The organism is Streptomyces sp. NPDC006551, from assembly GCF_040611675.1.
Lineage (GTDB): Bacteria > Actinomycetota > Actinomycetes > Streptomycetales > Streptomycetaceae > Streptomyces.
In genome coordinates, this window is sequence record NZ_JBEXOT010000011.1 from 125,952 (window position 1) to 169,835 (window position 43,884).

The following is a 43,884-nucleotide window of genomic DNA, read 5'->3' on the forward strand; positions in this document are numbered from 1 at the left end:
CGGGTTCGCCGGGTTCGGGTCGGCCGGGTTCGGGTTCGCCGGGTTCGGGTTCGCCGGGTTCGGGTCGGCCGGGTTCGGGTTCGCCGGGTTCGGGTCGGCCGGGTTCGGGTTCGCCGGGTTCGGGTTCGCCGGGTTCGGGTCGGCCGGGTTCGGGTTCGCCGGGTTCGGGTTCGCCGGGTTCGGGTTCGCCGGGTTCGGGTCGGCCGGGTTCGGGTCCTCGCACACGGAGCCCGGCGCGCAGGGGTCCTCTTCCTCGCCCACCTGGGCCTGGATGCTGAGCGGACCGACCTCGATGTCCGCGTTGACCGCCTGTGCGGCGCCCGCGGCGGTCAGGGACGCGCCGGCGACGATCACCGTGCCGGCCGCGATGCGCGCGAGGCGAACGCGCGTCTTCTTCGTCATCTGGCTGCTACCCCCAGTAGCTCAATCTCGTCATGGAGCAGCGCTCGGGGCCGCGGGCAGCAGGAGCGACGTCGTGACTGGACCGGCCCCCGTTCACACACGCCCCAGAAATGCGCATGCCATGCGCCACCCTCCCGACTTTCCGTAAACGCGTCAAGGTCGTTGCGCGTGCGATGCCCGAAAGATCATGAGTTGCCCGCCATGCGGGGATGCAACTGTGACGTAAACGCGGAACTTCCGCCTCCCTCACGGCAGTTCCCTTGTCGACAAAGCGCCTGCCGGACCGGGTTTCCGCTTGCGCCCGCGAATCAACGCTCCATCGTCACCAGGCGACCGTACGCCCGTCGGACAGGACAACGGCGCCCGGGCCCCGCGCACACAAGGTGCGGGGCCCGGGCGCCGTGAAAGCGAACTCGGTTACTTCTCCTGCTGCTTGCGCCAGCGGATGCCCGCCTCGAGGAAGCCGTCGATCTCGCCGTCGAGGACCGACTGCGGGTTGCCGACCTCGAAGTCCGTACGCAGGTCCTTGACCATCTGGTACGGGTGGAGGACGTACGAGCGCATCTGGTTGCCCCAGGAGCTGCCGCCGTCGCCCTTCAGGGCGTCCATCTTGGCGCGCTCCTCCTGGCGCTGGCGCTCGAGGAGCTTGGCCTGGAGGACGTTCATCGCGCTCGCCTTGTTCTGGATCTGGGAGCGCTCGTTCTGGCAGGAGACCACGATGCCGGTCGGGAGGTGCGTGATGCGCACCGCCGAGTCGGTCGTGTTGACGCCCTGGCCGCCCGGGCCCGACGCGCGGTAGACGTCCACGCGCAGCTCGGACTCGTCGATCTCGACGTGGTCGGAGGACTCCACGACCGGGAGGATCTCGACGCCCGCGAAGGAAGTCTGGCGGCGGCCCTGGTTGTCGAAGGGTGAGATGCGCACCAGACGGTGCGTGCCCTGCTCGACCGAGAGCGTGCCGTAGGCGTACGGGGCCTTGACCACGAAGGTGGTCGACTTGATGCCGGCCTCTTCGGCGTACGAGGTTTCGTAGACCTCCGTGCCGTAGCCGTGCCGCTCGGCCCACCGCAGGTACATGCGCTGGAGCTGCTCGGCGAAGTCGGCGGCGTCGACGCCGCCCGCCTCGGCGCGGATGTTGACGAGCGCCTCACGCTCGTCGTACTCGCCGGACAGCAGCGTACGGACTTCCATCTCGTCCAGCGCCTTGCGGACCGAGACGAGCTCCGTCTCGGCCTCGGTGCGCGTGTCCGGGTCGTCCATCTCCTCGGCGAGCTCGAAGAGCACCGCGAGGTCGTCGATCCGGCTGCGCAGGGCCTCGGCCTTGCGGACCTCGGCCTGGAGGTGCGAAAGCTTGCTGGTGATCTTCTGCGCCGCCTCCGGGTCGTCCCAGAGGGACGGGGCCGCGGCCTGCTCTTCGAGCACGGCGATGTCTGCCCTCATCTGTTCGAGGTCCAGTACGGCCTCGATCGACCCCATGGTCGAGGAGAGGGACTTCAGCTCTTCGGATACATCGACGACTGCCACGCGTCCAGCGTAACGGCTCGCCGCTCATCCCCGGCCCCCGGGCTTCAGGGCTGTGAGGACGTCTTGGAGTCCTGCGGCGGGGTGTCGGAGTCGCCGGCGGTCGCCAGATAGCCGCCCGCCGCCAGGGCGCCGGCGATCACGACCGCGGCGAGGGAGAGGGTGATGCGGCGCTTGCGGACCGCCTCCGCCTTGTGCCGGGCCGAGCCGGGGCGCCGGGCGCCCGCCGGGCGGGGGGCGCGTGCCGTGCCCAGGGGGCCGCCGGAGAGTTCGTCGGGGGCGGGGACCCGCATGGAGGTGTGGGTGTCCCGGTTGGAGTCCGGAGAGGCGCCCGGGACCAGCGGGACGGCGGCCCGGCGCGGAGCCGGTCCGCCGGCCGGGGCGGCGGTCGGGTACGGGTCCTCCTCCTGCGGCTCGGCGGCCGGCTCGGCGTCCGGCTCGTCCACGTCGAGCGGCGGGATGCCGGAGAGCATCGGCAGGACGTCGCGCAGCCGGGCGCCCAGTTCCGAGGCTCGCAGACGGGAGGCCGGGGCCTTGGCGAGGCACTGGACGATCAGCTGCCACAGCTCCTCGGGGATGCCGGGCAGCGGCACGACCGTCTCGGTGACGTGCCGGCGCAGCACCGCCCCCGGATGCCCGCCGCCGAAGGGCGTGAACCCGGCGAGGAGCTCGTACAGCACGGTGGCGAGGGCGTAGATGTCGACCGCCGCGCGCGGTGGCAGGCCCTCGACGATCTCGGGGGCCAGATAGTCCGGCGTACCGATGATCCGTGTCGCCTTGGTGCGGCCGGGGGTGTCGATCAGCTTGGCGACGCCGAAGTCGGTCAACAGCGCCGGATGGGCGCCGCCGGGGCCGAGCGGGCCCTCCATGTCGAGGAGGATGTTCTCGGGCTTGACGTCCCGGTGGACGACTCCGGCGGCGTGCGCGGCCGCCAGTCCGTCGGCGACGTCCGCGATGATCGCGACGGCCGCCTCGGGGGCGAGCCGCCGTTCCCGGTCGAGGCGGGTGCGGAGGTCGGTGCCGCGGACCAGGTCCATCACGAGCGCGAGGTCGTTCCCGTCGACGACGAGGTCGCGGACGGAGACCACCCGGGGGTGGTCGAGACCGAGCAGGGCCGTGCGCTCCTGGACGAAGCGGCCGACGAGCTCCTGGTCCGAGGCCAGGTCCTCGCGCAGCAGCTTGATGGCGACGGGGCCCTCGGGGCCCTCGCCGAGCCACACCGTGCCGGCGCTGCCCCGCCCGAGGATCTGGTGGGCCGTGTAGCGGCTGCCGATTTTCCGTGCCAAGACTGCTCCCTCAGCGGCTGGCGGTCGCGACAAAGTTACGCGTCCACGGGCGCTGGTCGTCACTTCCGAGGGGAAATCACCCCTCGGAAGTCGATAAATCGGCAGTACTACTGCCCCGTACCGCCGGTAGTAGTACCACCCTCCGTGCTTCCGAGCTCGGAGACCCATGTGGAGACGGACGAGATCATGTCCCCGATCGCCTGCCAGTAGCCCTTGCCCTCGGCGACCCAGTCCTGGAGCGGGGTCAGCTCCCAGATGAGCCAGCCGGCGATCACGAACAGCACGACCGTGAACAGACAGCCCTTGAGGCAGCCGAGGCCCGGGATCCGCATCGGGTTCGCGCTGCGCTGACGCGGCGGGCGCGGCTCGCGCGGGGCCGGCGCCTGCGGCGGCGGCTGCGGGGGCCGGTACTGCTGCTGGGGCGGTGCGTACTGCTGCTGCGGGGGCTGCGGCGGAGGCTGCTGCGGCGCGTACTGCTGCCGCTGCGGCGGACGCGGCGGCTGCTGCTGGGGGTGGGGCGGCTGAGGCGTGTACGGCTGAGGCTGGCGCTGGGGGCGGCGGCGCAGCGGGTCCTGGCTCGGGTCCAGGTACTGCACCTGCGTCTGCTCGTTGCGGTCACGGGCCGCGCGCAGCTGGCTCTGCCAGGGGTGCGGCTCGTCACCCGGGGAACCCTGCGGCGGCTGGGGCGGTACGGGAGGCATGACCGCGGTCGGGTCGGCGCCGCCGCCGACGGGACCGCTGGTCGGCATGACGCTCGTCGCGGCGGCCGGGTCGTACCGGTGCGCTCCGCCACCGCTGGGGAGCACCTGGGTCGGGTCGGCCGCGCCCGGCGTCTCCGGGACGGGCGCGGGCGCCGGGTCGGGGGCGAGCAGGGCGCCGACCCCCTCGGCGGCCTCGATCTGCGCGGGTGTGGCGTGCACGCCGATGCCGGACGCGACCGTACGCAGCGCACGGGCCAGGTTCTCGGCGCTGGGCCGCTGGTCCGGGTTCTTGCTGAGGCAGCGCTCTATGACGGTCCACAGGGGCCCCGGGACGGTCGACGGGCGGTGCGGGTCCTCGCTGAGGTGCCGGTGCAGGACCTCGAGGGCCGTGCCGCCCGCGAACGGGGGACGGCCGGTGACCAGCTCGTACAGCAGGATGCCCGCGCCGTAGATGTCGACGGCGGAGGTCTGCGGGCGGCCCTCGGCGGACTCCGGCGCGACGTACGCGGGCGTGCCGACGAATTCGTGCGTACGGGTCAGGCCCGGGGAGTCGGCTAGGCGCGCGATGCCGAAGTCGGTGAGCATCGGGTGCATCTGGCCGTCGCGCTCGGCGAGCAGGACGTTGGCCGGCTTGAGGTCGCGGTGGACCACGCCGTCGGCGTGGCTGGCGGCGAGGGCGTCGGCGATCTGCGCGGTGAGCAGGCTCGCGGCGACCGGGGTGAGGGGGCCGTTCTCACGGATGTAGCGGTGCAGATCCGGGCCCTCGACGAGATCCATGACCAGGGCGAGGACATCGCCCTCCACGACCAGGTCGCGCGTGCGCACGATGTTGGGGTGGGTGAGCCGGAGCAGCACGGACCGCTCGCGCAGGAAGCGCATCACGATGTCCGCGTCGTTAGCCAGCTCCTCCTTGAGGACCTTGATCGCGACGGTCTCTCCGGGCTGGCCCGGCACGGCGGCCTCGGCGCCCGCCGTCTCCCGCTGGCGGGCTCGCCAGACGGTGCCCGTGGCGCCGCGGCCGAGCGGCTCCTCGAGCAGGTACTTGCTGCCGATTGGCCGCACGTCACGCGCTCCCTGCTGATCGTGGTCCTGGGGGGTCCCGGGTCCCTGTCATCTGTTGTGACCCGTCCGGGTGTCCAACCCACTTTAGTGCCGCCGAACGGGTCAACGGTCGATCACGGGACGGCCGATTCCGGCGCCGGACTTGTCCGAAAACAAGACGCGTTTGTCGTACCGGAGGTTGCGGGAAGCGACGCGAGGCGTGCTCAACCAGGCACTTTTACGTCCACAGCCGACCATTCAAGATCACTTGGAGGCGACCCGCGGGCGGGTTGTCAGCGGCAGGTGCGAGGATGCACACAGCACGTCGCATCGAGGGGACGGGAGCCCCGCGCCGTGCCGACCTGTACCGGACGACGCGTCCGTGCGGGGTGGGGGAGGACACAGGGCGGTTCCCCTGCCGAGCACACGCGCAGAAGGGACCGCTGACGGCGATGCAGATCCGGCTGACCGTCCTCGCGCCGCACGCCGGCCACGGCGCGGGGCGCGCCTGCGATGTGCTTGTCACCGCTCCGGCGGGGACGGCGCTGGCCGCCGTGGCCTCCGGTCTGGCAGCGGCCGTCTCCGGGCCCGACGGTTCCACCTCTGGCACGACCGTGCTCTACGCCGGCCGGGAGCGGCTCGACACCCGCCGCTGCGCGCTGGGCGAGCCTCCGCTCGTCGACGGCGCCGTGCTCACGCTCCAGGTGCCCGGCGAGGACGACCGGCTCGGTGAGGGCGCCGCGGCCCGGCTCCACGTGGTCGCGGGTCCGGACGCCGGCGGGGTGCATCTGCTGCACGGCGGCCCGATCAGGGTCGGCCGCTCCCTGGACGCGGACGTCCCGCTCGACGACCCGGACGTCTCCCGGGTGCACTGCACGGTGACGGTCGGCGACGACGGCCGGGTCACGGTCGCGGACCTCGGTTCCACGAACGGCACGACGCTGGACGGCGCCCCGGTGGGTGACCGCCCGGTCCGCCTGCTCCCCGGCGCCGTCCTGCGCCTCGGCGAGTCCGCCCTGCGCCTCACGCCCGGGACCGTCGGCACGGACGCCCTGCCGACGACCCCGGACGGCGAGGGCCACCTGCGGGTGGGCGCCGGGGCGGACTCCGGCTCGCGTGCCGGCAGCGGCGCGGGGTACGGGACGGGCCCAGGGAGCGACAGCGGGCACGGGACGACCGCGGCGGCTGACACCGGCACGGGGCGCGGCACGGGTCAGACGCACGGGCAGGGCGCGGGCGCCGGCTCGGGGACCCGCGCGGGTCACACGTACGAAACCGGCGCGGACACCGGCACGGGGCGCGGCACGGGTCAGACGCACGGGCAGGGCGCGGGCGCCGGCTCGGGGACCCGCGCGGGTCACACCCACGGGGCCGGCGCGGACTCCGCCTCCGGGCCCCGGCCCGGCCAGCCGTACGGCCAGGGCGTAGATGCCGGGAGCGGCTCCGGGCGCGGCTCCGGCTCGGGGGGCGGGAGCGGCCCGGACCATGGGCAGAGCTCCGCCGCGGGCCAGGGGCACGGCCCGCGTGGCACGGACGCCGCCCACCACGCCGGCCCGTACGAGCCGGAGACCGACGGCGCCCGGGCCCACACGCGCGGCGGGCACGGACCCCACCGCACCCCCTCCCGCCCCGACGAGGACGCCACGCACGGGGGCTCCCTCGGCCACGCGCGTGCTGAGGAGGCGCTGGAAGGTGAGGGCGAGGGCCACAGCAGGACCCGTCGGCAGCCCGCCGCCGCTCCGCAGGGGCGCGGCAAGCGCGGGATAGGGGCGTGGGCGCGGCGGCTCGCCGGCGGCAAGGGCGAGCTGCCGGCAGCGGACGCCGGGGCCGCTTCCGGCGCCGTCGGCGCGTCCGATCCGCACCGGAACGCCTCAGGGCCGGCGCCGGCCGCCGAGACCTGGCCCGACCCGGCCGCCGTCCTGCTGACCGCGCTCGGACCGGGCCCCCGGCTCTGGGAGCGCGGGCCCGGCCATCCCGAGTCGCTGGTGGTCCGGCTCGGCACGACCGACCGGGCGGAGCTGTCCGGGGTACCCGTCACCGTCGGGCTGCGCGAGGCCGGCTCGCTCGGGCTGGCCGGGCCGGGAAAGCGGCTCGCCGGGCTCGCCCGCTCCGTCGTGGCACAGCTCGCCGCCCTGCACTCCCCCTCCGAGCTCGAGATCGTGCTGATCAGCGCGGACCGCAACCGTTCCCTCGAGGAGCGGCGCCGCGCCTGGGGCTGGCTCGGCTGGCTCCCGCATCTGCGGCCGGCGCACGGTCAGGACTGCCGGCTGCTCCTCGCGTACGACCGTGAACAGGCCGACGCCCGTACGGCCGAACTCACCCGCCGCCTCGACGACGGGCCGCTCGGCCCCGGCTGGCCCAGCGCCGACCGCGCGGCCGTCGCCGAGGCCGCCGCGCGCCACGAAGGCCCGGCGACGGTGGTGATCGTGGACGGAGACCCCGGTTCGGCGGCGCTGCGCGAGACGACCGCCCGGCTCGCCGGAGCGGGGGCCGCCGCCGGGATCCATCTGATCTGTCTCGCGGAGACCCCGGCCGCCTCGCCCGTGTCACCGGTGTCGGCGACCTACGAGAGCGCGTGCGCGGCCTCCCTCGCCTTCCGCGAATGCGGGGCGGTCGCCCTGCTGAGCGGCGATGTGGCGACGGCGCTGCGACTGCTGCGTACGGCGGGCGGCCGGGCCGCGGGCCACGGCACGGTCGGGGTGGTGGACGCGGTCTCCGTCGCCTGGGCGGAGCGCTTCGGCCGGGCCCTGGCCCCGCTGCGTACGGAAGGTGGCTCGCCGCGCGGGCGTGCGGCGACGGCGGCTCTGCCACGGTCTGCCCGGCTGCTCGACGAACTCGGTCTCGCCCGGGCCACCCCGGCCTCGCTGCTGGCCCGCTGGGCCTCGGCCGGGGACGGGACGGTCGTGCTCGGGGCGGGACCGCGCGGACCGGTCTCGGTCGATCTGACCGAAGAGGGGCCGCATCTGCTGATCGAGGGCCCGGCCGGCAGCGGCCGCACGGAGCTGCTGCGGTCGATCGCCGCCTCCCTCGCGGCCGGGGGACGACCCGACCGTCTGGGACTGCTCCTGGTGGACGGCGCGGGCGGCGAGCGGGGCGAGGGCCTGGCGGCCTGTACGGAGCTGCCCCATGTCACCGAGCACCTGGTCGCCTCCGACCCGGTACGGATGCGCGAGTTCGCCCAGGCGCTGGGAGCCGAACTGAAGCGTCGCGCGGAGCTTCTGGGCGACGGGCACTTCGGAGACCACCGGGCGGCCACCCGGCGTCCGGTGCAGGACCGCCTGATCGGACAGCGCGGGCCGAGCCCGGCGGAGAGCATGCCGCCGGTCACCCGGGCGACGGCCCGCGTTCCCGACGCCCGCGCCGGTGACACCTTCCTCACCGACCGCCCGAGCGGCCGGGCCCACCGCCCCACCGACGACACCGGCCGAGTCCACCGCCCCACCGACGACACCGGCCGGATCCACCGCCCCACCGACGACACCCTCACCGACCGCCCGAGCGGCCGGACCCTGCGCGCCGGACCGGAAGACCTGACCTACCACCCCAGTGGCCGGACGCTGCGGACGGACGAGGGCCCGGTCGGCGACCGCCCGGGCCCGGGCATCCCCCGCCCGGCGCGGGACGATCGCGCGGACCGACCCGGCGGCGTCTCCCGGACGAACGACTCCGAGCTCTCCGACCGCCCCAGCGGGCGGCTGCCTCGGCGGGCCGACGCCGGCCTCGGCGACGGCGCCGGTGGACGCGCGCGGCGGACCGGCACCGGCTCGCTCTCCGACCGCCCCAGCGGCCGCACCCCCCACCCCGGCGCGGACGGCACCCTCTCCGATCGCCCCAGCGGCCGCACCCCCCGTCCCGGTGGGGAGCCCGAGGCAGGCGGCGACGCGGCCGCCTGGGAGCGGGCCGAGGGCGGCTCCGGCGACCCGGGGGCCGTCGGCCCGCTGCCCCGGCTCGTCGTGCTGGTGGACGACTTCGACGCGCTCGTGGCACCGGCGCTCGGGGCGTCGGGGCGGCCCGCCGCCGGCTCTGTCGTACGGGCCCTCGAAGCCGTGGCACGAGGCGGCGCCCGCCTCGGGGTGCACCTGATCGCGACCTCGGCCCGCCCGGACCGGACCGCGGACACGGAGCTGGCCCACGGCGCCCGGCTCCGGATCGTGCTCGACGCTCCTCCCGCGGCGCCCGGCCCCGACGAGCCAGCGCCGGGCCGGGGGCGGCTCGGTCACCCGGACGGCCGGGTGACGCCGTTCCAGTCCGGCCGGGTCACCGGACGCATCCCCCGCACGGCGACGCTGCGGCCGACCGTGGTCCCGCTGGAGTGGGAGCGGATGGGCGATCCGCCCACCCGCAGACCCGTGCGCGAACTCGGCAACGGCCCGACCGATCTGGCGCTCCTGGCGAGTGCTCTCGACCGCGCGGCCCGCTCCGTCGACGCCACCCCGGCGGCTCCCCTCACCCCCGCCGTCCACCCCTGACCCCCGCCTCCGCCGTCTGACCACACGTCACGAGCCCATCACGATCCCCCGTTCGGCGCGGGAGGCGGTATTGCGGGGCCCGATCACCCGGCGTAGACCTGTCCGCACTGGCACGAGCACGGGACGAGCACGGGCACAGGAGAGACGGGGCAGTAATGCGTACACGTACAACTCTTCGTACACGCAGGGCCGCGGCGGCGATCACCTCCCTCACCGCGGTCACCGCACTCGCCCTCGCGGGCTGCGGCACCGACGGCGCCAAGGACCAGGGCCCCCCGGCCGGGCCCACCAGCACCGGTGACACCGGCGGGGACTCGGTCTCCCTCCCCTCCCTGAAGGGCGAGAAGATCCAGGTCGCCGCCGTGTGGACCGGCCCCGAGCAGGAGAACTTCACCAAGGTCCTGAAGGAGTTCGAGAAGCGCACCGGCGCCACCGTCACCTTCGTGCCCGCGCAGGACCCGATCGTGAACTTCCTCGGTACGAAGATCGCGGGCGGTGCCCCGCCGGACGTGGCGATGCTCCCCCAGGTCGGTGCGATCCACCAGGCCGCCGCCCAGAAGTGGATCAAGCCGGTCGGGCCTGAGGCCAAGGCCCAGCTCGCCAAGAACTACTCCAAGGGCTGGCAGGACCTCGGCGCGGTCGACGGCACGCAGTACGGCGTCTACTTCAAGGCCGCCAACAAGTCCCTGATCTGGTACAACAGCGCGGCTTTCGAGAACGCCGGCGCGTCCGAGCCCAAGACGTGGAAGGACTTCCTCGCCACCGCCGAGACCATCTCCGCCTCCGGCGTCACCCCCGTCTCGGTGGGCGGCGCGGACGGCTGGACGCTCACCGACTGGTTCGAGAACGTCTATCTCTCCCAGGCGGGCCCCGAGAAGTACGACCAGCTGGCCCAGCACAAGATCAAGTGGACGGACCCGTCGGTCACCCAGGCCCTGACCACACTCGGCGAGCTGTTCGGCAAGCCGAACCTGATCGCGGGCGGCGCGGACGGCGCGCTGCAGACCGAGTTCCCCGCCTCGGTCACCCAGACCTTCACCGGCGGTGACCAGCCCAAGGGGGCGATGGTGTTCGAGGGCGACTTCGCCGCCGTCAACATCGCGCAGACCGACGCCAAGATCGGTACGGACGCGAAGGTGTTCCCGTTCCCTGCCGTGGGCGACGGCGCGGAGTCCCCGGTGGTGACGGCCGGCGACGCGGCGGTGGCGCTGAAGGACACCAAGGGCGCCCAGGCGCTGCTGACCTTCCTCGCCTCCCCCGACGCGGCGGAGATCTGGGCGGGCGCGGGCGGGTTCCTCTCCCCCAACAAGAACCTGGACCCGGCGGCGTACCCGAACGACGTCCAGCGCGAGATCGCCAAGGCGCTGATCGAGGCGGGCGACGACTTCCGCTTCGACATGTCGGACCAGATGCCCCAGTCGTTCGGCGGAACTCCCGGCAAGGGCGAGTGGAAGGCCCTCCAGGACTTCCTGAAGAACCCGAAGGACATCGCCGGTATCCAGGCACGGCTGGAGGCCGACGCGGCCAAGGCGTACAAGAGCTGAGCCGCCGTCATGGCATCGGTGCCGCGCATAGGCGGGAAAGGCACGCCCCGCACTCCGCACAAGAGCGTCACCGGCACCCGTAAGGCAGTGGCGGCGGGGTTCCTCCTCCCCGCCCTGCTGCTGCTCGGTGCGCTCGTCGTCTACCCGATCGGGTACTCCGTCCAGCGGTCCTTCTTCGACAAGTCCGGGACCTCCTTCGCCGGCCTCGACAACTACATCGAGCTCTTCACCGACGACACCATCCTCACGGCCGTCAAGAACAACGCCATCTGGGTGGTTCTCGCCCCGGCCGTCGCGACCGTGCTCGGACTGATCTTCGCGGTCCTCACCGAGCGGGTGCGCTGGGGCACGGCGTTCAAGCTGATCGTCTTCATGCCCATGGCCATCTCGATGCTCGCCGCCGGCATCATCTTCCGGCTCGTGTACGAGCAGGATCCGGACCGCGGGGTCGCCAACGCCGTCTGGGTCGGCGTCCACGACACCTTCGCCGAGTCGTCCGTCTTCCCCCGGGCGCGCCCGCTCCCGGTCCATCCGCTCGCGCCGGCGGGCGACGGCGGGTTCGTCACCGAGGAGCCGGTCCGTACGGGAGAGGTAGCGCGGCTCCCGCTGATCGGCGTCCCGCCGGCGCAGATGCCGCGGGACGCCCGGCCGGCGCGCACCGCCGAGCCCGCGCCCGCGGCCGACGGGATCTCCGGCACGGCCTGGCTGGACTTCACCAGAGGCGGGGGCGGGAAGCCGAACGTCGTCGACGCGAAGGAACTCGGCCTCAAGGGGCTGCGCATCGAGGCGGTGAAGGACGGCAGGGTCGTCGCGAGCACCACGGCCGCCGCCGACGGCACGTTCAGCCTCCCGGCCGCCGCCGACGGATCGGTCCTGCGGCTGCCCGCGAGCAACTTCCGGGAGCAGTACAACGGCGTCGAGTGGCTCGGCCCCTCCCTCGTCACCCCCGCCATCATCGGCAGTTACGTGTGGATGTGGGCCGGGTTCGCGATGATGCTGATCGCCGCCGGCCTGGCGAGCGTGCCGCGCGAACTCCTCGAAGCGGCCCGCGTCGACGGGGCGAACGAATGGCAGGTGTTCCGCCGCATCACGGTCCCCCTCCTCGCGCCCGTCCTCGCCGTCGTCCTCGTCACCCTGATGATCAACGTCCTCAAGGTCTTCGACCTGGTGTTCATCATCGCGCCGGGCTCGGCGCAGGACGACGCGAACGTGCTCGCGCTCCAGCTGTACCGGTCGTCCTTCGGCACGGACGCCGATCTCGGGATCGGCTCCGCCATCGCCGTCCTGCTCCTGCTCCTCGTGATCCCGGTGATGGCCTTCAACATCCGCCGTATGCGAAGGGAGACCCGCCGGTGACAGCGTCGAATCGAGACGGCGGTCTGGGGGCGCGGATCGCAGCCCGGACCGGCGGGGGCGCGATGCGGATCTTCCTCGTCCTCGTCGGGCTCTTCTGGCTGATGCCGACGGTGGGGCTGCTGCTGTCGTCGCTCCGCTCCCCCTCCGACATCAGCGAGAGCGGCTGGTGGCAGGTCTTCAGCGCCCCGGCCCAGCTCACCACCGAAAACTACGCCGACCTCCTCGCCAACGAGACCATCACCGGCTCGCTGCTCTCCACCATCCTGATCACCGTCCCGGCCACCGTCCTCGTCGTCGTCATCGGCTCGTTCGCCGGGTACGCCTTCGCCTGGCTGGACTTCCCCGGACGGGACTGGTGGTTCCTGGTCGGCGTCGGCCTTCTCGTGGTCCCGGTGCAGGTCGCGCTCGTGCCGGTGTCGAAACTGTTCGGCACGATCGGGATCTTCGAGACGACGCTGGGGGTCGTGCTCTTCCACACCGCCTTCGGACTGCCCTTCGCGATCTTCCTGCTGCGGAACTTCTTCGCGGAGATCCCGAAGGAGCTGCTCGAAGCGGCCCGGCTGGACGGGGCGGGCGAGGTCCGGCTCTTCACCCGTGTCGTGATGCCGCTGGGCGGGCCGGCGATCGCCTCGCTCGGCATCTTCCAGTTCCTGTGGGTGTGGAACGACATGCTCGTCGCGCTGATCTTCGCGGACTCCGAGTCCCCGCCGATCACGGTGGCGCTGCAGCAGCAGGTACGCCAGTTCGGCAACAACATCGACGTGCTGGCGCCGGGCGCGTTCGTCTCGATGGTGATTCCGCTGGCGGTCTTCTTCGCCTTCCAGCGGCAGTTCGTCTCGGGCGTGATGGCGGGCGCGGTGAAGTAGGGACGGGCACGGCGGTACGGGTACGGGGCGCGCTCTCGTACCCGTGCCCGCCGGTGCGCGTACAGCCCATGCCCCTTCCGCCCGTCAGGCCGTGAGCGCCGCCACCGCCGACCGTGCGAGGTCGTCCAGGTAGCCCGGGGGCAGGTCGCCCCTGACCACCACGAGTCGCCAGTACAGCGGCCCCACGACCAGGTCGAGCGCCCGGTCCGGGTCGGCGCCCGGCGTCAGTTCCCCGCGGTCCACGGCCTCGCGCACCACCTGGGCGACGACGCCCTGCTGGCTGTCGAGGAGGGCCGCCTTGATCGCCTCGGCGATCTCCGGCTGCCGGGCGGCCTCCACCAGCAGGTCCGGGATGACCTGCGAGGCCACCGGGTGGCGCAGGGCGTGCGAGGCGACCTCGAGAAGGGCGCGCACGTCCCCGTACAGCGAACCGGTGGACGGTGCGGGCAGCCCCTGCGCGGCGAAGGCGCCGACGAGGTCGAGGACGAGCGAGAGCTTGGACTTCCAGCGCCGGTAGACGGCGGTCTTGCCGACACCCGCGCGGCGGGCGATGCCCTCGATCGACATGCGCGCGAACCCGACGGCGGCCAGCTCCTCGAAGACGGCCGCGCGGATGGCCTCGGTCACGTCCTCCCGGAGCACGGCGGCTCCCGCGGGGGCGCGGCGAGGGGTTCCGGGGGGTGGTGTCGTCATGGACAGGATCCTAACCAACGATGACGTCACGACGATACGGTTGCGTTCCGACGTACACCGGGTCTAGCCTCGTTCGTAACGACGATACGGTCCCGTCCTGTCGTAGAACCGTCGAGCCGAAAGCGACTCCGTGACCACCCAGACGACCACCCCGACGCTCCCGCGAGCGGTCGAGCCGCCCGGCCAGGGCGAGGACCTGCGCGCGCTCGCCCTGCGCCACGGGCTGTCCGTCAGCGGCGCCCGCCCCACCCTCCTCGCGTACGTCCGGCAGCTCTGGTCGCGCCGCGCCTTCATCGCCACCTTCGCGACCGCCCGCCTCACCGCGCAGTACAGCCGGGCGAGGCTCGGCCAGATGTGGCAGGTGATGACCCCGCTCCTCAACGCGGCGGTCTACTTCTTCGTCTTCGGCGTCCTGATGGACGTCCGCAGCGACATCCCGGACTACGTCCCGTTCCTGATCACGGGCGTCTTCGTCTGGACCTTCACGTCACAGTCGGTCCTGGCGGGGACCCGCGCCATCAGCGGCAACATCGGCCTCGTCCGGGCCCTGCACTTCCCCCGCGCGAGCCTCCCCGTCGCCGTCGCGCTGCAGCAGCTCCAGCAACTCGTCTTCTCGCTCGGCGCGCTGGTCGTCATCCTGTTCTGCTTCGGCGAGTTCCCGGCCCGGAGCTGGCTGCTCGCCGTCCCGGCGCTCTTCCTCCAGACGCTCTTCAACACCGGCGTCGCCCTCGTCATGGCCCGCCTGGCCGCCCGTACGCCGGACATCGCGCAGCTGATGCCGTTCCTGCTGCGCACCTGGATGTACGTCTCCGGTGTCATGTGGTCCCTTCAGCACCTGGCGGCGAGCAGCCGGCTCCCGCAGGCGTTGATCGCGATCCTGGAGGCCAATCCGGCGGCGCTCTACATCGACCTGATGCGCTGCGCGCTGATCGGCAGCTTCACCTCGGGTCAGCTGCCCCCGCACGCCTGGGCGTTCGCCGCCGGCTGGGCGCTGCTGGCCTTCGTCGGCGGCTTCCTCTATTTCTGGAAGGCAGAGGAGACCTACGGCCGTGGCTGACCACACGCTCCCCGAGCGGATCCCCACCGTCGTCGTCGACGGCGCCCACGTCACCTACACCGTCCAGGGCGGCCGGACCGGGAAGGGCGGCGCCACCGCCGCCCTCGGCCGGATGCTCTCCCGCCGGGCCGCTCCGGGCGCCCGCACGGTGCACGCGGTCAAGGGCGTCAGCTTCGCCGCCTACCGAGGGGAGGCGATCGGCCTGATCGGATCGAACGGATCGGGGAAATCCACGCTCCTCAAGGCCGTGGCGGGGCTGCTGCCGGTGGACGAGGGACGGATCTACACCCAGGGCCGGCCGTCGCTCCTCGGCGTCAACGCGGCACTGATGGGCGATCTGACCGGGGAGCGCAACGTGATCCTCGGCGGGCTGGCGATGGGCATGAGCCGCACGGAGATCGACGCCCGCTACGACGAGATCGTGGACTTCTCCGGGATCGACGAGAAGGGCGACTTCATCTCGCTGCCGATGCGGACGTACTCCTCGGGCATGAGCGCCCGCCTCCGCTTCTCCATCGCGGCGGCGAAGAGCCATGACGTGCTGCTGATCGACGAGGCGCTGGCGACGGGTGACGCGCGGTTCCGCCGCCGCAGCCGGCAACGGATCGACGAGCTCCGGGCAGAGGCGGGGACGGTCTTCCTGGTCAGCCACTCGAACTCCACCATCACCGAGACGTGTGACCGGGCCCTGTGGCTCGAGGCGGGCACGCTGTGGAGGGACGGTCCGGCGGACGAGGTCGTGGCGGCGTACGAGGAGTTCACCAGGACGGGGGGACAAAAGGGGAGTAAGTAACCCAAACAGCAATAGAGTGCGGTTTCGATGACCACGCATCGAAACCGCACCCCACGGCCCTCACCCGACGGCGATCCAAGCGCCCCGGGCGACCCCGGCATCGACACCGGTACCGGCACCACCGGCGCGGACGGCCGGCCGTCGCCGCCGTCCCCGTGCGCGCCCGCGCCCCCCGCCCTCACCGGCTCCCCCTTCGAGTCGGAGACGTTCACAGCCGCCACCTTCGTCGCGGTCGGCACCGGCCCCCAGCGCGCCCTCGCCGGTATCTGGACCGTCACCCGCGTCGGGATGCTGCTGCTCCTCCTGCGCGACAGCCTGGGCATCGGCGGCGTGGGCCGCGAGGTCCATGTGCTCTACCAGTACTGGTACCGGCAGTTCGCGCACGGCACCTTCCCGGTGGGCGACGTCACCTGGCAGTATCCGCCCGGCGCCGGCCTCGTCATCATGTCGCCGGGCGTGCTGCCGTGGCTCACCTACTTCCAGGCCTTCGTCGCCCTCACCCTGCTCGCCGACGCCGCCGTGGCCCTCGCCCTCGCCCGGGCCGACAGCGACCGCCTCACGCACGGCGCCTGGGTCTGGGTCTGCGGACTGCCGCTGCTCCTGCACATCCCCCTCGCCCGGTACGACGTCCAGGTCACCGCCCTCGCCGTACTCGCGCTCCTCGCCCTGAGGTCCCGCTTCACCGCGGGGCGTCTCCTCGGCGGGGCGCTCGCCGCGGTCGGCACGCTGGTCAAGGTGTGGCCGGCCCTGACCCTGATCGGCACCCCCCGGGGCCGTACCACCCGTGACGCCTGGGTGTCCGCCGCGGTCACCGCGGCGGCCCTGCTCGCCACCCTCGCGCTCTGTTTCACCCACTCCCTCGACTTCCTGCGCCAGCAGGGCAGCCGGGGCGTCCAGATCGAGTCGCTCGGCGGCACCGCGCTGGCGGTGGCCAGATCGACGGGCGTCTGGCCGGGGACGGTGGAGTACCGCTACGGCGCCTTCGAGTACGTCGGCCCGTACGTCTCCAGCGTGGGCCGGCTCGCGCTGCTGCTGACGGTCCTGGCCTTCGTCTGGCTGCTGATGTGGCGGCTGCGGGCGCGCTCCTGGACCGCGGCGACGCCGCTGGACGCGGCGCTGGCGGCCGTACTGCTCTTCACCGTCACCAGCCGGGTGATCAGCCCGCAGTACATGATCTGGCTGATCGGTCTCGTCGCCGTCTGCCTGACCTGCCGGGAGAGTGTGATGCGCCCGGTGGCGGTGCTCCTGCTTCCGGCGGCGGCGCTCAGCTCTCTCGCGTACCCGGTCCTCTACGACGAGGTGGTGGCCGGCACCTGGCCGGGCCTGGTGGTCATGCTCGCCCGTAACACGCTGCTGCTGGCGGCGGCACTGCTGGCCGCCCGGCGCCTGTGGACCGCCTCCGTCGCCACCCCGGACGAGTGAAAGGGCCCCGCCGGACGACCGGCGGGGCCCTTTCGCCCTTGGACTAGCTGTGCGTCCGCAGCAGCTGGCGCATCGTCCGCATCGCCACCGACAGGTTGGCCAGGTCGAACGTCTCCGAGCTCTGGATCTCCTCCAGCGTCGTGCGCGCCCGGCCCAGGATCGCCGCGTTCTTCTGCTCCCAGGCCTTGAACCGCTCCTCCGGCGTCGAGGTGCCGTTGCCCGCCGACAGCACGTCCGCCGTCAGAGCGGCGTGCGCGGCGAACAGGTCCTCGCGGATGGAGGCGCGGGCCATCGACTGCCAGCGGTCCTCGCGCGGCAGCTCGATGATCCGGTCCATGAGCTGGGTGATCCGCAGCCGGTCGGCCAGGTCGTAGTAGACCTCGGCGACCGCCATCGGGTCCTTGGCCGTACGGTCCGCGATCGCGACGATGTCGAGCGTCGGGAAGGCGGAGGAGAACCCGGCGACCCGCAGCGCGAGCTCCTCCGGGACACCCACGGCCGTCAGCTCCTCCAGGATCGACTGGTACCACTCCAGGTCCGCGCCGCGCAGCAGCTGGGGCAGCTCGCCCCAGACCCGCTCGACGCGATCGCCGAAGAACTCGATCGTCTCGGCGAGCTGGAGCGGCTGCGGCCGGTTGCCGAGCAGCCAGCGCGTACCGCGCTCGACCAGTCGGCGGGAGTGCAGCCGCATCCGGGTCTGGAACTCGGCCGGGACCTGGTTGTCGAGCGCCTCGACGGCGTCCCAGACCTCGCTGAGCCGGAAGATCGCGCGGGCGGCGGTCTGCGCGCGGACGATCTCCTCGATCGACGCGCCGGTCTCCTCGCGGAGGCGGTGCAGGAAGGTCGAGCCACCGCTGTTGACGGTGTCGTTGACCAGGATCGTGGTGATGATCTCCCGGCGCAGCGCGTGCGCGTCGATCGCCTCGGGGAACTTCTCGCGCAGCAGCGTCGGGAAGTACTCGTGGAGCAGTCCGCGCAGGTACGGGTCGTCCGGCAGCTCGGTGCCGATCAGCTCGTCGGCCACCGTGATCTTGGTGTACGCGAGGAGGACGGCGAGCTCCGGCTGGCTCAGGCCCTTGCCGTTGTTGAGCAGCTCGCGGATCTGCCGGTCGTTGGGCAGGAACTCCAGCGACCGGTCGAGGTGTCCGTCGCGGCCCAGTCGGCGCATGAAGCGCTGGTGGGCGTGGAGCAGGGACGGCGACTGGGCGACGGCGTTGGCCAGGGCCACGTTCTGCGCGTAGTTGTTGCGCAGGACCAGGGCGCCGACCTCGTCGGTCATCTCCGCGAGGATCTTGTTGCGCTGCTTGACGGTCATGTCGCCTTCGGTGACGAGCCCGTTGAGCAGGATCTTGATGTTGACCTCGTGGTCGGAGGTGTCCACACCGGCGCTGTTGTCGATGGCGTCGGTGTTGACCCTGCCGCCCTCGCCGTCGGGGCCGCCCTTGCGGGCGAACTCGATCCGGCCGAGCTGGGTGAGACCGAGGTTGCCGCCCTCGCCGACGACCTTGACCCGCAGGTCCTCGCCGTTGACGCGGATGGCGTCGTTCGCCTTGTCGCCGACGTCCGCGTGGGACTCGGCGGACGACTTCACGTACGTACCGATGCCGCCGTTCCACAGCAGGTCGACGGGTGCGTGAAGGATCGCCTTCATCAGCTCGGCCGGGGTCATCTTGGTGATGCCGGACTCGATGCCGAGGGCCGCGCGCATGTGCGCGTTGACCGGGATCGACTTGGCGGTACGGGGGTGGATGCCGCCGCCCTGCGAGAGCAGCTCCGCCTTGTAGTCGGCCCACGAGCTGCGGGGCAGCTCGAAGAGGCGGCGCCGCTCGGCGTACGAGACGGCCGCGTCCGGGTTCGGGTCGATGAAGATGTGCCGGTGGTCGAAGGCGGCCACGAGCCTGATGTGCTCGCTCAGCAGCATGCCGTTGCCGAAGACGTCACCGGACATGTCACCGACGCCGACGACGGTGAAGTCCTCGGTCTGGGTGTCGTGGCCGAGCTCGCGGAAGTGCCGCTTGACGGACTCCCAGGCGCCACGGGCGGTGATGCCCATGCCCTTGTGGTCGTAGCCGGCCGAGCCGCCCGAGGCGAAGGCGTCGCCGAGCCAGAAGCCGTAGGCGACGGCGACCTCGTTGGCGATGTCGGAGAAGGTCGCGGTGCCCTTGTCGGCGGCGACGACGAGGTAGGTGTCGTCCTCGTCGTGGCGGACGACGTCGACCGGGGGCACGACCTCGCCGGCGACGAGGTTGTCGGTGATGTCGAGCAGGGCCGAGATGAACGTCCGGTACGAGGCGATGCCCTCGGCCAGCCAGGCGTCTCGGTCCACGGACGGGTCCGGGAGCTGCTTGGCGACGAAGCCGCCCTTGGCACCGACGGGCACGATGACGGTGTTCTTCACCATCTGCGCCTTCACCAGGCCGAGGATCTCGGTACGGAAGTCCTCGCGCCGGTCGGACCAGCGCAGACCGCCTCGCGCGACCTTGCCGAAGCGCAGGTGCACGCCCTCGACGCGCGGCGAGTACACCCAGATCTCGTACGCCGGGCGGGGCGCGGGGAGGTCGGGGATCGCCTGCGGGTCGAACTTCATCGACACGTACGCGTGCGGCGTGCCGTCGTCGGACCGCTGGAAGAAGTTGGTCCGCAGGGTGGCCTTGATGACGGTGAGGAAGGAGCGGAGGATCCGGTCCTCGTCGAGGGAGGCGACCTGGTCGAGGGCGCCGTCCAGCTCCTCCAGGAGACCGTCGATCAGCTCGGTGCCGGCGCGCTGGCGCTCCGGGGACATCCGGGCCTCGAAGAGGGAGACGAGCAGCCGGGTGGTGTGGACGTTGTCCCGGAGGGTGTCCTCCATGTAGTCCTGGCTGAACGTCGAACCGGCCTGGCGCAGGTACTTCGCGTAGGCGCGCAGCACCATCGCCTGACGCCAGGTCAGCCCGGCGGAGAGCACCAGCGCGTTGAAGCCGTCGTTCTCGGCCTTGCCGGTCCAGGTGGCGGCGAAGGCTTCCTGGAACCGCTCGCGGGCGTCGTCGGCGAGGTAGTCGCCGCCGTTGGCGGTCGGCGAGGGGAGCCGCAGACCGAAGTCGTAGATCCACGCGTGCGTACGGTCGGCGCAGCGCAGCTCGTACGGGCGCTCGTCGACGACCTCGACGCCGAGCCGGTTGAGCACCGGCAGGACGGCGGAGAGGGAGACCTGGGCACCGGTCTTGTAGATCTTGAAGCGGCGCTCGCCGGGGCCGGTGCCGACCGGCTCGTACAGCGAGAGGGCGAAGTCCTCGCCGGTGCGGCTGAGCTGCTCCAGGTGGACCAGGTCGGCGACGGCGGCGCGCGGCGAGTGGTCGGCCTTGTAGCCCTCGGGGAAGGCGTTGCCGTAGCGGCGCAGCAGCTCGGCGGCGCGCTCCTCGCCGAGCTCGGCGTTGAGGGCCTCGCCGAAGCCGTCGGCCCAGGAGCGGGCGGCCTCGACGAGCCGGGCCTCGATGCGGTCGGCGTCGGCGTCGGTCAGCTGGGAGAGCTCGGTGCCGGGCTGGACGCGGACGACGAAGTGCAGACGGGAGAGGATCGACTCGGTGTTCCAGGCGGTGAAGTCGACGCTGGTGCCGCCGAGCTCCTCCTTGAGGATGTCGATGATCCGCAGCCGGACACCGGTGGTGTAGCGGTCGCGCGGCAGGTAGACGAGGGCGGAGTAGTAGCGGCCGTACTCGTCCTGGCGCAGGTAGAGCCGCAGCCGCCGCCGCTCCTGCAGGTACAGGACGCTGGTGACGATGGACCGGAGCTGGTCGACCGGGGTCTGGAACAGCTCGTCGCGCGGGTAGGTCTCCATGATCTGGAGCAGGTCGCGGCCGTCGTGACTGTTGGGCGAGAAGCCCGCGCCGTCCAGGACCTCCTGCACCTTGCGGCTGACCACCGGCACACGGCGGACGGACTCGGTGTAGGCGGCGGAGGAGAACAGGCCGAGGAAGCGCCGCTCGCCGACGACGTTGCCTTCGGCGTCGAACTTCTTGACGCCGACGTAGTCGAGGTACGACGGGCGGTGGACCGTGGAGCGGCTGTTGGCCTTGGTGAGGATCAGCAGCTTGTGCTCGCGCGCCTTGGCGCGGGCGTCGGCGGGCAGCCGGCTGAAGGACGGCGAGACCGGGTGGGCGTGCTGGTCGTCCTGGCCGCTGTGGTGCGGGTCGGAGCGCAGAATGCCGAGGCCGGTGCCGGGGACGGCGGTCAGGGCGTCACCGTCGACCAGCTCGTACTCGCGGTATCCGAGGAAGGTGAAGTGATCGGCGGCGAGCCAGCGCAGCAGCTCGCGGGCCTCCTCCACCTCGGTGGGCCGCAGGTCGGACGCCACCGGCTCGTCGGGCAGCCCGTCGGCGATGCGCAGCGCGGCGTCGCGCATCTTCTCCCAGTCCTCGACCGTCTCGCGGACGTCGGACAGGACGCGCAGCAGGTCGGCGGTGATCTGCTTGAGGTCGGCGCGGTCGGTCTCGCGGTCGATCTCGACGTGGATCCAGGACTCGACGAGCGCGTCGTGCGGGAGGTCGGCCTTCATGGAGGCGCTCTCGGCGGCCAGCACCTCGATGAGCTTGCCCGTGACGTCACGGCGGACGAGGACCTGCGGGTGGATCACGACGTGGATGCCGCGGCCCTGGCGGGAGAGCTCGTTCGTCACGGAGTCCACGAGGAACGGCATGTCGTCGGTGACGACCTCGACGACGGAGTGGCTGCAGGTCCAGCCGTTCTCCTCGACCGTCGGGGTGTGGACGCGCACGTTCGCGGTGCCCTGGGGACGCGTCTCCGCGAGCCGGTAGTGCGAGAGCGCGGCGCCGAAGACGTCCACCGGGTCGCGGTCGGTGAGGTCCTCGGGCGCGGTGTGCAGGTAGTAGCGCTGGAGGTAGTCGAGCAGGGTGTCCCGGTCGGGCCTCTCCCCGCTCTCGGGCCCCGTCGGAAGTCGCCCCCCGGCCGGGCTGTTCTCAGCTACCCGGGCGGCCCTCTCGAGCAGCTCGGCCTTGGCTTCGTCCAGCTTGGTCTGCATGTCCTCTGGCTCCTGTCGCGCGCCATTGCGTGACGTCGGTGGAAGAAAGGACACAACGCCACGACGCGGTGCTACCGGTCGAAGTCGACGTTATGCCGCGATGAGAGATGTCCGGGCCGTATTCGGCCACTGTGCGCGCCACGCCCGGACGGCGAAGATCGGCGAACGCCCCGTCGGCCCGGCCGCTGTCGCGGACCGGGCGGAGGCCGGGGGCTTCGCTGCCCCCTCGGCGTATCGCGCTGATCACGGGAAAAGCCTATCGCTCCCTCCCCCCGACCCGTCATGAGCCGTATGTGTACAAAAGAGGGGGTGGAAGTTTGACGTTATGGACAGCGACACATGTCCTCTTGGCAAAGCAGGGCGGCGCGGGGAGTGTGGACCGCGGGGACCACCGACCATCTGGGATCTGGGAGTCGTCATGGCGAAGATCTTGATCGTGACCGGAGACGCGGCGGAGTCGCTGGAGGTGATGTACCCCTACCAGCGACTGCTCGAGGAGGGGTACGAAGTCCACATCGCGGCGCCCGCGCGCAAGCGGCTGCGCTTCGTGGTGCACGACTTCGAGCCCGGCTACGACACGTACACCGAGAAGCCGGGCTACACCTGGCCCGCCGACCTGGCCTTCTCGGAGGTCGACCCGGGCGACTACCTGGCGGTGGTGATCCCGGGCGGCCGGGCGCCGGAGTACCTCCGCAACGACCCGGAACTGCGCAAGATCCTGAAGTCCTTCTTCGACGCGGACAAGCCGGTGGCCCAGATCTGCCACGGCCCGCTCCTGACCGCCGCGATCGGCGGCCTGGAGGGCCGCAGGGTGACGGCGTACCCCGCTCTGGAACTCGACATGCAGGCGGCGGGCGCCGGCTTCCAGGACACCGAGGCGGTCGTCGACGGCACCCTGGTCTCCTCACGCGCCTGGCCGGACCACCCGGCCTGGATGCGCGAGTTCCTCAAGATCCTGCGCGCCATGGCCTGACGCGCGCCCGCCGTCCTACACCAGCTCCTCCGCCACCGCGACCGCCTCCGCCAGCGAGTCCACCACCGGCACGCCCACCCGCTCGAGGCTGGCACGGCTGTGCGACCCCCCGGTGTACAGCACCGCCCGCGCCCCCACATGCGCCGCCGCCACCGCGTCGTCCGCCGCGTCCCCGATGACCACGATCCGCTCGGGGTCGACGCCCGGCAGCTCGGCGAGGTGCCGCACCATGTGCGCGGCCTTTCCCTCCGTCGACGCGCCGACCCGCCCGTCCACACGGACGAACCGCTCCTCGATCCCGTGCCGTCGCACCAGCGGTATCAGCTCGGCGTGCGGCGCCAGGGAGAGCAGCGACTGCGTGAACCCGGACGCCTGTCGCGCCGCGAGCAGCTCCGCCGCCCCCGCGGTCAGCGCGCAGGCCTCGGCGCGCTGCCAGTAGTGCTTGTGGAAGGCGCCGTCCATCAGCGCCCACTCCGCCTCGGTGGGCAGTCTCCCCATCAGCCGTTCGTAGAACTTCGGCACCGGCACGGTGTACAGATCCCGGTACCGCGCGAGCGTGATCTGCTCAAGACCGAACTCGGCGAAGGCCGCGTTCGTCGCCCCGATGACGGCCTGGATGTCGTCGAGCAGCGTGCCGTTCCAGTCCCAGACCAGATGCTTGCCGTGCCGCTTCGTCCCGTGCTTCCCCATGCCAAGACGGTACCGGCACGCTCCGGCGAAGACCTCTGCCGGGACCGTCCTCAGCCCAGCAGCCCCGGAATCTCCTGCACCCCGAACCAGAGCAGCTCGTGGTCCTCCGCCCCGTCCACCGTGAACCGCGCGTCGTCGTCGCCCTGGTCCGCCGCCCCCAGCGCGTCCGCGGCCGCAGAGACGTCCGCCTCCGCGTCGTCCGCGTCGGCGTGCACCGCCGCCGCCTTGGCGAGCGGTACGGCTCCGGCGATCCGGACCTCACCGAGGGAACTGGCGTCCAGGCCTCGGTCGGGGTCGACCACCGCGTCCTTGTCCGGCACGTCGACGGCGACGACGATGCGCCGCCGGGCGGCCGACGGGTCGCCCGCGAGCAGGCGCAGGGAGGCGGCCGCGGCCCGGCTGAGCGCCGCGTACTCGAGCTCCTCGATGTCGTCGGAGACGTACCACTCGCGCAGCGCTGGGGTGACGGCGTAGGCGGTCAGCGGGCCCGGGCCCAGCTCGCCCGCCTTGTGCGCCTGTGCGAGACCGGGGAGGGTCAGGGGGACGTACACGCGCATGGCTGGCCGCTTTCGTAGTCGGAAACGCCCCCAGGATACGTGCGGAGTACCCCTTCGGGGCTTCCGGGCCGCCGCCCCGCCGGTCATCCGAACGCATGCCCAGACCCGGCGTCCACAGGCCCGGAACCGCTCCGGCTCACTCTGATAGGTGAACCTCCGGGTCGGCACCCGGGCCGCGGCGGCCCCTTGCGAGGGCTCCGAGCAGCCCCGTACAAGATCCCCAACAGAAGTTACCGCCCGGTAGACCAGCGGGCGCGAGGGACGGGGACCCCATGGACAGCACCGCCACCACGACGACCCGCACACCGCGGACCACGCCCGCCGCCACCCGCTCGGCCGAGCGGGTGGCGAGCCCCGCGACAGGCGTGACCGTCAGCCCGCTCGGCGGCCCGACGGCCGGTCCCGGGGACCGCCCGGGGGCCTTCGCCGCAGCGACCACCCGCCCGCGTACCCCCCGTCCCCGTTCCGCTCCGCGCGGCCCGGCCGGAACCGGCCCCCGCGGCTCCGCCGGAACCCGCCCCGGAGTCCGCCCGACGGCCGGTCCCGGCACCGCGTCACGCGTCCCGGACGCGCCCCGCGCCCTGCCGCCGCACGCCGTCTTCGCCGAGCGCCTCCTCGCCGTCCTGAGCGGGGACCGGCCCGTCCACTGGATGCTGGGCCAGACCGTCGGCGAGGCGTACGAACAGCTCGTCCAGCTGGCCCCCGAGACGCCCCTGAGGTCCTACGGGACCCGGCCCGTACTGCGACGCTGCTCCGTTCACCAACCCCGCTCCGGCGCCGTCGAGGCGTTCGCGACCATCGCCACGGGCGAGCGCGTCAGGGCCATGGCGTTCCGCCTGGAGCGCGGCGCCGACGGTCGCTGGCGCTGCGCCGCCGTCGAGCTCGACGGCCTCCACGCGCGCGTGCCCGCGCAGGCGTCGCGTACGTGACCCACCGCGCACGACGAAGGGGCCGGCCACCTCACCAGGTGCCCGACCCCTTCCCGTACGGCTGTGCCGCCGGCCGCCGTTACTTCTTGCGGCGGCGGCCGCCGCTGCTCTTCTGCGCCTTGCGGCGCTCCGCCCGCGTCATCCCGTCGCCCGAGGAAACGGCGCCGTCGGCGATGAAGTCGCCCTCGACGACCGAGCCGTCGCCGTCCACCTTCGGCGCGGAGAAGTGCAGCCGGTCCGGTCGCTGCGGGGCGTCGAGCCCCTTGGCGCGGATCTCCGGACGACCGGCACCCGCCGGCACCGCGTCCTGCTTGTCCAGCGAGGTCTTCGCGGCCGCGTCCTGCACCGGGACCTCCTCGACCTGCTGCTCGACCTGGACCTCCAGGTTGAACAGATAGCCGACGGACTCCTCCTTGATGCCCTCCATCATCGCGGTGAACATGTCGAAGCCCTCGCGCTGGTACTCGACCAGCGGGTCCTTCTGCGCCATCGCGCGCAGGCCGATGCCCTCCTGGAGGTAGTCCATCTCGTAGAGGTGCTCGCGCCACTTGCGGTCGAGCACCGAGAGGACCACGCGGCGCTCCAGCTCGCGCATGATGTCCGAGCCGAGCGACTTCTCACGGGCGTCGTACTGCTCGTGGATGTCGTCCTTGACGGACTCGGCGATGAACTCGGCGGTGATGCCCGCGCGGTCGCCGGCCGCCTCCTCCAGCTCCTCGACGGTGACCTTGATCGGGTACAGCTGCTTGAACGCGGTCCACAGCCGGTCGAGGTCCCACTCCTCCGCGAAGCCCTCGGCCGTCTCCTGGCGGATGTAGTCGTCGATCGTGTCGTCCATGAAGTGGCGGATCTGCTCGTGCAGGTCCTCGCCCTCCAGGACGCGGCGACGCTCGCCGTAGATGACCTCGCGCTGCCGGTTGAGCACCTCGTCGTACTTCAGGACGTTCTTACGCGTCTCGAAGTTCTGGGTCTCGACCTGGGACTGGGCGGAGGCGATCGCGCGCGTGACCATCTTGTTCTCGATCGGCACGTCGTCGGGCACATTGGCCATGGCCATGACCCGCTCGACCATCTGGGCCTTGAACAGGCGCATCAGGTCGTCGCCGAGGGAGAGGTAGAAGCGGGACTCGCCCGGGTCGCCCTGACGGCCGGAACGGCCGCGCAGCTGGTTGTCGATCCGGCGGGACTCGTGGCGCTCGGTGCCCAGGACGTACAGGCCGCCGAGCGACTTGACCTCCTCGAACTCCGCCTTCACGGCGAGCTCGGCGCGCTCCAGGGCGGCGGGGAGGGCCGCGGCCCACTCCTCGACGTGCTCGACCGGGTCGAGGCCGGCCTGGCGCAGCTCGGCCTCGGCGAGGTCGTCCGGGTTGCCGCCCAGCTTGATGTCGGTGCCTCGGCCGGCCATGTTCGTGGCGACCGTGACGGCTCCCTTGCGGCCGGCCTGGGCGACGATCGTCGCCTCACGGTCGTGCTGCTTGGCGTTGAGCACCTCGTGCTGGATGCCCCGCTTGGAGAGCTGCTGGGAGAGGTACTCGGACTTCTCGACCGACGTCGTACCGACGAGGATCGGCTGGCCCTTCTCGTGCTTCTCCGCGATGTCGTCGACGACGGCGGCGAATTTGGCGACCTCGGTGCGGTAGATCAGGTCCGACTGGTCCTTGCGGATCATCGGCCGGTTCGTCGGGATCGGGACGACACCGAGCTTGTAGATCTGGTGGAACTCCGCGGCCTCGGTCATGGCCGTACCGGTCATGCCGGAGAGCTTGTCGTAGAGGCGGAAGAAGTTCTGCAGGGTGATCGTGGCGAGGGTCTGGTTCTCGTCCTTGATGTCCACCCCCTCCTTCGCCTCGATCGCCTGGTGCATGCCCTCGTTGTAGCGGCGGCCGGCGAGGATACGGCCGGTGTGCTCGTCGACGATCATGACTTCGCCGTCCATGACGACGTAGTCCTTGTCCTTCTTGAACAGTTCCTTGGCCTTGATGGCGTTGTTCAGGTAACCGACGAGCGGGGTGTTCACCGACTCGTACAGGTTGTCGATGCCCAGCCAGTCCTCGACCTTGGCGACACCGGACTCGTGGATGCCGACGGTGCGCTTCTTCTCGTCGACCTCGTAGTCGCCGGTCTCCTCGATGCCCTTGAGCTGATTGCCGGGCTCACCCCTGGTGAGGCGGGTGACCAGCTTGGCGAAGTCGCCGTACCACTTCGTGGCCTGGTCGGCAGGGCCGGAGATGATCAGCGGCGTGCGGGCCTCGTCGACCAGGATCGAGTCGACCTCGTCGACACAGGCGAAGTTGTGGCCGCGCTGGACGAGCTCGTCCTTGGACCACGCCATGTTGTCGCGCAGATAGTCGAAGCCGAACTCGTTGTTCGTGCCGTACGTGATGTCGCAGGCGTACTGCTCGCGGCGCTGGGCCGGCGTCATGTTGGCCAGGATGCAGCCGACGGTGAGGCCGAGGAACTTGTGCACCCGGCCCATGAGCTCGGAGTCGCGCTCGGCCAGGTAGTCGTTCACCGTGATCAGGTGGACGCCCTTGCCGGACAGCGCGTTCAGGTACGCCGGGAGCGTGCCGACGAGGGTCTTGCCCTCACCGGTCTTCATCTCGGCCACATAGCCGAGGTGCAGGGCGGCGCCGCCCATCAGCTGGACGTCGTAGTGGCGCTGACCGAGGACGCGCTTGGCGGCCTCGCGGACGGTCGCGAAGGCCTCGGGAAGCAGGTCGTCGAGGCTCTCACCGTCGGCGTACCGCTGCTTGTACTCCTCGGTGAGCCCCCGCAACTCGGCGTCGGAGAGGTTGACGAAGTCCTCTTCGATGGAGTTGACCTGGTCCGCGATGCGGTGCAGTTTGCGCAGGATCTTGCCTTCGCCTGCACGCATGAGCTTGTTGAAGACGGACACTGAGGCTGGTCTCCTTGCCGGTCGGGCCTGGCACTGGGTCTTGTCATGACTCGGGCGCGGGCACGGCAGGTGGTCCCCACCGCAACGGCCATCGTAAGCGAGACCGCCGCCGCGCCGGGAGGCCCGCAGTGCCCGGAGGGTTCACCGCCGCCCGGAAAGACAACGCCCCAGACGCTCGGAAGGTGCCGCGGGCTCCGAAAAGTGTTCGCACACCGGCGGCCGCATCACCACAATCCCGTCATGGAACCCATCACGCTGACCACCGAACGTCTGAGACTGCGCCCCTTCGTCCCGGAGGACGCGGAGGCGGTCTTCACCGCCTGCCAGGACCCCGACATCCAGCGCTGGACGACGGTGCCCTCGCCGTACACCCGCGAGGACGCCGCGTACTTCCTCGAGCGGCTCGTGCCGGACGGGTGGCGCGACGGCGTGGAGTACACCTTCGCCGTCGAGCCCCGGGACGGCGGGCCGCTGATCGCCGCGACCGGCCTGCACGACCGCGGTCCGGGCGTCCGGGAGGTCGGTTTCTGGGCCGCCAAGGAGCACCGCGCCCGGGGTTACGTGACGGAGGCCGTCGGCGCGCTGTCCCGGTGGGCCTTCACCGAGGGCGGCTGCCACCGAGTGGTGTGGCGGGCGGAGGTCGGCAACACGGGCTCGCGCACGGTCGCCGAGCGGAGCGGTTTCCGGATGGAGGGTGTCCAGCGCGCCGGGCTCACCCACCAGGGCACGCTCCGCGACTGCTGGGTCGCCTCGCTGCTCCCCTCCGACCTCGGCCTGCCGGGGCCGCTGCCGTATCTGCCCGCCGAGGACGCCGACCACGGTGTCAGTGCCGGCCTCTAGGGTGCGGACCATGACGACTGTGCCGCCGCCCGCTGTCGAACTGTCCGCCGACCAAGCCCGCCGGATCGCCCTGCGCGCCCAGGGTTTCCTGGGCGCGCCCGACCGCCGGGGCGGGGTGCGGGGCGTGCTGCGCCATCTCGGCCAGGTCCAGCTCGACACGATCTCGGTCCTGGCGCGTTCGCACGAGCTCATCCCGTACGCGCGCCTGGGCGCGGTGGGCCGTAGGACGGTGGAGGAGGCGTACTGGACCCAGACGCACGCCTTCGAGTACTGGTCGCACGCGGCCTGCATCCTGCCCGTCGAGGAGTGGCCGCTGTTCGCCTTCCGCCGCCGCGCCTACCGCGATCGTCCGCAGTGGCACCACGAGCTGTCGGACGGTGCGTACGACGCGGTGATCAAGCAGCTGCGGGCCGAGGGCCCGCAGACCGCGACCGAACTGGGCGGCGCGAAGAACAAGGGCGAGTGGTGGGACTGGTCCGAGTCGAAGGTCGCCGTCGAGCGGGCGCTGATGTACGGCGAGGTGGTCTGCACCGAACGACGCGGCTGGAAGCGGGTCTACGACCTGGCCGAGCGGGCGATCCCGGACGCGCTCCTCCACGACGACCTCGACGACACCGAGTGCCTGCGGCGGCTGGTGCGGCAGGCGGGAGAGGCGCTGGGCGTGGGCACGCGCGCGGACATCGCCGACTACCACCGGATCAAGGGCGAGGCGTTCGACGCCGTGGTGGAGGCCTCCGGGCTCGTACCGGTCACGGTGGCGGGCTGGGCCAAGCCGGCCTGGGCCGATCCGGCCGCCCTGGCCACCGAACCGCGTGGCCGGCACCGTACGACGCTGCTGTCACCGTTCGACTCGCTGATCTGGGAGCGGGCCCGCACAGAGCGGATCTTCGGCTTCACCCACCGGCTGGAGGCGTACGTACCGAAGCAGAAGCGGGTGCACGGCTACTTCGCCATGCCGCTGCTGTCGGGCGGCAGGCTCCTCGGCCGGGTCGACCCGGCGCGCGAGGGCAGGACGCTGGTGGCCAAGCAGGTGTCCCTGGACTCCCCGAAGGCGGTCGAACCGATGGCCCGGGCGCTGCGTGAGGCGGCCGAGTGGGTGGGCTGCGACAGCGTACGGATCGAGCGGACCGACCGCCCGGAACTCACCGCGCGGCTCACCGCCGCCCTCACCTGATTTCGAGGATCTTCTCCCGCATCGCGTAGACGACCGCTTCCATCCTGGAGTGCAGCTGGAGCTTCTCCAGGATGTTGCGGACGTGGTTCTTCACGGTGTTCTCGGAGATGAACAATTCCTTGGCGATGTCGCGGTTGTTCATTCCGGTCGCCACGAGCTTGAGAACCTCCAGCTCGCGGTCGGTCAGCCGGGGCGCGGGCAGCAGCCTGCGTTCGTCCGTCCGCTGGATCATCGACTTGAACTCGGTGAGGAGTTTCGACGCCATCGAGGGGCTGATCTGCGACTGGCCGTCGGCGACCGCGCGAATCGCGGTGGCGACCTCGTCGGTGGAGATCTCCTTCAGGAGATATCCGGTCGCGCCCGCCTTGATCGCGTCGTAGAGATCGGCCTCCTCGTCGCTGATCGTCAGCATGATGATCTTCGCGCTGGGGGCCACCTCCTTGATGGAGGTGCAGGCCTCGATCCCGCCGCGCTTGGGCATGCGCACATCCATCAGCACGATGTCCGGCAGCAGATCCGCGGCCTTGTCGACGGCCTCGGCCCCGTCACCCGCCTCGCCGACGACCTGGATGTCCTCCTCCTGGGCGAGGACGATCTCCAGTCCGCGACGGAAAAGGGCGTGGTCATCCACCACGAGGACCCGGATCGGCTCCTTGCGGGACTCCCCGCTGGCCGAATCCGATCCCTCCGGGGTGGCCGCGCGATCGGGCTCCCGCCCGCTGTGCACCGGCCCGAAGCTGTCCGCCATCGTTCCTCCCCCTGAAGGCCGTGGCCTGAAGTCGTGTTCGGTCCTCCAACCGCTGCTCAACGAGCACCGGTTGGCGTGCACGCCATGATTTCATGCCCGGGCGTCGGCGCGGTGATCCCGTGGTCGCACGGGGGTGCCCCTGGGGGCGCACAGGGCGCTCCAGGGGCACCAGGACGGACATGTGTGGTGCGCCGGGGGCCGCGGTCAGCCGCCGAGGGCACCACCGGCGCCGCCGCCCTCGGCGAGCGGGTCGCTCTCCAGGTGGATGACGCCGTAGTCGTACGCGTGTCGCCGGTAGACGACGCTCGGCTGCTTGTTGTCGGAGTCGACGAACAGATAGAAGTCGTGCCCGACCAGCTCCATCTCGTAGAGCGCCTGGTCGAGGGTCATGGGTGCGGCCCTGTGCGTCTTCTCGCGTACCACCAGCGGGCCTTCGCCCTGCACTTCGAGCGAGCCGATCATCCTGGTGGGCACCGCGCCGGACTCCTCGCCGACCGGCTCTCCGCTTCCGTTGAGCCGTGCGACACCCGGCACCACGTCGGCGACCTCGGCCGCCGAGATCCTGCCGCTGCCACGGCGGGTGTGCCGCTTGTCGTGCTGCTTGCGCAGTCGCGCCTCCAGCTTGTCGCTGGCGAGGTCGAGCGCTGCGTACGGGTCGCCTGCTGCCGCTTCCGCCCGGATCACCGGGCCTCGGGAGTGAAGGGTGATCTCCACGCGGTCGGACCGGTCGGCCTGCCGCGGGTTCAGCTCCTTGGACACCTCGACGTCGAGGCTGATCACCTTGCCGTCGAGCTTCTGGATCTTCTCCAGCTTCAGCTTCTCGGCCACGTGCTTGCGGAACCGCTCGGGCACCTCGGTCTTGCGGCCCTTGACGACGATGTCCACGCAGAACTCCGTTCCCGGATCGCCCAGACCGGCTCCTCGGCCGCTGGGCCTCTCCCTTTGCACCAGACTCCGGTGTTCACCGGAGTCTCGGACTTGGCGACTTTCACCTCCTCCTCCCCAGCGGGGAAGGTCTCCACCCCACCAAGCGGAGGTTAATTCGCCCTGAACTCCTGTCCTCCAGGCGCACCCGTGCAATCGGTGAGGCATGGCATTCGCCATTCCTCACAACCGAACATAGCTCGTTCGGACGGGTGTCGGCACCCGCTGCCGCCACTTACCTCCGTTCGGGTGTTTCCACCTCTCACCACCTGCAACGATGCAACTTCCCCGTCAGTTCCGGTTTATTTCGAACGACGAGGGAGAACATGCGACTACCGCAGCCACCGGCTGTACGAATCGGGTTTCCGCCCCGCCGTCGCCTAATCCTGGAATGAACGGCCGGTGTACGGCACGCAGTGCCCGCGCCGCCTCGGCCAGCGAGGCACCCGTGGTCATCAGATCGTCCACCAGCACCACCCGACCCCGCTCCGTCAGCCGCGCGCCACCGGACACGACCTCGAGCGCTCCGGCCAGATTGGCGAGCCGTCCACGGGCGCCCAGGCCCGCCTGGTCGGCCACCTCCCGGCGCTGGCGGAGCAGCGGAATCACCCGGGCGGCCCGACCCGAACGGCGCAGCCTCCCCGCGGCGGCCAGCGCGATCCGCCGCGTCGGGTCGTGTCCACGTGCCCGCACCGACCGCCGCGACGAGGGCACCGGTACAAGGAGAAGGGGGCCAGCCCTAGGGGCGTCCCAGGGCCCGGCAGCGGCCTCCACGGCGTCGGCCAGCGCGTCGCCCAGGGGTCCGGCGAGGAAGAGCGCGCCGCGCTCCTTGTGGGCGAGAAGCACGGACCGTACGGCATCGGCGTACGGCGCCGCCGCATGCACCACCGGCAGTCCCGCCGGCTCGGGAGCGGGCCGGACCCGGCGCGGCCCGGGACCCGTCAACTCCGCGCGGCACGGCGGGCACAGCTCGCTGCGGGGCCTGCCGCAGCCTCCGCAGGCGACCGGCAGCACCAGCCCGGCGATCTCGCGCCACCACCCCCGCATGGCTCCACTGTCCTCCTGCCGGCCCGCCCCGGCCACCCCTGTGGACAACGGGCGCCGAGCGCTTCGGCAGGGGGCGGGGAGCGCCGGGGCGGAAAGGGCCGGTCCGGCCCTGATCCGCCGGACGAGCCCTAGCCCGGATAGACCGGCGCGGAGCCCGTCACATCGGCCAACCGCTGCCAGTTCGCGCCCGGCACGAGCCGCACGATGCCGTCGTTGCCCGAGTCGGCCACCACGGGGGCCCTGTCGTCGTGAGGTGCGGCGACCGCCGTGACGCCGTTGAGGCCCGGCAGCAGCGAGGAGGCGGAGGTCGCGCCGTCCGTCTGGATGTAGCGCACCTGCTGCACGCCGCCGGCCTCCTTGCCGACCACGACCAGCCGGCTCGGCCCTGCCCAGGACACGGCCGTGACCGCCTCCATGTGCGGCGCCACGGGCTGCAGCGCGTCGACCGAGATGGCCGGCCGGGCCCCGCCGCCGTCCCGCTCCACGCGCCCGATCTTCAGGGTGGTGCCCCCGTCCTCCGCCTTGAGCAGCAACGCGATCCGTACACCGTCCGCGGAGACCCGCAGGGACTCGACACGGTCGCCGTCCGCCAGCCAGGGCGCACGGACCTCCACGGCCTCTCCCTCGCCGTCCGGGACCATCCACAGACGCGGCCTCACCGGATCGCGGTCCGCCACCCACAGGTCGCCCCGGCCGTCCCAACTCGGCGCCGACAGCCGGTCCTCGGGCCGAGCGGCGTCGCTCCGCACCAGAGCGGGCCGCAGCTCGTGGTCGGAGAGGATCGACGCCACCCGCAGCTCGTGGCCGTCCTTGCCGACGCCGGCCGCCCGGCGCTCGTCGCGGTCGACGGCGACCGACCGCAGCGGCATCGCCCCCCTGCCGAACGGGCCCAGCGTCCCGTCCTGCTCCTCATTGGCCTTGTCGCCCACCGGCACGGCCATCAGCTTGCCGGTCTCGTCGACGTAGAACGGGTTCTCCGCCCGGCCCGAGTCCCGCACCGGCGCGAATTCCAGCGCCGCCTGCTTGCCCATGGAGCACAGCCGCCCGCCGTCCGACCCGCGCTGCAGCTCGACCTGCTCCACCCGTACGGAGGTCAGGTCGCCGAGCGTCAGCAGCAGCTGCGCCGCCATCCGCCGGCACACCGCCCCGCCCACATGGTCGGCCTTGGAGTTCAGCGGCACCTTCAGCGTGGACTGGTCGTCCGTCGACAGCGTCGTGACGCCGTCCTTCAGCGCCGTCCCGGAGGGGAAACTCGAATCGACGGCCGGCTTCAGCCAGTTCGTCGGCCCCGCGAGCAGCGCCTTCACGGTCTGCGTCACCGGATCCATCCGGGTGACCGGGTCCTGCCGCTGCCGGATGTAGACCGGGTCGGCGACGAGCCAGTCCTCGCCGGACGCGAAGTAGTACGTGTCGACGGAGCGGTAGTTGCGCTGGAAGTCGGCCTCGCTGAGCACCAGGCCCGGCGGGAGGCTGTCGATGCGCCACTCGCTGCCCTTGCCGTCGGCGGTGGGCTGCTGCACGACATGGATCGAGTCCCGGAAGTCGGTGGGACCGACCGGCTTGTAGGCGTGCCGGCCGTCGACGGTCGCGATCTGCCGGCCCTTGATGGGGTAGGACCGTCCCGGTGCCCCCGGGTCGGTGGGCCGGTCCGCCTGGCCGCGGTCCGGCGCCGTGGTGAGCACGGTGATCCTCTGCTCCGGCTTCCAGGCCCGCGCCGCCTGCTTGGTCAGATAGGTCCGCGCGGTGGCGAAGCCCGGGTCGTCACTCGTCATGGCCTCAAGGAAGCCGTCGACGATCTCGACCGGATCCGCGTTCTCCCGTGGCTGCACGGCGTACACCCGCACCTGCGAGTCACCCGGGTTGGACGCCTTCACCGGGCGTACGTCACCGCTGTCCGGCATCGACGCGCACCCGGCCATCAACAGCGCCCCCGCGAGCACGGCCCCCGCCCGCACGGCACGCTCGCGCCCGGAGCGCCCGGGCCCGGCGGCCGGAGCGCCCGCGCCGGGCGCCGTCTCGGCGGGTTCCGGGCGGTGGCCCGCCGGCCACGCGCGCGTCCCGTCGGTCTTCCGTCCCCGCCCCGGGTGCTGTCCTCGAGAGTCAGCGCCCACGTGTTCCGTCCTCCCCCTCGGCGTTCGTCGACGCCATCGCCTCATCGCTGTCGGCCTCGGTCGCCGCCCGGGGGACCACTCGGGCCCCGCTGCCGGGCAGCGCCGTCGGGTCCGCGGACGCCCGCGGGGCCATCGGCATCCGCGGCGGGACGGGCAGGTTCGGATGGTGACCGGCCGGCTGTGTCGGCACCGAGGTCAGACGCGACCCGTTCTCCCGCGCCTGCCCGGCCGCGGCCTGTTCGCGGTTGCGCCGCGAGTCCTCCGGCTCCAAGGGGATCGGAGAACCGCGCAGCGGCTCGTCCGCCGTGCGCGGCAGGGTCAGCCGGAACTGCGAGCCGCCACCCGGCTCACCCCACGCCTGCAGCCAGCCGCCGTGCAGCCGGGCGTCCTCCACCGCGATGGACAGGCCCAGGCCCGTGCCTCCGGTGGTACGCGCCCGTGCCGGGTCGGCCCGCCAGAACCGGTTGAAGACCCGGGTCGCCTCGCCCGGCTTGAGCCCCACCCCGTAGTCCCGTACCGCGATCGCGACCGCGCCGCCCGCCGAGGCGAGCTTGACGATCACGTCGCGGCCCTCGCCGTGCTCCACGGCGTTGACGACCAGGTTGCGCAGCACGCGCTCGACCCGCCGGGCGTCCGCCTCGGCCACGACCGGCTGGTCGTCGCCGACGACCACGATCCGGCCGCCCTTGCGCTCGACGAGCGGCTCGGCGCCGCCGATCACCCGCCGTACGACCTGCCGCAGGTCTATCGGCTCGGCCTCCAGCGCCGCCGCACCCGCGTCGAAGCGGCTGATCTCCAGCAGATCGGAGAGGAGCGACTCGAAGCGGTCGAGCTGGTCGCCGAGCAGCTCGGCGGAGCGTGCGGTGACCGGGTCGAAGTCGGCGCGCGCCTCATGGATGACATCGGCCGCCATCCGCACTGTCGTCAGCGGTGTGCGCAGCTCGTGCGAGACGTCCGAGACGAACCGCCGCTGCATCCGGGAGAGCTCCTCCAGCTGCTGGATCTTGAGCTGGAGGTTCTGCGCCATCTTGTTGAAGGCTTCACCGAGCCGGGCGATGTCGTCCTCGCCGGTGACCTTCATCCGCTCCTGGAGCCGGCCGGCCGAGAGCCGCTCGACGATCCCGGCCGCCATCCGCACCGGGGTGACGATCTGGCGCACCACCAGCCAGGCGATGGCGCCGAGCAGCACCACGACGAACAGCCCGGCGGTCGCCAGCGTGCCCTTGACCAGGGAGAGGGAGTCCTCCTCCTGGGCCAGCGGGAAGAGGTAGTAGAGCTCGTACTGCGTGCCCTCGGCGTCATTGAGCCGCTTGCCGACCACGAGGCCGGGCTCGGAGGCCTTGCCGTTGGTGTAGTGGATCCGGGTGTACGTCTGGAAGGTGCCGGTCCCCTGGGCCACGGAGTGCCGCAGGTCGGCGGGGATGCTCGTGACGGGGTCGACCTCACCGGAGGCACGGGCGCCGCGGCTCGCGGTCCCCTCGGGCCGCTCCAGGGAGAGCGCCACCACGTTGTAAGCACTCTGGCCACCGCTGGCGAGCTGTTCGACGAGTGTGGAACGCCAGGTCACCGACGCCCCGGCCCGACCGCCGTTCTGGCCGCCCGGCCCGCTCGGCGTGGTCGCGGCCTTGTCCTGGGCGGCGGAGAACCCTCCCGCGGCCTGGCTCTGAGCAGCCTTCTCCTTGGCGTCGAGCAGACCGTTACGTACCTGGCCGATGACGACCAGGCCGAGGAGCAGCACCACACCGAGCGACATCAGCAGGGTGCCCGCGACCACGCGCAGCTGGATGTTCCGCCGCCACAGCCGTACGGCGGGCAGCAGCGGGCGCCGCACCCAGCGCGCGAAGAGCCGGAGCACCGGTCCGCCCGGCGCCCCGCCCTGGAGCAGACGGCCGAATCGCGAGCCCCCCCGCCCCGGTCCGGCAGTCCGCCCCGACTGGACTCCCGGCTCGCCGGGCTTCGGAGCAGTACTGCCTGCGCTCATGTCAGCTCGGTCCCGCCTTGTAACCGACGCCGCGGACGGTCACCACGATCTCGGGGCGCTCGGGGTCCTTCTCGACCTTCGAGCGCAGCCTCTGCACGTGTACGTTCACCAGCCGGGTGTCGGCCGCGTGCCGGTAGCCCCAGACCTGCTCCAGCAGGACCTCACGGGTGAAGACCTGCCACGGCTTGCGGGCCAGCGCGACGAGCAGGTCGAACTCGAGCGGCGTCAGGGCGATGGACTGCCCGTCCCGCTTCACCGAGTGACCGGCGACGTCGATGACCAGGTCACCGATGGAGAGCTGCTCCGGCGCGGGCTCCTCGGACCGCCGCAGCCGCGCCCGGATACGGGCGACGAGCTCCTTCGGCTTGAACGGCTTCACGATGTAGTCGTCGGCCCCGGACTCGAGACCCACCACCACGTCGACGGTGTCGCTCTTGGCCGTCAGCATGACGATGGGTACACCGGACTCGGCCCTGATGAGCCGGCACACCTCGATGCCGTCCCTCCCGGGCAGCATCAGGTCCAGCAGCACCAGGTCGGGCTTGGCCTCACGGAACGCGGCAAGCGCCTTGTCACCGTCCGCCACGAACGACGGCTCGAACCCTTCACCCCGCAGCACGATGCCGAGCATCTCGGCAAGTGCGGTGTCGTCGTCGACGACAAGAACGCGTCCCTTCATATCGACATCATCCCATTTCCGTATCAGTCTCGAGGCGGCTGGTGAGATACCTCACTGACCAGCGATGACGTCCGTGATCGTCCACCGGTGGCTGCCCCTGTCCGTGGGTGTTGATGTCAGACATGGATGTCACCCCCGTAGCCCCCGTAGCCGCCCTGAACCGTACCCCGAGCAGCCCTGTATGGCCCATGGAGCGGATCGGACTGCTCGTCGGGACGCACAGGGGCACGACGATCGGCTGAAGTCTCCACGACGTCAGGAACCGCGGTACGCCGAAGACGGTGACGGGCGCGTTCGCCGAACCCGTCTCAACGCCCTCGCGAGCCCGCCGCACCTCCGGGTGGTGGTCCGGAGCGATCGTCCCCGCCCCGCCCGGTCGCCGCTGCGGTTTGTGCCCACTGATCGGCATCCGCCCAGTCTGCCCCCCTGAACTCCCACAATGAAGGTGAGAAGGAGATACGGGCCCCCGCCCACGGGCGGGCCCCGCGTGGCACGATGGCTCCCGGCCCGCCACCCGAACAGGCAGGCGGCCGCTGTGACCGAGCCGGCTCGCCGAACCGGCCCCGCGACCATTCCTCGAGGTGGACGACCGTGAACGACACTCCGGGCTGGGCCTCGCCCGGGTCTGCTTCCTCCGACGGCCAGGACGGTTCCGGGTCCGCCCGGCCTTCCGAACCCGGCGATGCGAACGGTTCCGCCCCCCAGTGGTCCAAGGAGCAGCCGCCCGCAGGGCAGTGGTCTCCGCCGACCGCCCCGGGGCCCGGTCAGGCCCCGACGCCTTCCCCCGGTCCCGGATGGGGCGGCCCGGTACAGCACGGCAACTGGGGAAAGCCGCCGGCCGCCAAGCCAGGTGTGATCCCGCTGCGCCCCCTGGGCATGGGCGAGATCCTCGACGGCGCGGTGTCGACCCTGCGCGGTTACTGGCGCACGGTCCTGGCCGTCACTGTCACGGTCGCGGTGATCTCGCAGGTCGTCGACATCCTCGTCCAGCGCTATCTCGTCCCCACCCCGCCGGAGCTCAACCCGGAGGCGACCCCGGCCGAAGCCATGGCCGAACTCGGCGAGTTCATGCAGGTGACCCTGCTCAGCTCGGCCCCGTCGATCCTCATCGTGCTGATGGCCACCCTGGTCAGTGCCGCGCTCCTCACCGTCGTCATCAGCCGCGCGGTCCTGGGGCGGCCGGTGACGGTCGGTGCCGCCTGGCACGAAGCCAGGCCCCGGTTGCTTCAGCTGCTCGGTCTGACGCTGCTGCTCGCGCTGATGAGCCCGGTCATCATCGCCGTGTGCCTGCTGCCCGGCCTCCTGATCGGTGACGCCGCCGGCGTCGGTCTGGCCGTCCTCGGCGGTCTGGCCGGTTTCGTCGTCGCTGTCTGGCTGATGGTTCGCTTCAGCCTGTCCTCTCCCGCGCTGATGCTGGAGCGGCAGGGCGTCATCCCGTCGATGAAGCGCTCGGCCAAGCTGGTCAAGGGCTCCTGGTGGCGGATCTTCGGCATCACGGTGCTCACCCAGCTGCTGCTGTTGATGCTTTCGCTGATCATCGTGGTGCCGTTCACCGCTCTCGCCCTCTTCGCCGACGGCACCAGCATGGCCGACATGGTCTCCGACACGGCCCCGGAGTTCGGATGGGGTTACCTGATCGTCATGGGCATCGGTGGAGTGATCACCAGCGCGATCACCTACCCGATCTCCGCCGGCGTGACCGTCCTCCTCTACGTGGACCAGCGCATTCGCCGCGAGGCGCTGGACCTCGAACTCGCCCGCGCCGCCGGTCTCCCCGGCTACGGCCCCACGCCGGGCGACCCGTCCTCCGGGAGCTGACAGCGTGAGGGCCACGGGGGGCACGATCACGGCGGGACCGCCGATCCGCGACGACGTACCGGTGGAGACCCCCCGCGTCCCCGCCCGCGAGGCGGCGGAGCGAGAACTGTCCAAGCCGATGTACCACGAGAACGACCCCAATCTGCTCCAACGCGGTCTCGACCGCTTCTGGGAGTGGGTCGGCAGCATCTTCGACGCGGCCTCCGCCGCCGCCCCCGGCGGGCTGCTGGGCCTCCTCGTGATCTTCCTGGTCGTGCTCGCCGTGATCGGAGCCCTGTGGTGGCGGCTCGGCACCCCGCGGCGGACGCCGACCACCGGTGACTCCCTGTTCGCGGAAGGTCCCCGCACTGCCGCCGAGCACCGCGCGGCCGCCGCCCGGCACGCCTCCGCGGGCCGCTGGAACCAGGCCGTCCAGGAACGGATGCGGGCCATCGTCCGCTCCCTGGAAGAGCGCACCGTGCTCGACCCGCGTCCCGGTCGCACCGCCGACGAGGCAGCCGCCGAGGCGGGCCGCTCCCTGCCCGCCCACGCGGACGAACTCCGCTCCGCCGCCCGTACCTTCGACGACGTCACATACGGCGGCCGCACGGCCGACGAGGCCGCATACCGCCGCGTCGAGGAGCTGGACGTGTCCCTGGAGCGGACCAAGCCCGCGCTCGACCTCTCTTCCCCGGGAACGCCCGCATGAGCCGGCAGCGCACCAGCCCCACCTCGACCTCGCTGGCTCCCCGTCAGGTCTGGACCCGCACCCGCGGGGTGCTCCTCGTCCTGGGCCTGATCCTGATCGGCGGCATCGTCGTCGCGACGATGCGCTCCACCGACCACCACGGCCGTCTCGATCCGCGTGCCGCCGATCCGAACGGCAGCCGGGCGGTCGCCGAGATCCTCAAGGCGCAGGGCATCACCCTTCAGATCGCCACCACCCTCGACGAGGTCACCGCCGCGGCCGGCGCGGACACCACCGTTCTGGTCACCACCCCGGATCTGCTGACCGGCCCTCAGCAGTCCACGCTGTACGGGGCCATGAACGCCTCTGGCGGCCGCACCGTTCTCCTCGGGGCCGGCGATGCCTCCGTCGGCACCCTCGCCCCCGGGGTCAGCTCCGCCACCAGCACCCCGGTGGCCGCCCGCGAGCCCCGGTGTTCCCTGCCGGCCGCCGTCCGCGCCGGCAGTGTCGACATCGGCGGCGAGCGGTACGTCACCGCCCTCGACGGTGCCGAGACCTGCTACCCCGCCGACGGCCGACCGTCCCTGATCGCCTTCAAGAACCCCGGGGGCGGCGACACCGTTCTCGTCGGCTCCCCGGACATCTTCTACAACGACCGCCTCGACCAGCAGGGCAACGCCTCGCTCGCTCTGCAACTCCTCGGCTCGCGCCCTCATCTCGTCTGGTACCTCCCTTCCCTCACGGATGCTTCCGCCACCCAGGGCGACCCTGACGGCACGTCCGATGACAGCGCCGCCGACGGCTTTCTCGCCCTCGTCCCTTCGGGCTGGCTGTGGGGCACGCTCCAACTCGCCGTCGCCGCCCTCCTCGCCGCCTTCTGGCGCGGCCGCCGTCTCGGCCCGCTGGTGACCGAACGACTCCCGGTCGCCATCCGCGCCTCCGAAGCCACGGAGGGCCGCGCCCGCCTCTACCGCAAGGCGAACGCCCGCGACCGCGCGGCATCCGTCCTGCGCACCGCGACCCGTAGCCGGATCGCCCCACTCCTCGGCGTCGCCGCACAGGACGCCCACTCCCCCGAGACCCTGCTCCCCGCGCTCTCCGCCCGTCTCCCCGAGACCGCCCGAGACCCCAGGGACCTTCTCTTCGGCCCGGCTCCCGCCGACGACGCCGCCCTCATCCGCCTGGCGGACCACCTCGACGCCCTCGAAAGAGAGGTACGCACTTCATGAGCGCCCCGACCCCCGAGACCCCTACGAACTCGGACAGCGCCCGCGCCTCCCTGGAGGCCCTGCGCACCGAGATCGCGAAGGCCGTGGTCGGCCAGGACCCCGCCGTCACCGGGCTGGTCGTCGCGCTGCTGTGCCGGGGCCATGTCCTGCTCGAAGGAGTCCCCGGCGTCGCCAAGACCCTTCTGGTCCGCGCGCTCGCCGCCGCTCTCGAACTGGACACCAAGCGCGTGCAGTTCACCCCCGATCTGATGCCGAGCGACGTCACCGGCTCACTCGTCTACGACGCCCGTACCGCCGAGTTCTCCTTCCAGCCGGGTCCGGTCTTCACCAACCTGCTGCTCGCCGACGAGATCAACCGCACGCCCCCGAAGACCCAGTCCTCGCTCCTGGAGGCGATGGAGGAGCGCCAGGTCACCGTCGACGGCACCCCCCGCCCGCTGCCCGATCCGTTTTTGGTCGCCGCGACCCAGAACCCGGTCGAGTACGAGGGCACCTACCCCCTCCCCGAGGCCCAGCTCGACCGCTTCCTGCTCAAGCTGACGGTGCCGCTGCCCTCCCGCGAGGACGAGATCAGCGTCCTGACCCGGCATGCCGACGGTTTCAACCCCCGCGACCTCCAGGCGGCGGGCGTCCGCCCGGTCGCCGGTCCCGCCGAGCTCGAAGCCGCCCGCGCCGCCGTCGCCAAGACCTCGGTCTCCCCCGAGATCGCCGGTTATGTCGTCGATATCTGTCGTGCCACGCGTGAATCCCCCTCGCTCACCCTCGGTGTCTCCCCCCGAGGTGCCACCGCCCTGCTCTCCACCGCCCGCGCCTGGGCCTGGCTCACCGGCCGGGACTACGTCACCCCGGACGATGTGAAGGCCCTCGCTCTGCCCACCCTGCGTCATCGCATCCAGCTGCGGCCCGAGGCCGAGATGGAGGGAGTCACCGCAGACTCCGTCATCAACTCGATCCTCGCCCACGTCCCCGTACCCCGCTGAGAACGGCGCCCCATGGCCCTCACCGGACGAACCGCACTGCTCGCCGCCATCGGATCGCTCCCCGTCGGCATCCTCGCCCCCAGCTGGACGGGGATGCTCGCGGTGAACGCGCCCCTCTCACTCGCAATTCTGTGCGACTACGCGATGGCCGCGCCAGTGCGAACGCTGCGATTCACTCGAAGCGGTGACACGTCAGTTCGATTGGGTGACGAGGTGGAAGTCCAGCTCACCGTCACCAACCCCTCGCGCCGCCGACTGCGCGCCCAGCTCCGTGACGCCTGGCCGCCCAGCAGTTGGCTCCCCGGCACCGAGCAGACCGCGTCCCGCAAGAAGCTCACGGTCCCCGCCGGTGAACGCCGCCGCGTCACCACGGCTCTGCATCCCACCCGGCGCGGCGACCGCCAGGCGGAGCGCGTCACGGTCCGCTCCTACGGCCCCCTCGGTCTGGCCGCCCGGCAGGGCAGTCACCAGGTGCCCTGGACGATCCGCGTCCTGCCGCCGTTCACGAGCCGGAAGCATCTGCCGTCACGACTGGCCCGCCTGCGCGAACTCGACGGCCGCACGAGCGTCCTCACCCGCGGCGAGGGAACCGAGTTCGACAGTCTCCGCGAGTACGTCCCCGGGGACGACACCCGGTCGATCGATTGGCGTGCAACGGCCCGCCAGACGACGGTCGCCGTGCGCACCTGGCGCCCGGAACGCGACCGGCACATCCTGATCGTCCTCGACACCGGCCGCACCTCCGCCGGCCGTGTCGGGGACGTCCCGCGCCTCGACGCCGCGATGGACGCCGCCTTGCTCCTCACCGCGCTGGCCTCCCGTGCGGGAGACCGCGTCGATCTCCTGGCGTACGACCGCCGCCTTCGCGCCCAGGTGCAGGGCCGGTCGGCGGGCGATGTCCTGCCGGCCATGGTCAACGCCTTGGCTCCTTTGGAGCCCGAGCTCGTGGAGACGGATGCGCGCGGGCTCGCCGCCACGGCACTGGCCCGGGCGCCCCGCCGCTCGCTCCTCGTCCTGCTCACCAGCCTGGACACGGCGCCGATCGAGGAGGGTCTCCTCCCCGTCCTCCCTCAGCTCACCCAGCGCCACACGGTCCTGGTGGCCTCTGTCGCCGACCCGCACACAGCCCGCATGACAGCGTCGCGCGGCACGATCGACGGCGTCTACGAGGCCGCCGCCGCGACGCAGGCCCAGGCCCAGCGTCGCCGCACGGCGGAACAGCTCCAGCGCCACGGCGTCACCGTCGTCGACGCGACCCCGGACGATCTCGCACCGGCCCTGGCGGACGCGTATCTCGCTCTGAAGGCCGCCGGCCGTCTTTGATGCGTGGGTGTGGGCTCCTTGAGGGGAGTCCACACACCGACCGATGTGTACCTTCGTGTTCCGTACCCTGAACGCAGAAAAGCCCCGCACCAGAAGGTGCGGGGCTTTCCCACAATGATTGTTCGGCGGCGTCCTACTCTCCCACAGGGTCCC

30 protein-coding genes and 1 pseudogene are annotated in these 43,884 nt (G+C 72.0%); 16 read left to right on the forward strand and 15 right to left on the reverse strand.

From position 1 onward, the window contains the following. From ABZY12_RS14255 to ABZY12_RS14270, 4 genes and pseudogenes are all read right to left on the reverse strand, one after another. Positions 1–402: pseudogene (locus tag ABZY12_RS14255) on the reverse strand (hypothetical protein); the annotation flags it as partial. Positions 403–819: 417 nt separating this feature from the next. Continuing rightward, positions 820–1,926, reverse strand: a complete 1,107-nt coding sequence (prfB, locus tag ABZY12_RS14260; protein ID WP_356889863.1) for a peptide chain release factor 2 — start codon at positions 1,924–1,926, stop codon at positions 820–822. Between the two features lie 44 nt (positions 1,927–1,970). Beyond that, positions 1,971–3,209: a serine/threonine-protein kinase gene (locus ABZY12_RS14265; RefSeq protein WP_356889865.1), complete on the reverse strand. Its 1,239-nt coding sequence runs from the start codon at positions 3,207–3,209 to the stop codon at positions 1,971–1,973. 107 nt (positions 3,210–3,316) lie between these two features. Further along, complete coding sequence (locus ABZY12_RS14270; RefSeq protein WP_356889867.1) at positions 3,317–4,972, reverse strand: serine/threonine-protein kinase; 1,656 nt, start codon at positions 4,970–4,972, stop codon at positions 3,317–3,319. 431 nt (positions 4,973–5,403) lie between these two features. Between ABZY12_RS14270 and ABZY12_RS14275 the strand changes: the two genes are divergently transcribed. The 4 genes from ABZY12_RS14275 to ABZY12_RS14290 all read left to right on the forward strand — a co-directional run bounded on the left by ABZY12_RS14275 (position 5,404) and on the right by ABZY12_RS14290 (position 13,186). Further along, positions 5,404–9,420, forward strand: a complete 4,017-nt coding sequence (locus tag ABZY12_RS14275) for an FHA domain-containing protein (protein ID WP_356889929.1) — start codon at positions 5,404–5,406, stop codon at positions 9,418–9,420. A gap of 155 nt (positions 9,421–9,575) precedes the next feature. Next, a complete protein-coding gene (locus tag ABZY12_RS14280; protein WP_356889869.1) occupies positions 9,576–10,964 on the forward strand; it encodes an ABC transporter substrate-binding protein in 1,389 nt (462 codons plus the stop codon). 9 nt (positions 10,965–10,973) lie between these two features. Next, a complete protein-coding gene (locus ABZY12_RS14285) occupies positions 10,974–12,320 on the forward strand; it encodes a sugar ABC transporter permease (RefSeq protein ID WP_356889871.1) in 1,347 nt (448 codons plus the stop codon). Between the two features lie 62 nt (positions 12,321–12,382). Beyond that, positions 12,383–13,186, forward strand: coding sequence for a carbohydrate ABC transporter permease (locus tag ABZY12_RS14290; RefSeq protein WP_356889931.1), 804 nt, complete (start codon positions 12,383–12,385; stop codon positions 13,184–13,186). An 84-nt stretch (positions 13,187–13,270) separates the two neighbouring features. Here the strand turns inward: ABZY12_RS14290 and ABZY12_RS14295 are convergent, their stop codons facing one another. Further along, the gene (locus ABZY12_RS14295) at positions 13,271–13,879 is read right to left on the reverse strand and encodes a TetR/AcrR family transcriptional regulator (RefSeq protein WP_356889873.1); all 609 of its coding nucleotides are present in this window, start codon (positions 13,877–13,879) and stop codon (positions 13,271–13,273) included. 130 nt (positions 13,880–14,009) lie between these two features. Between ABZY12_RS14295 and ABZY12_RS14300 the strand changes: the two genes are divergently transcribed. From ABZY12_RS14300 to ABZY12_RS14310, 3 genes are all read left to right on the forward strand, one after another. After that, entirely contained in the window at positions 14,010–14,936 is a 927-nt protein-coding gene (locus ABZY12_RS14300; RefSeq protein ID WP_356889875.1) for an ABC transporter permease, read from the forward strand. Further along, entirely contained in the window at positions 14,929–15,729 is an 801-nt protein-coding gene (locus ABZY12_RS14305) for an ABC transporter ATP-binding protein (protein WP_356889877.1), read from the forward strand. Before ABZY12_RS14300 ends, ABZY12_RS14305 begins: the two co-directional genes overlap by 8 nt. Positions 15,730–16,017: 288 nt before the next feature. Next, the gene (locus ABZY12_RS14310; RefSeq protein WP_356889933.1) at positions 16,018–17,151 is read left to right on the forward strand and encodes a glycosyltransferase 87 family protein; all 1,134 of its coding nucleotides are present in this window, start codon (positions 16,018–16,020) and stop codon (positions 17,149–17,151) included. A gap of 43 nt (positions 17,152–17,194) precedes the next feature. On the opposite strand, the gene ABZY12_RS14315 is transcribed toward ABZY12_RS14310, so the two are convergent. Next, on the reverse strand, positions 17,195–22,165 hold the full coding sequence (locus tag ABZY12_RS14315) for an NAD-glutamate dehydrogenase (RefSeq protein ID WP_356889879.1): 4,971 nt from the start codon (positions 22,163–22,165) through the stop codon (positions 17,195–17,197). A gap of 418 nt (positions 22,166–22,583) precedes the next feature. Here ABZY12_RS14315 and ABZY12_RS14320 point away from each other — a divergent pair, with 418 nt between their 5' ends. Next, the gene (locus ABZY12_RS14320; protein WP_356889881.1) at positions 22,584–23,138 is read left to right on the forward strand and encodes a DJ-1/PfpI family protein; all 555 of its coding nucleotides are present in this window, start codon (positions 22,584–22,586) and stop codon (positions 23,136–23,138) included. A 15-nt stretch (positions 23,139–23,153) separates the two neighbouring features. Here ABZY12_RS14320 and ABZY12_RS14325 read toward each other — a convergent pair whose 3' ends face one another. Continuing rightward, on the reverse strand, positions 23,154–23,828 hold the full coding sequence (locus ABZY12_RS14325; protein WP_356889883.1) for an HAD family hydrolase: 675 nt from the start codon (positions 23,826–23,828) through the stop codon (positions 23,154–23,156). Positions 23,829–23,878: 50 nt separating this feature from the next. Further along, positions 23,879–24,385, reverse strand: a complete 507-nt coding sequence (locus tag ABZY12_RS14330; protein ID WP_356889885.1) for a hypothetical protein — start codon at positions 24,383–24,385, stop codon at positions 23,879–23,881. Between the two features lie 581 nt (positions 24,386–24,966). On the opposite strand from ABZY12_RS14330, the gene ABZY12_RS14335 reads away from it, so the two are divergent. Beyond that, positions 24,967–25,314 (forward strand): Rv3235 family protein, encoded by a 348-nt coding sequence (locus ABZY12_RS14335; protein WP_356889935.1) that lies wholly within the window; start codon positions 24,967–24,969, stop codon positions 25,312–25,314. Between the two features lie 79 nt (positions 25,315–25,393). On the opposite strand, the gene secA is transcribed toward ABZY12_RS14335, so the two are convergent. Further along, complete coding sequence (gene secA, locus ABZY12_RS14340) at positions 25,394–28,210, reverse strand: preprotein translocase subunit SecA (protein ID WP_356889887.1); 2,817 nt, start codon at positions 28,208–28,210, stop codon at positions 25,394–25,396. 240 nt (positions 28,211–28,450) lie between these two features. Here secA and ABZY12_RS14345 point away from each other — a divergent pair, with 240 nt between their 5' ends. After that, on the forward strand, positions 28,451–29,050 hold the full coding sequence (locus ABZY12_RS14345) for a GNAT family N-acetyltransferase (protein ID WP_356889889.1): 600 nt from the start codon (positions 28,451–28,453) through the stop codon (positions 29,048–29,050). A gap of 10 nt (positions 29,051–29,060) precedes the next feature. After that, positions 29,061–30,224, forward strand: a complete 1,164-nt coding sequence (locus ABZY12_RS14350; RefSeq protein WP_356889891.1) for a crosslink repair DNA glycosylase YcaQ family protein — start codon at positions 29,061–29,063, stop codon at positions 30,222–30,224. Here ABZY12_RS14350 and ABZY12_RS14355 read toward each other — a convergent pair. The 6 genes from ABZY12_RS14355 to mtrA all read right to left on the reverse strand — a co-directional run bounded on the left by ABZY12_RS14355 (position 30,217) and on the right by mtrA (position 37,714). After that, positions 30,217–30,972, reverse strand: coding sequence for a response regulator transcription factor (locus ABZY12_RS14355; RefSeq protein ID WP_356889893.1), 756 nt, complete (start codon positions 30,970–30,972; stop codon positions 30,217–30,219). The genes ABZY12_RS14350 and ABZY12_RS14355 overlap by 8 nt on opposite strands. 204 nt (positions 30,973–31,176) lie before the next feature. Continuing rightward, positions 31,177–31,857 carry a ribosome-associated translation inhibitor RaiA gene (gene raiA / locus ABZY12_RS14360; RefSeq protein ID WP_356889895.1) on the reverse strand — a complete coding sequence of 227 codons (681 nt, stop codon included), beginning with the start codon at positions 31,855–31,857 and terminating at the stop codon, positions 31,177–31,179. 330 nt (positions 31,858–32,187) lie between these two features. Continuing rightward, the gene (locus ABZY12_RS14365) at positions 32,188–32,943 is read right to left on the reverse strand and encodes a ComF family protein (protein ID WP_356889897.1); all 756 of its coding nucleotides are present in this window, start codon (positions 32,941–32,943) and stop codon (positions 32,188–32,190) included. A 128-nt stretch (positions 32,944–33,071) separates the two neighbouring features. Continuing rightward, the gene (locus tag ABZY12_RS14370; RefSeq protein ID WP_356889937.1) at positions 33,072–34,862 is read right to left on the reverse strand and encodes an LpqB family beta-propeller domain-containing protein; all 1,791 of its coding nucleotides are present in this window, start codon (positions 34,860–34,862) and stop codon (positions 33,072–33,074) included. A gap of 181 nt (positions 34,863–35,043) precedes the next feature. Continuing rightward, positions 35,044–37,035 carry an MtrAB system histidine kinase MtrB gene (mtrB, locus tag ABZY12_RS14375; RefSeq protein WP_356889899.1) on the reverse strand — a complete coding sequence of 664 codons (1,992 nt, stop codon included), beginning with the start codon at positions 37,033–37,035 and terminating at the stop codon, positions 35,044–35,046. A 1-nt stretch (position 37,036) separates the two neighbouring features. Further along, positions 37,037–37,714: a two-component system response regulator MtrA gene (gene mtrA / locus ABZY12_RS14380; protein ID WP_356889901.1), complete on the reverse strand. Its 678-nt coding sequence runs from the start codon at positions 37,712–37,714 to the stop codon at positions 37,037–37,039. Positions 37,715–38,305: 591 nt separating this feature from the next. Between mtrA and ABZY12_RS14385 the strand changes: the two genes are divergently transcribed. Genes ABZY12_RS14385 through ABZY12_RS14405 form a run of 5 tightly spaced genes read left to right on the forward strand, consistent with a single transcriptional unit; the run spans position 38,306 to position 43,731 of the window. Next, entirely contained in the window at positions 38,306–39,532 is a 1,227-nt protein-coding gene (locus ABZY12_RS14385; protein WP_356889903.1) for a hypothetical protein, read from the forward strand. Positions 39,533–39,536: 4 nt separating this feature from the next. Next, positions 39,537–40,220, forward strand: coding sequence for a DUF4129 domain-containing protein (locus tag ABZY12_RS14390; protein ID WP_356889905.1), 684 nt, complete (start codon positions 39,537–39,539; stop codon positions 40,218–40,220). Next, entirely contained in the window at positions 40,217–41,428 is a 1,212-nt protein-coding gene (locus ABZY12_RS14395; protein ID WP_356889907.1) for a DUF4350 domain-containing protein, read from the forward strand. Before ABZY12_RS14390 ends, ABZY12_RS14395 begins: the two co-directional genes overlap by 4 nt. Beyond that, positions 41,425–42,408 (forward strand): MoxR family ATPase, encoded by a 984-nt coding sequence (locus ABZY12_RS14400; protein ID WP_356889909.1) that lies wholly within the window; start codon positions 41,425–41,427, stop codon positions 42,406–42,408. The genes ABZY12_RS14395 and ABZY12_RS14400 overlap by 4 nt, the downstream gene beginning before the upstream one ends. A gap of 12 nt (positions 42,409–42,420) precedes the next feature. Further along, positions 42,421–43,731 (forward strand): DUF58 domain-containing protein, encoded by a 1,311-nt coding sequence (locus tag ABZY12_RS14405; RefSeq protein WP_356889911.1) that lies wholly within the window; start codon positions 42,421–42,423, stop codon positions 43,729–43,731. Positions 43,732–43,884 lie beyond the last annotated feature (153 nt).

Coding starts and splice junctions, on each gene's coding strand:
- ABZY12_RS14400 (WP_356889909.1), top strand. CDS start 41,425: ATGAGCGCCCCGACCCCCGAGACCCCTACGAACTCGGACAGCGCCCGC.
- ABZY12_RS14365 (WP_356889897.1), bottom strand. CDS start 32,943: ATGCGGGGGTGGTGGCGCGAGATCGCCGGGCTGGTGCTGCCGGTCGCC.
- ABZY12_RS14325 (WP_356889883.1), bottom strand. CDS start 23,828: ATGGGGAAGCACGGGACGAAGCGGCACGGCAAGCATCTGGTCTGGGAC.
- ABZY12_RS14350 (WP_356889891.1), top strand. CDS start 29,061: ATGACGACTGTGCCGCCGCCCGCTGTCGAACTGTCCGCCGACCAAGCC.
- ABZY12_RS14280 (WP_356889869.1), top strand. CDS start 9,576: ATGCGTACACGTACAACTCTTCGTACACGCAGGGCCGCGGCGGCGATC.
- ABZY12_RS14345 (WP_356889889.1), top strand. CDS start 28,451: ATGGAACCCATCACGCTGACCACCGAACGTCTGAGACTGCGCCCCTTC.
- mtrB (WP_356889899.1), bottom strand. CDS start 37,035: ATGAGCGCAGGCAGTACTGCTCCGAAGCCCGGCGAGCCGGGAGTCCAG.
- ABZY12_RS14330 (WP_356889885.1), bottom strand. CDS start 24,385: ATGCGCGTGTACGTCCCCCTGACCCTCCCCGGTCTCGCACAGGCGCAC.
- mtrA (WP_356889901.1), bottom strand. CDS start 37,714: ATGAAGGGACGCGTTCTTGTCGTCGACGACGACACCGCACTTGCCGAG.
- ABZY12_RS14310 (WP_356889933.1), top strand. CDS start 16,018: ATGCTGCTGCTCCTCCTGCGCGACAGCCTGGGCATCGGCGGCGTGGGC.
- ABZY12_RS14275 (WP_356889929.1), top strand. CDS start 5,404: ATGCAGATCCGGCTGACCGTCCTCGCGCCGCACGCCGGCCACGGCGCG.
- ABZY12_RS14290 (WP_356889931.1), top strand. CDS start 12,383: ATGCGGATCTTCCTCGTCCTCGTCGGGCTCTTCTGGCTGATGCCGACG.
- ABZY12_RS14355 (WP_356889893.1), bottom strand. CDS start 30,972: ATGGCGGACAGCTTCGGGCCGGTGCACAGCGGGCGGGAGCCCGATCGC.
- ABZY12_RS14320 (WP_356889881.1), top strand. CDS start 22,584: ATGGCGAAGATCTTGATCGTGACCGGAGACGCGGCGGAGTCGCTGGAG.
- ABZY12_RS14285 (WP_356889871.1), top strand. CDS start 10,974: ATGGCATCGGTGCCGCGCATAGGCGGGAAAGGCACGCCCCGCACTCCG.
- ABZY12_RS14405 (WP_356889911.1), top strand. CDS start 42,421: ATGGCCCTCACCGGACGAACCGCACTGCTCGCCGCCATCGGATCGCTC.
- ABZY12_RS14370 (WP_356889937.1), bottom strand. CDS start 34,862: ATGGCCGGGTGCGCGTCGATGCCGGACAGCGGTGACGTACGCCCGGTG.
- ABZY12_RS14295 (WP_356889873.1), bottom strand. CDS start 13,879: ATGACGACACCACCCCCCGGAACCCCTCGCCGCGCCCCCGCGGGAGCC.
- ABZY12_RS14395 (WP_356889907.1), top strand. CDS start 40,217: ATGAGCCGGCAGCGCACCAGCCCCACCTCGACCTCGCTGGCTCCCCGT.
- ABZY12_RS14315 (WP_356889879.1), bottom strand. CDS start 22,165: ATGCAGACCAAGCTGGACGAAGCCAAGGCCGAGCTGCTCGAGAGGGCC.